Source organism: Marinobacter sp. THAF197a (assembly GCF_009363275.1).
In the GTDB taxonomy this organism is placed as follows: domain Bacteria; phylum Pseudomonadota; class Gammaproteobacteria; order Pseudomonadales; family Oleiphilaceae; genus Marinobacter.
In genome coordinates, this window is sequence record NZ_CP045324.1 from 1,663,817 (window position 1) to 1,721,487 (window position 57,671).

The window sequence follows — 57,671 nt, forward strand, 5'->3', positions numbered from 1 at the left end:
GCTCGTAGCCGTGCCAGCGAGCGTTTTGCTGAAGTGCGTGCCCAGTTGGCGGACGCAGCCTACGCGGCGGACGATCTGGCGGGCCCTGCAGCAGAGCTTGGTCTGGACGTGCGGGAAGTGGACGGGGTAACCCGGGAGGGTGGAGCCGCGCCTTTCGATCACGCCGGGCTGGTGCGTCAGCTGTTTTCCGATGACGTACTGCAGGGCGGTTTCAATACCGAACTGATCGATGTTGGTGACAATGCGTCTGTGGTGGCTCGCGTCCGCGAATATTTCGAGCCTCGTCAGCGTGAGCTGGCCGATGTTCGTGACGACATTGCCGCCATGTTGGAAGCGCGCAAGACCCGGCAGGTGCTTGAGGCGAGAGTGGATGAGCTGATGGCTGCCCTGGAGGCGGGAGAAGATCCCGAATCGCTGAATGCCGGTGACTGGCAGCGTTTCGAGAACCAGGGGCGAGACGGTGCTAACCTGAGCCGACTTGTGGTTCAGCGTGCCTTTGCCATGCCACGCCCGGACGAAGGTAATCCTTCCATGGCCAAAGCCGTTGGCCAGCGTGAAGCAGCGATCATTCTGGTTGATGCCGTAAACGAAGGTGCGGTGGATACAGATGGCGCTGAATACCAGCAGTTGCGTCAATTCCTGACCCAGCTCGAGGGCCAGCGTGAGTACATGGCTTATCAGCAATACCTGAGAAACACCGCGGAGGTCGACAGGGATTGATTCCCGGGTGTGATCAAGAGTGATTAAAAAAGGGTGCCGATCAGGCACCCTTTTTTTACGTGTTAGGGAATCAGTTGGCTTTTTCGATGTACACCGTGGGAGTCTCACCGGTGACGTCGAAATAAAAGCCGTATACCGCCGATTCCGGTGGCGTGAAACGGAAGTTCTCAAACACGGCTGAACAGTTCGCTCGAACCGGCGTGTTGAGCGTTACTTCCTTGTCGTCTTTCTCGGACAGGTAACCGCAGTTGGTCCCATTGCTCCAGTTGGCATCGCCAAACTTGAATTCATAGGGTTGGCCGTCAGCCTTTAATTCGATTTCCGTTCGGTAGACGCCGGTGTCGACCTTCTTGACCTTGTATTCGGGCAGGGCATCCCACCAGGCAAACTGCCCGCGCAGATACAGTGACTGGCTATAGTCACGTTCACCACCGGTGGTGGCACAACCGGTCATAGCAAGCACAGAGACCAGCGCCAGATTGCCAAGTACTTTTTTCATGTTGTTCTCCTTGTTATCAATGGTCACAGCCGGCATGGCCGGCTGTGTTGAGGCCCGCCGGTCAGCGGGCAAATACCGCAACCGAGAGCCCGGGCACCAGGAACTCGCCAGCGTCGGCAGCCGCAGACTGGGCAGGGGAGGTATCGGCCCTGACGGAGAAATCCCCGTCCAGGGTGTGGTTCAGCGTCTGGGTGGTGTTGCTGGCGTTGATCACCACCACAATCTCGTTATTGGCAGGGTCCAGCTCCGGCAAACCGGCGGTACCGTCATCCAGCAGGCTGAACGCGATCAGCCCCGGAGTTTGCTGCGAGCCGGTGTTGAGGAAGCTGAGGCGGCTCTTGATGTCCTCCGCGGTCTGCAGCCGGAACAGTGGGCTTTCCTTGCGCACCCTTAGCAGCTCCAGCACCTGATCCCTGGTGTAGCTGATCGTCGCCGGAGTGGGGTTGGCGTGACTGCCAGCGGAGGTGATGACCTCGGTGATCAGGTCCCAGTTAGAGCCATCCTTGTCCTGGCGGGGCAGGCCGCGATTCCAGGCGGAGGCCTGGAAGCTGAAATCCACCTCGTTGTACCAGTCCCCGGAATCATAGCTGTCCCGTTCCATGGATTTGGAACGCAGTAGCTCGGAGCCCATATGCAGGAACGGGATGCCCTGACTGAGAATCGGAACGGCCAAGGCAACAACCTGCATCTGTGCCCGCTCCAGGGTGCTGGCGGCGTAGTCGGTTTTGTACTGGTTGTTGTCCCAGAGAGTCTGGTTGTCGTGCTTGGAAACGTAATTGATGATTTCCTGGGGATCTGCCGTGTAACCGGCGGCCTGCCCGTTGTAGTCAATTTCGGCCGCGGTTTTCAGCTCGTCTGTGGCGGTCTCAAACGGGTAGTCTGCCAGGCTGCCGGCGATGCCCACACGAATCCAGTCACTCACCTGCAGTAACCGGTTTCTTTCATCCTCGCTGCCTGTGTTCCGATCGTTGGGGTAGGTGAACAGGCCATTGGCAAACCCCTGATTGGCCCGAATGGCATCACCCCCATCGAAGGGCCCACCGCCACGTACGGCATCTCGCAGGCGATCGTTGAAGGAGCCAATACCGGTTCCGGCCATGTTGGTCTGGATGGCGTTAATGCCTCTGGCGTTGTTGGCCACCTCGCCGAAGTTCCAGGCTTCACCGTAGAAATAGGTGTCCGGATCGACCGCCTGCACCGCCGCCAGGGCCTTTTCCATATTGCTCAGCATGTGGTGGCCCATCAGATCAAACCGGAACCCGGATATTTTGTAGTGCCGGGCCCAGGTAACGAGGGAATCCACCATCAGCTTTTCCATCATCGCGTGCTCAGAGGCGGTATTCTCACAGCAGGTGGACTGCTCGACGGCTCCGGTTTCCGGGTTCAGGCGGTGGTAATAGCCGGGTACCAGCTTGTCCAGAACCGAGTTGTCGGCAAGGCCGGACGAATTGGTATGGTTGTAGACCACATCCAGAACCACGTTCAGGCCCAAGTCGGAGGCTGCCATCACCAGTTCCCGGAACTCGGTAATGCGTTGAGGGCCCTGGGCTTCTGTGGCATAGCTGCCTTCCGGCACGGTGAAGTGAACCGGGTCATAGCCCCAGTTGAAGCTGTCCAGGTCGCGGAACGTGTTGTACAGGGCCTGGGCGTGACCGGTGAGTGGGTCAAACCCTTCCAGAACCTGGCGAATCGTTTGCCCGCTTGCACAGTATTCAGAGAACTCGCTGGCGGCCGCTTCGGAAAGCTCACACAGCCGGTTGAAATCGTCTTGAATATCGACCACCTGATTCGGGTTCTCATTCACGGTGGCGATATCAAAGGCAGGCAACAGGTGCAGGTGAGTTACACCAGCCTCGGCCAGGGTCTTCAGGTGTGCGACGCTGTCGACACTGCCATCAGAAGGGGCTGTAAAGGCTTTGTATTTGCCACGATGGGACGGCTCAACGGTTTCGTCTGTGGCGCTGAAATCGCGAACGTGCACCTCATACACCACGACATCCTCCGGCGCTGACCTCGCTGGAATCGTAAGACTGTCCCATCCGGATGGCTTGTAGTCTGCGCCAAGGTCCACCACCTGGGCGTACTGGCCATTCGCCGAGAGACTGAGGGCGTAAGGGTCGGATACCAGGGCGGTTTCGATGGCGCCGGTTCTCGGGTGGTAAACGGAGACTTCGTATTGATAATACATCTCCAGCAGGTCGCTGCGGCTTCCTGAATGGCTCCACACCCCGTCGGATTCGATCATCTCGGCCGGATATCCGGGCAGGAGATTTCCGGCTTCATCGAACACATGAAGCTTCAGGTTCTGGGCGGTTGGTGCCCAGACCGAAAAGGTAACGGAGCTTGCGTCGACGATGGCGCCCAGCTCTCCGCTAAAGGCAAACAGATCATCCAGCACCCCGGGGATCTGCACGCCAGTGGCGGTTACCAGCTCGTCGTTACTGTTATAGGCTGCGGCGACCAGTTGGCTTTTTAACGCGGCTTTGATCGTTTCGCTGTCAGCGTTGATCTCGTAGGCCGGCCAATCCACCAGGTGGGGGAACTTGTCTGCACTGGCTTCAGGTAACGTGGTGGGTGTCAGTTCCACTATGTTGCCACCACTCAGGGTGTCGGAGTCGCTGACGTTAATACCGGCATTGTGGTCATAGCGAAGTTCAACCCGTGGCAGATTTCCGGTGTCCCGGAATACCAGGGTGTTGCGATCCACCCAATGGGCACTGGCGCCAGCAATGGTAATACCGTCGGTCTCGATCGGTGTACTGGATAACAGCTGGCTGCCGCTGACGGTGAAAATGCGGTTGCCGAGCGCACCGAAGTGCCAGCGGTGGTCCTGGCCGCCAATATCTTTCTCATCACCCTTGTGGACAATGAAGTTGAGGCAGTCCCCGGCTTCGCGCATGGGTATCCGGTAATAGGCGCCGTAGGTGTCGCTGATGCCGTCGGCCAGTCTTGGGTTGTCCCAGTCGGTCGGCACACCATCGGCCAGGCCGTCACAGCCAGCGCCGGCGTCGTTCCACAGGTGCAGGCCCCAGCCGTCATAGCTGGCATCTGGTCGCTTGTAATAGAGCAGGGCCTGGTTGGCCCCGGGTTCGAGCAGGCCGTCAGCGCCGGTATTTCCGCCGTTGGCCGGAGAGTCGCTGCTACTGCCGGAGTTGCAGCCGGTAAGAGCCAGCGCAAGGGTCAGCACTATGCCACCCGTGAGCCGTTTATGGTCAGGCATTGTCAACATCCTCTTTCCAATTGTTTTTGTTGGTGGAAGATCCGTTCCGGATCTTCCTCATGGTTGCGTGAAGCGTGCACGAGAACATCCCTCCGGGATCGGATTTTCGGGGCGTAGCCCTGGGTGGCAGCGGGGCGTAGATGTCATTGGGCGAGGGGCAAAAAAAGGGCCGGCAAATGCCGGCCCTGAAGGAGGTCCAAGTAGAGCGTGTGGAGTTTAGAGCCTTACCACCAGGCTTCGATCTGGGCGCCGATCTGGATGTCGCCATCAATGCCTTCGCCACCGCGTGCGGCCTCGGCTTCATCTCCGAAGAAGGTAGCAGCGTAAGCGCGGATAACGGGGCGCGCCCAGTAGCCAGGGCCGGCCTGCCATTGCTGGGCGATGGCCACTTTCCCGAGATCCTGGGATTCGGTGAACCAGGGGCGGTCGGTATCGCTGTAGCCGATCTCAATCGCGGTACTCATAACGGTTGACCAGTTGTAGATCGGTCGGGCGATGATGCTCAGGCGCTCACCATCACGGGCGCCGGCATCATGGGGTTTGGCCTTCTCATAGACAACGGAATGGCCCAGATCCCAGTTACTGCCCAGTTTGATCACGCCGTGGTTGAGCACGCGCCAGCTGGACTCGAAGTAGCCTGCAACGTTGCCGTTATCCACTCGCCCGCCACTGCTGCCTTCGGCATTGGCGAAGCCCATGGAGTCGGCGCCATACTGCACGGCGAACTTGTTGAAGCCACCCATAACACCTGAAGACAGCTCGGCGGTGAGAAAATAGCCGTTCTCGTCTTCAATACCGGCGTCTTTCTGCTGGTCGGTCAGGTCCGCCATGGCGTAGATGCCGATCAGCTCAAGGGTGTGGCCGCCGGCTACCGGGAAGGCGTATCGAACGTCAAGTTTGTTGTTCTGAACCAGGCCATCACCGTCGCTGGTGTCGGCATTGGTATAGGCAACGGACAGGTGGCCGGCACCTGCCTTGATGTTCTCGATACCCGCGCCGTAGCCGGAGTTGTTGACGTAGAAGAGATCCATCTGGTGGATGTCTTTACGCTGATAGAAGCGTTTGCCGGCCCAGAGGGTGGCGCCGGGCAACGACTCGACGACGTTTTTGGCAGACACATAAAGCTGTCTCAGGGCAATCTCACCGCCGCCGAAGGGGTCTGCGTTGTTGCGGGTGACTTCTTCGTTGGCGAAGTCGATACCGCTGATGTTGTTGCCGCCATTCAGTGCCTGGTAATCGTTGCCCTGGGGCTCAGCGCTGTAGGCAAGCATGGAGTCAATGCGGAAGGTCTTGCCGTCCTGGCTGAACAGCTCGTCGCCCAGTGACAGCTCGGCATAGGTGTCGCATTCGTCAGCCAGGCGGCCTACATAGTGACCGCTGGCGCCATTGCCGAAACAGGTTTGTTCGCCGCCGCTGCCGATATTGGTGGAGGCTCCTGCCCGGGCATAGCCGTGGAAGTCCACCGCGATGGCCGGTGTTGCCATGACCGCTGCGGTGATGGCAGCTGCCAGTGGGAGCTTGCTAGCGAAGAGAGGCTTTTTATTGTGCATCGTTTGAGTCCTGTGTTTTTGTCATTCTTGCATGTCAGGGAAGCGGAATTTCCGGTTCCTAGGTCCCGGTCAGGCTTCCGGTTCCCTTGATTGCAGCTTCTGCCAATCAGACATTGGGAAACCGGATTTCATGGTTCCTCAAGGCGGGTCTTTGTACATCCTCCGAGTCAGGGAATTTGGGGGGTGAGTTTCAGGGGGGAGGAGGGGCGTAGATGGCTGCGCCCCTGCCGGAGGATGTCTGAGTGGTTCAGGCGAGTACTATGTGTGACTACTCCAGCGGATAGCGGGTTGCCTTGAGGCTTTCCTTTATCTTCTTGAGATGGCTCAGGAAATCCTTTCCGCGCTTGAGTGTCACACCGGTTGCCAGGATGTCGATCACGGTCAGGTGGATAATGCGTGACGACATGGGCATATAGACTTCGGTGTCCTCCGGAGCGGTTACGCCAAGCACCGCTGTGCAGCATTCGGCCAGCGGAGATTCCGGATTTGTGATGCCAATCACGGTGGCACCATTGGCGCGTGCCACCTTGGCAATCTCAACGGCCTCTTTGGTTCTGCCGGTGTAGGAGATTAATACGATGACATCACCTACCTGGGCGCCGGCGGCTACCATGCGTTGCATCAGGGCGTCGTCGTAAGAGGTGACCGGAATGTTGAAGCGAAAAAATTTGTGTTGTGCATCCAGGGCAACGGACGCCGAACCACCCATACCGAAGAAGTTGATCTGTTTGGCTTGAATCAGGTAGTCAATGACGGTGCCCAGTGCTTTGGGGTCCAGGGACTGGCGGGCTTTGTCCAGGCTGGCGATGGTGCTGAGCATGATCTTGTCTGCGAACTCCGCCACGGTGTCGTCTGGCTCGACATTCTGGCCCACGTAGGGGGTGCCGGTGGCGATGCTCTGAGCGAGGCGGATTTTGAAGTCGGGGAACCCGGTGGCCGAGAATCCCCGGCAAAAACGATTCACCGTGGGTTCACTGACATCGGCAGCGCGGGCGAGGGCAGCTATGCTGTAACGAGTAGCTGCGCTGGGGTCACGAAGGATGGCTTCCGCAACCTTGCGTTCAGATTTGTTCAGGCTGTCGAGCCGGGACTGAATGTCTTCCAGCAGATTGTCGTCACGGTGCGCATGGTTTGCGGCCATGTTTGGGTACTCCCTCGGGGTGTGCCATCGTTGTTGGAAATTGTAGTGATTATACCGTGTTTAGGAACTTTTTGGTGTAGTAAAAATATCAATTAATGAAAAATACCCTTGGAAAATGCCGGTCAAGCTGTCATTATTTTTATAAAATTACTACATCATGCCTTTCAGGCGGCTGGTGTCGCTTTAAACTGAGAGAAGGAACCGATGGTCAACCGTACCGCTACCCGTTGTGACCTAATGCTATTCGGGGCGCTGGGGGATCTTGCCCAGCGCAAACTCTTCCCGGCCCTGTATCAACTTGAACGGGCGGGCCTGCTGGCGCCTGGCAGTCGCATACTTGCCGTTGCGCGAACCGAGGCCGGCACGGACAAGGTGAAAGAACAGCTGTTGGAGAAACTGAAAAAACACGTGAAGTCCGAAGAGTTTGACCCGGATATCGCGCAGTCTTTTCTCCAGCGAGTGGAATATCAGCGTCTCGACTTCAATGACCCGGAGGGCTACCAGGCGCTTCGGGACTGGCGGGACGAGCCGGATAACCAGCTGATTGTCTACATGGCAACTCCGCCATCAATGTACGGTGTGATTGCCCGCAATCTCGAGGCAACCCGTTGCTGCAATGAGCGGACGAGGGTTGTGGTTGAAAAACCCATTGGGCACGACCTGGAAACCTCCAGGGTGATCAATGATGAGTTGGGTCAGGTATACAACGAGAATCAGATCTTCCGGATTGATCACTATCTGGGCAAGGAAACCGTGCAGAACCTGATTGCCCTGCGCTTTGCCAACAACCTCTTTGCTTCCCAGTGGGATCAAAATCACATCTCCCACGTGGAAATTACGGTTGCGGAAAGCGTGGGTATCGAAGGGCGCTGGGGGTATTTTGACAAGGCCGGCCAGATACGGGACATGATCCAGAATCACCTGCTGCAGTTGCTTTGCCTGATTGCGATGGATCCGCCGGCGGATCTGTCCGCGGACAGCATTCGCGACGAGAAAGTGAAGGTGCTCAAGGCGCTCAAGCAGATTACCCCGGAATTGATGGGCAGCCATGTGGTTCGTGGCCAGTACACCGCAGGCACCAGTGGCGGCCAGCCGGTACCGGGGTACCTGGAAGAAGAAGGGGCGAACAAGGGCAGCGAGACGGAAACCTTTGTGGCCTTGAAGGCGGAGATCGACAACTGGCGCTGGTCTGGCGTGCCGTTCTATATCCGCACCGGCAAGCGGCTGCCGGAAAAGTTGTCCCAGATTATTATTCATTTCAAGCCCGCGCCCCACTACATCTTTGATCCAGACCAGAAGCACCTGGCCAACAACAAACTGATTATCCGCCTGCAGCCCGATGAGGGCATGTCCCTGAAGATTCTCACCAAGGACCAGGGACTGGATAAAGGTATGCGCCTTCGCCAGGGGCCGCTGGAGCTGACGTTCTCGGAGACATTCGAAACCGACCGAATTCCTGATGCCTATGAACGTTTACTGTGGGAAGTGATGAAGGGGAATCAGTACCTGTTTGTGCGTCGTGATGAGGTTGAGTACGCCTGGCGCTGGGTGGATCAGGTTATTGCAAACTGGCATGACAGCGGCGAACCACCCAAACGCTATGCCGCAGGAACTTGGGGGCCGGTGGCATCCATCGCCATGATTACCCGGGATGGGAGAAGCTGGTATGAAGATGCCTGATATTCGCCTGCCGGATGGCGTGGTTTTGGAGGCGGGGGAAGATCCTCAACAGGTGGCTGAAGCCCTTGCCACTGATGTTGCCCGTTTTCTGGTGCAGCGTCTGGAGAGAGCTGACAGGGCGAGCCTGGTGGTTTCCGGTGGGTCCACGCCTTTGCCGTTTTTTAAGGCACTTTCACAGGTGGATCTGGATTGGTCACGGGTGGATGTGCTCCTGGCCGATGAGCGTTGGGTGCCCGAGGGAGATCCGGCCAGCAATACCACCCTGGTGCGTGAGAATCTGCTGCAGAACAGGGCTGCTAATGCCAGCTTTCTTTCTCTGAAGCAGGTTGGTGCAACGCCTGAGGAGGGCCTGCCACGGGTTCGCTCTGCACTTGCCGGGCTGAAACTGCCGCTGGATGTGTTGATCCTGGGTATGGGGAATGATGGTCATACCGCGTCTCTGTTCCCGGATGCGCCGGAGTTGCCAGAGGCCATGGACCCGGAATCCAGGGATCTGGTCCTGGCAATGAACCCGCCGTCCCAGGCCCAGCAGCGCATTACCTTGACGCGTCCGGTGCTGGCCGGTGCCAGGTATACCGCCCTACACCTGAAGGGGAGTGACAAGCTGGATACCCTGACCGCAGCGATGGCCAGGCCGGAGGCCGTTATGGCTATGCCGGTCAGGGCCTTTCTCAAGCCTGGACTGAAGGTGTTCTGGAGTCCGTGATGATGAGGCAGTACGAAACAAAGCGGTCAGTAACTGCATTCAGGAGAACTATATGACTCAACTTTCCGATTATCACAGAGACCGTGTTCAGGCAGTGCTCAGTGCCTCGCCACTGGTGCCGGTTATTGCCATCAATGAACCGGAAGATGCCATTCCCTTGTGTCGTGCGTTGGTGGATGGCGGTATCAAGGTGCTGGAAATTACCCTGAGAACCGAACATGGGGTGCGGGCCATTGAACAGGTTCGAAAAGCCATTCCCGAGGCATGGGTTGGTGCGGGTACAGTAACCAGTATCGCCCAGTACCGGCAGGTGGAGGCTGCGGGTGCCCAGTTCGTGATTACGCCGGGTGTTACCGAGGCGATTCTGGAGTTTGCGCTAACCTCTGAGGCACCATTATTGCCAGGTGTAGCCACGGTCTCCGAGCTGATGTTGGGGTACTCGTTGGGTTACCGTGAATTCAAGTTCTTTCCGGCTGAAGTGTCAGGCGGTATGCCGGCGCTGAAGGCATTTCGGGGCCCTTTCCCGGACGTGACCTTCTGCCCGACTGGCGGGATTAACCAGGATACCGCGCGGGACTACCTGGCGCTGCCCAATGTGGCGGCCGTGGGTGGTTCCTGGTTGACGCCAGCGGAGGCGATCCAGCGCCGGGAGTGGGAGGTGATCACCGAGGTGGCGCGGGCCAGTCTTGATCGGCTCAGGTGACGTTGTTTGCCCACAGGCATGAAAAAGCCCACTTCCAGGAGTGGGCTTTTTGCTATCAGGCTGATTTGCTCAGGCCAAACGTTAGCGAATGTCGGCTCCAACACGGACAATCTTCATGGTGTTGGTGCCGCCCTGGGCGTTGACGTAATCACCCTTGGTAATCACCACCAGGTCGTCTTCCTTCACCACGCCCCTGCGTTTGAGTTCGGCAACGGCATTGGCGTTGGTTTGCTCATTGGCAATCTTGGCGGAATCAAAAGGCACGGTTTGCACCCCGCGGAAAAGGGCAACACGGTGTTGCGTGGAGTGGTGCCGTGAGAAAGCAAATATCGGCAGGCTGGACTTGATGCGGGACATCAGTCTGGGAGTGGCGCCGGTTTCGGTCATGCAGATGATGGCGCGAACGCCCTCCAGATGGTTGGCGGCATACATGGCCGAAAGGGCGATGGCCTCATCAACCCGCTCCATGCTCTCGTGGATACGGTGCTTGGACTGATGCATGGAAGGGTGGCGTTCTGCCCCAAGGCAGATGCGCACCATCGCTTCAACGGCCTCCGTGGGGTAGTCGCCCACGGCCGTTTCCGCCGACAGCATCACTGCGTCGGTGTAGTCCATCACGGCGTTTGCCACATCCGACACTTCTGCCCGGGTTGGCATGGGGTTGGTGATCATCGATTCCATCATCTGGGTGGCGGTGATCACCGCTCGGTTCAATACCCGCGCCCGGGAGATGATGTGTTTCTGAACACCAACCAGTTCGGCATCGCCGATTTCCACCGCCAGATCACCTCGGGCAACCATGACAGCGTCGGACGCCAGAATAACGGCATCCAGTGCCGCTTCGTCATGGGCCAGTTCGGCCCGCTCGATCTTGGCGACCAGCCCGGCATCCGAACCGGCGTCTTGTAGCAGTTTCCGGGCGATGTGCATATCATCGGCCGTTCGAACGAAAGACACCGCTACATAGTCCGCGCCCAGGCGGGCTGCAGTGACGATGTCCTGTTTGTCCTTGTCGGTGAGGGCTTCGGCAGACAGGCCGCCTCCCCGTTTGTTCAGGCCCTTGTTGTTAGAAAGCGGGCCGCCAATCAGAACCCGGGATGTGATGCTGTGGCCATCCACGCTCTGGACTTCCATTTCGATGCGACCATCATCCAGGACCAGAATGTCCCCCGGTTCTACATCCTCGATCAGTTGCTCGTAATCGATGCCGACCCGCTCATTGGTGCCGGCCTCTTTGTCCATGGCGGCGTCTAGAACGAAGGTCTGGCCGGCCACCAGAATAACTTTGTTCTCAGCAAATCTTGCTATTCGCAGTTTCGGGCCCTGCAAGTCGGCCAGCAAGGCAACGAAGCGCCCCTGGGCTGCAGCTGTTTCTCTTACCCGTCGGGCCCGGGCGATATGCTCATCAGCACTGCCATGAGAAAAGTTAAGCCGGGTGGCGTCTACCCCGGCTGCAATAATGGCGGCCAAGGCTTCCGGGGTATCGGTAGCGGGGCCGAGTGTGGCGACAATTTTGGTGCGCCTGAGCATGATGTGGATCCTTTATTGGGTGTTACTGAGCGGCTTTCATAAGCTCGATGGCGTTGTCGAGCATGCGGTTTGAAAAGCCCCATTCATTGTCATACCAGGCCATGACTTTTACATGACGGCCGATGACCCGGGTATGATTTGCGTCAAACACGCTGGACAGGGCGTTGTGATTGAAGTCGATACTGACCAGCTTTTCGGTATTGTAGCCGAGTATCGGGCTGTTCTGCGCGGCGGCGCGGACGGCTTCGTTGATCTCGGCTACGCTGGTGTTGCGGTTGGCAATAAATCCGAAATCCACCAGCGACACATTGATGGTAGGAACCCGAACGGCCAGGCCGTCGAGTTTTCCGTCCAGGTCCGGGATAACCTTGCCGATGGCAGCGGCAGCACCGGTCTTGGTGGGGATCATTGATTGGGTGGCAGACCGGGCCCGGTACAGGTCAGAGTGGTAAACATCACTCAGTTTCTGGTCGTTGGTGTAGGAGTGGATGGTGGTCATCAGGCCACTCTCGATACCCACGGTGTTGTGCAAGGCAGCCACCACCGGTGCCAGGCAGTTGGTGGTGCAGGAGGCGTTGGAAATGATCTGGTGCCTGGCAGTCAGTTCCTGGTGATTGACGCCATAGACAACGGTGGCATCTGCGTCTGCGGATGGGGCGGAGATAATCACCTTCCGGGCGCCGGCGTTGAGGTGTGCGGCGGCTTTGTCCCGGTTGGTAAACAGCCCGGTACACTCGAACACCACATCCACGTGGTAGTCTTTCCAGGGCAGGTCTTCCGGGTTGCGGATGGCGGTAATGGCGATACGGTCGCCGTTGACGGTCAGCGATTCTGCGTCGTGACTGACCACACCGGCAAATCGGCCATGTACACTGTCGTATTTGAATAGGTGAGCGTTGGTTTCGGCGTCGCCAAGATCGTTGATGGCGACTACCTGTAGTTGATTTCGGTAGTTATTTTCGTAAACGGCCCTCAGGATGTTGCGGCCAATACGCCCAAATCCGTTGATGGCGATGCGGATAGTCATGACCAGACTCCTTGTTGTCGGTTTTTTGTTCAGTCTTCAGGATTGATGTAGTAAATATAACAACAAAAATTTCATAAATGAATGTCGATTGGCTGTAATGATGAAAAAAAGTAAGTAAACTTACGTCATATAGCAAAACATAAGTGAAATCACGGAGTCTGCCATGCACCCCATCATTACCAAGGTCACGAACAGGATCATCGAACGCAGCCGGCCTACCCGGCAGGACTATCTGGCTCGAATGACCACGTTGAAGGAGCAATCTCCGCATCGCAGCACCTTGTCCTGCGGCAATCTGGCTCACGGCTTTGCGGCTTGTGGTCAGCAGGACAAAGACACCTTGAAGTTTATGAACAAGGCGAATGTGGCGATCGTTTCGGCCTATAACGATATGCTTTCTGCCCACCAGCCCTATCAGACATTCCCGGACGTTATCCGTGAGGCGGCTCGCGGTATGGGCTCGGTGGCCCAGTTCGCCGGCGGCACGCCCGCCATGTGCGACGGCGTTACCCAGGGCCAGCCGGGCATGGAGCTGAGCCTGTTTTCCCGCGACACCATTGCCATGAGCACGGCGGTGGCGCTGAGCCACAATATGTTCGATGCCACGCTGTTACTGGGGATCTGTGACAAGATCGTGCCGGGGCTGTTGATTGGCTCCCTGAGCTTCGGTCACCTGCCCACCATTCTGGTTCCCGCCGGCCCAATGCCGTCCGGGCTTCCGAATAAAGAGAAGCAGCGCATCCGCCAGCTGTATGCAGAGGGTAAAATTGGCCGGGATGAGCTTCTCGAAGCGGAAAGTAAGTCCTACCACAGCCCGGGTACCTGCACCTTCTATGGCACGGCCAACAGTAATCAGTTACTGGTGGAGGTGATGGGGCTGCATCTGCCGGGTTCGGCATTCGTCAACCCGGGCACGCCGCTGAGGGACTCGCTGACCCGTGCCGCCGCCGAACAGGTGATCAAGCTGTCCAGGCCCCACGGCGGAGATCTGGGGCTGGCCGACATGGTGGATGAGAAAGCCATCGTCAACGCGCTGGTGGCCTTGCTGGTGACCGGTGGCTCCACCAATCACACCATTCACTGGATTGCGATCGCCCGCGCCGCCGGCATTATCATTGACTGGAACGACTACTCGGAGCTGTCGTCGGTGGTGCCGTCCATGACCCGTATTTATCCGAACGGGCAGGAAGATATCAACGCTTTCCATGAAGCCGGCGGCACGCCGTTCCTGATTCGGGAACTTCTCGAGGGCGGCTATCTGCATAACGATGTGCAGACCGTCGTGGGGCAGGGACTGGAGCGCTACACTCAGATGCCTGAGATGGAAGGTGAGCGCCTGGTGTGGAAGCCCGCCGTTGAGAAAAGCCTGGCTCCGGATGTGCTGAGCAGCGCGGCTGAGCCTTTCGCCCCTGACGGTGGCCTGAAAGTGTTGGACGGCAACCTTGGCCGGGGGGTGATCAAAGTATCTGCGGTTGCCCCGGAGCATCATGTGATTGAGGCACCCGCCGTCGTGTTTAATGAGCAGAACGAACTGAAGGCTGCGTTTGAGGCCGGTGATCTGGATAAAGACTGTGTGGTTGTGGTTCGCTTCCAGGGTCCGAAAGCCAATGGCATGCCGGAATTGCACAAGCTGACGCCTTACCTCGGGGTGCTCCAGGATCGTGGCTTCAAAGTGGCCCTGGTGACCGACGGGCGGATGTCCGGGGCTTCCGGTAAAGTGCCGGCGGCGATTCATGTGTACCCTGAGGCTCTGGACGACGGCCCGCTGGCGCGGGTGCACAACGGTGATCTCATCCGCCTGGATGCCGTCAAAGGCACCTTGAGTATTGAACTCACTGATCAGGAGCTTGCCGCCCGTGAGCCTGAAAAAGCGGACATTAGCAGCTATCATCACGGGTTTGGCCGGGAGCTGTTCGGTTGGCTGCGTCGGTCGGCCAGCAATCCGGAACAGGGGGCGAGCTTTTTCTGGAATCACGAGTCATGACAGACAAGCTGTATTCACTGGTCGGTGATATTGGGGGTACCAACGCGCGCTTTGCTCTGGTGGCGCAGGGCGACGTGCGGCCCCGGGAAATCGAGGTGCTTGCCTGCCGTGACTACGAAAACCTGGACTGTGCCGTGGTGGATTACCTTCAGCGCGTCGGGGTCGAGGAAGTTGGTCAGGCGTGCCTGGCGGTTGCATCCCCGGTCCGTGGTACTCAGGTTCGAATGACCAACAACCACTGGCGCTTCGATACCGAAGAGATTCGCCGGCAGTTTTCCTGGTCGGCGTTCAAGGTCATCAACGACTTTACCGCCATGGCCCTGGGCGTGCCCCATGTGCCGGAAGCCAATCTCGTACACGTTTGTGGTGGCCCGGGAGACCCCAGCCGGCCCCGATTGGTGATGGGGCCGGGCACGGGTTTGGGCGTGTCGGGGCTGGTGCCCATCAACAATGGCTGGGTGCCCTTGATGACCGAAGGCGGACACGTGGACTACGCACCGACGGATGACCTGGAAATGGACGTGTTGCGGATTCTCCGGGCACGGTTCGGCCGGGTGTCGGTGGAGCGTATTCTGTGCGGTCAGGGTTTGCTGAATCTGTATCAGGCCCATGCGGAAATCCGGGGTGTACCCGCAGCTCTGGATTCCCCGGAGAGAATCACCGCGGCAGCCGTGGCCAACGAAGATGCTCTGGCCAGGGAAAGCCTTCGTCATTTCTGTGAAATTCTTGGCCGGGTGGCTGGCAATGGTGTGCTGACGCTGGGTAGTCTGGGCGGTGTTTACCTATGCGGGGGCATTCTCCCACGTATCCTCGAGTTCTTTCTGGAAAGCCCATTCCGGAACGGGTTCGAGGACAAGGGCAGAATGCGACCCCTTCTGGAATCCACGCCCGTTTACGTGGTTACGGAGCCTTATACCGGACTGCTTGGCGCCGCCGAGGCCCTGTCGAATCCGGAGGTTTAAAGGCCAGAAATGGCGTCGGGCAGGCAAACGGAGAGCCACAGTATGCCAGGCAATCTGGACCATCTTTCCTTTCCCGAACTGGTTGCCCGTGTGCGTGCCTGCACGCTATGTGCCGAGGTACTGCCGGAGGGGCCGCGCCCTGTGGTGCAATTAAGTGAATCGGCTCGCATCCTGGTGGTCGGCCAGGCCCCCGGGCGCAAGGTTCACCAAACGGGCCTGCCTTTCAATGATCCCAGTGGTGATCGGCTCCGGGGCTGGATGGGCATCGACCGGGACACCTTCTATAACGAGAAGGAGCTGGCCATTCTTCCGATGGGGTTCTGCTACCCGGGCACCGGCAAATCCGGTGACCTGCCTCCGCGCCCGGAGTGCGCGGATACCTGGCGGGAGGCCCTTCTGGCTCGTCTTCCCAACATCGAATTGACCCTGTTGATCGGTCAGTACGCCCAGGCCTGGCATCTGCCCGACGGCAGCAAAAAGGTGACCGCTAATGTGGAACAGTGGCGTCATTACTGGCCTCAGCAGCTACCCATGCCGCACCCCAGTCCCCGCAACAATCTTTGGCTGCGCCGTAACCCCTGGTTTGAAAAGGACGTGATTCCGGCGCTTCAGGGACGTGTCAGAAGGTTGCTTGCGACTGCCTGAGCTCAGGGGACCGGGTTTCCCTGCACCGCTTCGAGCAAGGCATACCAGAGCCCCCGGGGCAGATCAGCCTGGGCGCCCCGCGAAGCGGCTTGAAGCCGATCTGAACGGAGCGAGCCAATCACCGGAATCGGTGCGCCGGGCAGTTGCCGAATCCATGCGATGGCCAGCCCCGTCTCACAGAGACCGGTTTCCCATTGAGCGTTGGTAAGCAGTTGCTCTGGAATGCGTTCCGGCAACTTGCCGCCGGCCAGCGGTGACCAGGCAAGCCAGCGTAGCCTGTCAGACAGCATGGCTTCCAGGCCACCATCGAAGAGTGGTTGCGGGTGGCCAAGAGACAGTTCGGACTGGTTGCAGACCAGCGGGAGATGGGTGTTCTGTTGTAACCATCGCCATTGCTCCGGCAAAAAGTTGGACACACCGATATGCCCGACCTTGCCGGACTCGACGGCTTGCTCAAGCACCCTGGCCAGGGCCGGCGCTTCCAGCAACGGGTCGGGCCGATGGATCAGGAAGGTGTGTAGCTGGTCTACCTGCAATCGTTGAAGCGACGCGTCAATGGCGGCGCTGATATAACCTGCCTCCGCCCGGTAGTGCTTGCTCCGCCAGGGGCTTGTGTCCTGATGTTTCAGCACGATACCGGCCTTGCTGATGAGTTTTACCTTGTGCTTCAGGTGGGGAGTTGCCCGCAGGGCCCGGCCAAACAGGCGTTCGCATTCACCGTCACCGTAGATATCGGCATGGTCAAACACCTCAAGGCCATCGTCCAGGCACTGTGTAATCCAGTCGGCCAGAGCCCCAGGGGAGTGCAGCTCCCGATGTTCCAGAAGGCGCATCAATCCGACAACCAGAGGCGTTTGTTTGAGATATTCGGGCCCGGCTGTTTGCATCAATTCCCGCTCCCGAACGCGATGACCACCGTGTCATCCCCATGCTGTCGTGAGAACACATAAGGTTGCTGGCTGATCAGCTTATGCTCCCCGGCACCGATGGCGGGGTGGCGTTGGCGGAACTGACCCAGGGTGCGCCAGTGGTTCAGGATGTCGGAAACCTCACCAGCCTCTATGGCCTGCCAGTTCATGGCAGAGCGGGTGCCCTGATGAGGGTCAGAGCCGGTGGGGCCAAAGGCACGGCCGGACTCGTCACCGTAGAACAGCTGGACTGCCCCTGGCGTGAACAACAGGGCAGCGGCCGCGCGTTTTTTCAGCGTATTGTCATCACCGGCAATCTGGGCGAACAGTTTGGTGTCGTGGGACGAAATGTAACTCAGCACGTTGAACGGGTCATCGCCGTGCAGCTTATCGGCGTATTCGCGGTAGACTGGCTCCATGGCCTGCAGGCATCGGGCGCCTGCTTTGGCCTCTGCCTGCAGATCGAAGTTGATGACAGCATCAAAGCCTGCGTCAAAGTAGCCGGTCTTGCGAACCGAGTGCGGAAACACTTCGGCGACCATCCAGAATTCTTCGGAGGGCAGGGCAGTGTCCGGGTGTCTCTCGCGGTAATCGTCCAGGGCCTCCTGCGCCCGCGCTTTCAGTTCACGCCAGGCGTCGGGTTCTACATGCTTGGCCGTGTCTACGCGAAAACCGTCAACACCGAACTCCCTTACCCAATCCGTGAGCCAGGTAATCAGATACTCGCGAACAGTAGCGTTGTCCAGGTGTTCCGCCCGGCTGCTCTCTTTATTGCGCAGGAAGACGGGCAGCTCCACGGGGTTGGTCGATTCGGTCTTGAAGTCCGGCAGAAAGGCGAGGGACCCACGTACCGGGTCGACGGATGCGCTGGGTGGCGTGTCGTAATCGGCGATACCGGCCCGCACCCAGTCTTTGCCCCACCAGTTACGCCAGTCCGCGTGATCGTAATCGATGAAGGCGTGATAGGCATGATGGTTTTCCCAGGACTCCGGGCGCCAGTCACCCCAGTGCTCCGGCAGGTGCTTTTCAAAACCCGAGTGCAGGGCGCCAAAGTTAAAGGTCTGCATATCCTGAAGCGAGCTGTAGCCGGGGTGGTTCATCACCACATCCATGACCACCCGGATACCCCGTTGATGGGCCTGTTGCACCAGCGTCCGGAATTCCTCCCGGGTGCCAAAATTCGCATCTGGTACCGTGAAGTCCAGGGCGTAGTAGCCATGGTAGCCGTAGTGCCGAAAGTCGCCCCGATCACCGCCGCCAACCCATCCGTGCATCTGCTCGAAGGGTGGGGTAATCCACAAGGCGTTGACGCCCAGATCAGCCAGGTAATCCAGTTTCTGGGTCAGGCCGGCGAAATCGCCACCATGGAAGGTGCCAATCTCGTCTTTTCCGTCTTTCTGCCGGCCATAGTTGATGTCGTTATCGGCGCGGCCGTTGGCAAACCTGTCGGTCACCGCGAAGTAGACGGTGGCGCCAGCCCAGGTAAAGGCGTGTACCGTCTCGTCTACCGGCTCCAGCAATAGAAGACCCTCGGCGTTATCGTCTGGAGTCATCCTGACCTGGCCATCGCGAACGCGGGCGGTGTTGCCGGTGTAAAAATCCTTCACCAGAGAGCCCTCGGCAAAGGCCCCGCCGACCGGAATTACCAACTCAGTCCGGGAAGCCTCGCAGAAAACGTTGCTATCATTGAGCGCCGGAGGGCCGGGAATGGCCTGAGCCGGCCCGTCGACAGTGGTGGCACAACCAGCAAGCCCAAGAAAGGCAGACAGCAGAAGCGGGCGTTTGAGCGGCGAAGTAATGTGAACCATGGCAATGACTCCAGGTCGGATTGTCGTTGTTGTTGGGCACATCAAACCAGAGTCCTGGGGTAACGGGTAGAAGGAATTTTCTACTCCCTACTACTCCCCCGTTCTACGCCTCGGGGAATGATATAAGGGGTGATGCTTATTCCCCGGATTTGCAACACAGTTTGAACACTCGCAAAAGAAGGTTTTGCGGCAAGCCCGGCCAGGCGACCTCTTGGCAGGCCGGACAAGAACAAAAAGGCAGGAACACACAGAGGAAAGACCTGATGAATCGTCGAACTTTTATTCGCAGCACGCTCGCCGCTTCGGTAATGGCCGCCACCCTGGGCGCCGGATCACCCGCATTCGCGGGTATTGAAGAAGGCAAACTGCTGATCTGGATTAACGGTGACAAAGGCTACAACGGCCTGCAGGAGGTGGGCGACTGGTTCACCGAAGAGACCGGCATTCCGGTGGAGGTGGCTCATCCGGACAGCGCCACCGACAAGTTCCAGCAATCGGCCGCGACCGGAAACGGCCCGGACATTTTCATCTGGGCCCACGACCGTTTCGGCGAATGGGCGCAGAGCGGCATTATTTCTGAAATCCAGCCCTCCCAGAATGTCATTGATGCCAACTACGACTTTACCTGGGAAGCCGTCACCGTCGACGGCAAGATGTACGGCTACCCGATGGCCGTTGAGTCCATCGGCCTGATCTACAACCGGGATTTGCTGCCGGAGCCGCCCGCCTCGTTTGAAGACATCCCCGCGATTCACAAGAAACTGGCAGAGGATGGCAAGCGAGCCATCCTGTGGGATTACAACAACACCTACTTCACCTGGCCGATGCTGGCCGCCGCTGGCGGTTATATCTTTGGCGAGAATGGCGACGGTAGCGTTAATGTGAAGGATACCGGCGTGAACAACGACGGTGCCATGAAAGGTGCCAAGGCCCTGGCGATGCTGATCGAGGAGGGCGTCATGCCCCGTGGGGCAGATTACAGTGCCATGGAATCCTCGTTTAACAAAGGCGAGACGGCGATGATGATCAATGGCCCCTGGGCCTGGGCCAACCTCCGCAAGAGCGGTATCAATTTTGGGGTGGCTACCATTCCGGCGATTGACGGCAAACCTGGCAAGCCCATGGTTGGTGTAATGGCCGCCACTCTGAATTCTGCAAGCCCCAATAAGGACCTGGCCGTTGAGTTCCTTGAGAACTACGCGCTGTCGGTGAAAGGCCTGAAGATGGTGAACGACGATGTTCCCCTGGGTGCTGTGGCCAACAGGGAATTCATGGAGGAACTGTCCTCCGATGACAACATCAAGGCTACCTTCGAGAACGCCCGCTTGGGTGAGCCCATGCCTAACGTACCGGCCATGGGTGCGTTCTGGTCTTCCATGGGGCCGGCACTTCAGAACATTACCTCTGGACGCCAGTCCGTGGAAGACGCCCTCAACTCCGCGGCCCAGCGCATTACCCGCTGATCGCCTGTGATTGTGCCGTGGCAGGGTAACGCCTGCCCGGCCTGTCATGCCGGACCCTGAGTGATGAAGCCGTTGCCCCGAGGCGACGGCAACCTACAGGCTGACTACAATGATAACGGAAACCCTGTCTCCCTCCGCGACTGATAGCAGACACTCCATGACACGAGTATTCCTGAAGTGGGGCACGCTGGCGGCATTGCTGATAGCGGCGCTCTACCTGATCCTGGCGTTGTACGCCCAGCGCGAATTTGTGTTCGCCATGTTGTTTCTGGTGCTGACCGCCTCTGCCGTGGCAGTGTTTGTCAGCCGGAAACTCTATGCGCATCGTTACATATTTCCGGCGGTCGCCGGTATGGGCGTCTTTGTGATCTTCCCGCTGATGTACACAGTGGGCATCGGTTTCACCAATTACAGCGCCAGCAATCTTCTGAGCTTTGACCAGGTGAAAGAAAACCTGCTTGGCCGGACCTATCAATCCGAGTCGGTTCGCTATGACTACCAGCTGTTTCAGACGGATCAAGGCTATGTCCTGTACCTGGACGGCGTCCATCAGGACCTGGTGTCGCCCCCCATTGAACTGGGAACGGAAGAGTCCCGTTTTCCGGTATTGCCATCGGCGGACCTCCCGGAGGGCGAGCCTCTGGCCATCCGCGACATCATCCAGCTGCGGAGCGACCTGTCGAAGCTGAAGCTGGTCACCGAAGATGGCCGGGAGCTGAGCCTGGCGAGTCTGCGCTCCTTCGCGGCGATACACAGCCGGTTTACGCTGCACGATAACGAAACCCTGACCAATAACGAAACCGGCGTGACCTACTTTCCGGACCACGAGACGGGGTTCTACCGTGACGCCGATGGCAATGCCATTTCTCCGGGCTGGACAGTCAATATTGGCTGGGACAATTATCTGAAAGTGGTGAGCGACCCCAGTATTCGCGGGCCCTTTTTGCAGATTTTTGTCTGGACGCTGTCGTTCGCCCTGGCGACGGTGGTGTTTACCCTGGCGCTTGGGCTGGTACTAGCCAATCTGCTGCAGTGGGACCAGATTCGAGGCAAGGGTTTTTACCGCACGATGCTGATATTGCCTTATGCGGTGCCCGCCTTCATCTCGATTCTGGTATTCAAAGGTCTGTTCAACCAGAACTTCGGGGAGATCAACCTGGTTCTGGAAGGTTTATTCGGTGTTCGCCCGGACTGGTTCAGTGATCCGGCCCTGGCCCGTTCGATGATTCTTATCGTCAACACCTGGCTGGGTTATCCCTACATGATGCTGTTGTGCATGGGGCTGTTGCAGGCCATCCCCCGGGATCTCTACGAGGCCTCGGCAATGGATGGAGCCGGGCCCATCAGCAATCTGTTCAACATCACTCTGCCACTGATTATCAAACCGCTAACGCCGTTGCTGATTGCCAGTTTTGCGTTCAACTTCAACAACTTTGTTCTGATTGCCCTGTTGACCGGTGGCGCACCGGATATTATCGGAGCCAGCACGCCCGCTGGCACAACCGATTTGCTGGTGAGTTACACCTATCGCATTGCATTCCAGGATTCCGGGCAGAATTTCGGGCTGGCGGCTGCCATCGCCACAGCGATCTTCCTGGTGGTTGGCGCGCTGTCGCTGATCAACCTGAAACTGTCCAAGGTCAAGGTATAAGGAGCTTCCCATGGCGATGGTTCAACCGCGCTCCACTAAATACCGTGTGCTGGCATCCCATCTGGGCATGCTGGCATTTATCGCGGTGATTCTGTTCCCGCTGCTGATGGTGATCTCCATCTCCTTCCGCAGCGGTAACTTTGCCTCCGGTAGCCTGTTGCCGGAGAATCCCTCGCTGGAACACTGGTATCTGGCGCTGGGTATTCCCTACACAGACGACGCCGGCATTACTACCCAACCGCCGTTTCCTGTGCTGCTCTGGCTCTGGAATTCAATCAAGGTGGCGGTGGTTTCGTCCATTCTGATTCTGGCATTGTCTACCACCAGTGCCTATGCCTTCGCCCGCATGCGGTTTGCGGGCAAAGGCGCAGTACTCAAATCCATGCTGATCTTTCAGATGTTCCCGCCGGTGCTGTCCCTGGTGGCGCTGTATGCGTTGTTCGACCAGATCGGCAATCATGTCAGCTGGCTGGGTTTGAATACCCATGGTGCCGTCATCGTGGCCTCTCTGGGCGGCATGGCGCTGCACATCTGGACGATTAAAGGCTACTTCGATTCCATCGACCGGTCGCTGGAGGAAGCCGCCATCGTTGACGGTGCCACCACCTGGCAGGCATTCCGCTACATCCTGTTGCCGTTGTCGGTGCCGATTCTGGTGGTGGTGTTCATCCTGGCGTTCATCATGACCATCATGGAATACCCGATGGCCTCGGTGCTGCTGGTGGATACCAACAAGCTGACCCTGGCGGTGGGTGCTCAGCAGTACCTGTACGAGCAGAACTACCTGTGGGGCGACTTTGCCGCGGCGGCGGTGTTGTCTGGTCTGCCGATCACCGTGATTTTTCTGTATTGCCAGAAGTGGATTGTCGGCGGGCTGACCGCCGGTGGTGTCAAAGGCTAGCTTTGTTGTTGCTCTCAGGGCCCGCGAGGGCCCGCTCTCCCAGGCCGTAGCGGAAGATCCCGCACGGCTTCCTTACGCGACCTGCGTCTTCCCGCGTTATCTTTCGCGACCCGGTCAGAGTTATCCCCCCTGCTGACCGGGCTTTTTTTTGTGGACTTAACAGGATGGTGCGCAGCCCCTTGATTCCGGTTGCCTATCGCCTGATGTAGCGCGCCCATGTGGGAGGCCCTTTCCAAAACCGTGCGGAGCCAGGGATGGCGGAGCCGAGCGTACAGGGATGTATTCACAGCGTGTTTTGGAAAGGGCCTCCCACATGGGCGTGCGGCCGGCTGTCACCAGTGAGGTCAAGGTAGGGGGCACAAAAAAGCCGGTAACGAATACCGGCCAAGGAGAGTGTACTGCAGATCAAATCAGAAGCGGGCAGGGCCCTAGAAGTCGATGCACGGTTCCCGATAGAGGCGGGGGCAGGCGGCGCCGTCTTCCCGGAACAGATGGCACTTGTTGGCATTCAGCCCCAGTGTCATGGGTGCGCCTTCCTGAACGGGGTTACCGCCATCGGTGCGCATGGTCAGCACGCCCTCCACGTTGTTAACGTCGAGGTGCACCAGGGTCTGATAACCCAGACGCTCGACAACGTGAACCTCACCTTGCAGGTACATGTCGGCCTCCTGGTCTTCGGTCAGGTGTTCCGGACGTATACCCAGAGTGACGTTTTCGCCCTCAAGCAGGTTATGACCATTCACCGGCAATTCCAGCTGATGGTCACCCGGCAGGGTCACGGTGACCGACTGGTTACTGGCAGAAGCCACCTGGCAGTCGATGAAGTTCATCTTCGGTGAGCCGATAAAGCCCGCCACAAAGCGGGTGGCCGGATAGTGGTAGAGTTCCATGGGCTTGCCCACCTGGGCAATGCAGCCGTTATCCAAAGCCACGATTTTGTCGGCCATGGTCATGGCTTCCACCTGATCGTGGGTGACATAAATCATGGTGGCGCCCAGGCGTTTGTGCAGACGTGATATTTCGATCCGCATCTGAACGCGCAGCGAGGCATCCAGGTTGGACAGCGGCTCGTCAAACAGGAACACCGCCGGCTCCCGAACGATGGTACGGCCGATGGCGACCCGCTGGCGTTGGCCGCCAGACAGGTCTTTGGGCTTGCGCTCCAGGAGCTTGTCCAGTTGCAGCAGGGTGGCGGCGTCCTGAACCCTCCGGTTGATTTCGTCCTTGTGGGTTTTCGCGAGCTTCAGGCCGAAGGCCATGTTCTCCGCCACATCCATGTGGGGGTAGAGGGCGTAAGACTGGAAGACCATGCCCACTTCCCGTTCTTTGGGGGGCAGGTCATTCACCCGGCCATTTCCGATGTACAAGTCGCCGGTGGTTATGTCCTCCAGCCCGGCAATCATTCGCAGCAGTGTCGACTTGCCGCAGCCGGAGGGGCCGACGAACACCACAAACTCGCCGTCATCGATGTCCAGGTTCACGTTCTTGGTTACCTGGGCGTCGTCATAGCTTTTACAGATATTTCTCAGGGTTACACTGGCCATAGCGTTTATCTTCTTGTTCGATGGTCACCCGTCAGAGCCTGGCGATTTCAATACCCCAGGGCCCCAGTTTCAGTTGTTTGCCGTGCCATTGACCGCCGATGAAATCGGGGGTTCCGGTCATGGGAGAGCCTTGCGCCGGCAGCGTCACGGTATTTCCGGTCTCGCTCAGGTTCAGAACAATGACCAGGCGTTCCTCGCCGAGACTCCTGACGAACACCAGTGTGTCCTTCGGGCTCTTGAGGAATTCGATGTCTCCTTCCAGCAGGACAGCCTGCTCCCGACGCCAGCCCAGAAAACTCCGGTAGGCGGTGAGCACGGAATTATCTTCGGCATGCTGCAGGGCAACGGCGGCGTTGTAATGATCATCATACACGGGCAGCCAGGGGCTGGTGCTGGAAAAGCCGCCGTGGGTTTCTTCGTGGTGCCAGACCATGGGAGTCCTGCAGCCGTCCCGGCCCTTGTACTCTGGCCAGAAGTTGATGCCGTAAGGGTCCACGAGGTCTTCGTACTGGAGCTCCGCTTCGGTCAGGCCAAGCTCTTCACCCTGGTAGATGCACACGCTGCCCCGCAGTGTCAGCAACATGGCCATGTAGGCTTTAAGTTGTTGTTCCGAGCGGGCCTGCCAGCGCGTGGCCACCCGTGCCACATCGTGGTTGCCAATAGCCCAGCACGGCCAGCCGTCGGTCAGTTTCTGTTCAATGGTGTCCACGGTCTTGCGGAAAAAGTCGGCACCATGTTGCTCGGTCAGCAGGTCAAACGAGTAGGCCATGTGCAGCTTGTCACCGCCACTGGTGTAGTCCGCCATGGTCTGCAACGAATCATCATCGCCGATCTCGCCCACGGTCGTGGTGCCCGGGTACTGATCCAGCAGCACGCGTAGCCGTTTCAGGAACGTCAGGTTCTCCGGCTGGGTTTTGTCATGCTTGTGATGCTGGTAGGCGTAGGGGTTTTCCTTGCGAACACCGATGGAGCCTTCCTGCAATGCCTTGCTTGGCGGGTTGTCTCGCAGCTTGCGGTCATGGAAGCAGAAGTTGATGGCGTCCAGGCGGAACCCGTCAACTCCCCGGTCCAGCCAGAATTTCACATCGGACAGCACCTGTTCCTGAACCTCCGGGTTGTGGAAGTTCAGGTCTGGCTGACTGGCCAGGAAGTTGTGCAGGTAGTACTGCTTGCGGCGACTGTCCCAGGCCCAGGAGGAACCGCCGAACACGGACAGCCAGTTGTTGGGCGGAGAGCCGTCTGGCTTGGGATCGGCCCACACATACCAGTCGGCTTTTGGATTGTCCCGGGACTGGCGACTTTCCACAAACCAGGGGTGTTGGTCGGAAGAGTGGCTCAGCACCTGGTCGATCATGATCTTCAGGCCCCGCTTGTGGGCTTCGGCGATCAGTTCATCGAAATCTTTCAGGGTTCCGAATATCGGGTCGACATTGCGGTAGTCAGAGACGTCGTATCCAAAGTCTTTCATCGGAGAGGTGAAAAACGGGGACAGCCAGATGGCATCCACATTCAGGCTGGCGATGTAGTCCAGCTTGGCGGTTACCCCGGGCAGGTCGCCCACTCCGTCGCCGTTGGAGTCATAGAAACTGCGTGGATACACTTGATAGATAACGGCGCCACGCCACCAGTCCGGATTTCTGCTCATCTTGCCTCACTTACACCCTGGTGGTGAAAAGTTCTTGTTGTGCGATGGAGGCGAATCCCCACCGATCAATACACCTGCCATGGTGCGATGTTGCCTTGGGTGGTTCATCCTCCTGCCCGTGTTTTTGTCGGCGTAGCCGGGGGGAGGAGGGGGGCGTAGCGGGGCGTATGGGGTAGTAGTGGGCGTGAAGGGCGGAGGAGCCGAGACCGGCTCACTCCCCCTGGATTTTGCTCAGCAGGTCCTTGGCCAGTTCAATCGCTTCCGAGCGGTGGCTGATGTTCTGCTTCTGGTACAGGCTGCGGATGTGGGTTTTCACCGTGGTGGAAGCCACTTTAAGATGCTCGGCGATCTGGTCGTTGGACAGACCGGCATGAATCAGGCTCAGTATCTGCCACTCTCGTCGGGTTAGGGGCGAGGTGCGAATCAGTTCCGGCACATCCGGCCGGTCGATGATGTCCTGGATGATGGCTTCGTCCAGGGAAATCCGGATCGCTCGGCTGAAATCCCGCTGCTGTTGAGCAAGCTGAATCAGGCGCTCGGCCCGCTGTTGTTCCATGCCCTCAATCAGGCCGTCGTTGATCAGCGCTTTGAGAATGACGATCAGCACCTTGCCCAGGCGCAGAAAACTTCCCACTGCGCCGGTGGTGCTGGCAAGTTCCAGGGCCAGGCGCATGTGTTCCAGAGCCTTTTCGCGATTTTCGATCTGCCAGAACAGATAGGCCAGCGCGATATGGTTGCGGTTAAGGTCGGTTTTCAGGCCGATCTGGCCGGCAACGCTGGTCAGTGCCTCCAGGATTGGCCGGGCGTCCTGATATTGGCCCAGACTCATCAGGGCACGGGCCCGGTTTCGACCGTTGCACTGATAGAAATGGTTGGTTGCCGCCTCCGGTTTACACGGTGGTGCAATGGTCAGCCAACGCTGAATGGCATCCTGGTCTCGCACGGCGTCCCAGTACGTCAGCATGGTGGCATGGGCGTTGGCAACCCAATCCAGATGGTAGTCGCCAGCGGCGAGCATTTTCTGGACCTTGGCGATGTAATCTGCACACAGGCTCTGGCGGCCGCGGGCCTGTGCAACCTTGGCCAGAGTGGTGTAGCTCTGGACATACCAACGTTCGCCCTGGGCTTCCAGAATCTCTATGCCCTGGAGTGCGCAACGTTCCGCGCTCTCCAGGTGATGCCATTCCCACATCACCTGACTGCGGATCCGGAACAGGAACTCGAGAATGGGCAGGTGGTTCAGCTGGTTCTCTTCGGCATATTGAAATGCCCGCTCCTGAATGTTGTAGGCCTTTTGTAAAAGCCCCATTGCCACGCTGATCTCGCTTTGCTGGCACAGGGCCCAGATCACATTCTGGTGCGCCTGATGGGCCCGGGCCATATGTTCGGTTTCCTGCATCCGGGTCAAGGCCTCCTGCAGCTCGCCCCGGACAAACAGGGCTTCACCCAGAACCGAAGCAGCTGCAACCCGTGAGGTGGGCAGGTAGGCGGCTTCTTGCGCTACCGCTTCCCGTGCCAATGCCAGGGCGCGGTCGCTGTCGCCATAGTTCATAGCCACCTGGGCTCTGATGGCACTGAATTCGCCATGGACTGTCCGCTGGGACTCCTCGCTCATGACCGCTTTCAGTTGGGTCTCAGCGGCGGATAGCCAGTTTTCTACCTCGTCGAACTTGTATTGTCCCTGGGCTACCCAGGCCCGAAGCAACGTCAGTGTTGGATCTTCTGCAATGATTTTCTGGGGCAGGGCGTCCAGGCATCGTTGCAGTAGCGTGAACTGGCCTTCGGTAAAGAACTTTCGGCCATGCTGATTCAGAACCCGGGTAATGCGCTCCGGGTCTTCTGCGGCGACTGCATGCCGGGCGGCCTCCTCTGCGTGGTCCAGCTCCAGCCACGCATCGGTGGCGCGCTGGTGCAAGGCTCTCTGATTTTCCTGTGTGGTACTGGCAAGCAGGTGCCGCAGGTAGACGGAGAACAGCTGGTGATAACGAAACCAGAGCGCGCTGTTATCAACGGGCGTGATGAACAACCCCATGGCCAGGAGGCTGCCGAGCAGTGCCTGGCCATCGGAATCGTTCATCACCCGCATGACCATGCCCGCGTTGAAACGGTCAAGGATGCTGGTGCGCAGGAGGAAGGAGCGTTGTTGTTCACTCAGGTCCTGCCCGACCAGTTCGTCAAAGTAGTCAAAAATGTGCTGGTTACCCTGGTCAAGCTGGTCGACAAAATGACTGAACTCGATGCTGGTGCGGGCGGAGGCAGACAACAGTTGCAGCGCCGAAACCCAGCCTTCTACCCGTCGAACCGCCCGCTCGATGTTTTCCCGGGAAACCTCAAATGGCAGCCGTTGCTCGAAGTAGCTTTGCGCCTCATCGGCATCAAAGGCGAGATCCCTGCTGGTAATTTCAATCATTTGCCCCTTCATCCTGAGCTGGGCAACACCCAGGGGCGGAAGTGTTCTGGATATGACAACAAGAGTGAGGTAGGGCGGCAGATGTCGCAGCAGGAACCGGAGCCCTTGATGAATCTCCGGGTTGGTGATGACCTGGTAGTCATCAAGCACCAGGTAACTGGGATCTTCAGAAGGTGGCAGTCCGGCAAGGAGTTCTGTGAGAAATGATTCGAGACCGTGACCCTGCTGGCCCCCTGTTGGATCAAACGCAGGCATATCCGGCGTATCGACAATCTGATCAAGGGCATGGGCCAGGTACCCGGCAAACCGGACGGGGTCGTTGTCGGTATTTTCCAGGCGGTACCATGCGGCCTTTGCCTCCAGTTCGTCCAGGCGTTCGGCCAGGGTGGTGGTTTTGCCATAGCCTGCCGGGGCATGAACCAGCAACAGGGAGACCGGCTCCTGGGTTTGCAGCAGGTCGTTAAATTTTTCCCGGGCTAACAAGCCGGCCGGCGGCAAAGGGGCGCTGGTTTTAGCGGCAATAAAGGTCAGGTTTGATGGCGCCGGTGTGGTTGGCATGAACGGTTTCTCAGACATCTTATTATTGTCCTCTGGCCGAGCCAGGGTTAAACGTATTAGTCAATCACTGTGATCAGGAAGAACACTCTAGCATTTCCAGGCTGAATTGGGACTGCAGGTAGTCTTTTAGCTTCTGGAGTTCCGCCTGGTTGATGTAGAGCCCCTGTTTCGTTCTTCGCCAAAGGACGTCTTCCGGAGTAACAGCCCATTCCCGCGTCACCAGGTAATCGACCTCCCGTTGGCTGAGAGTGTCGGTAAACCAGTGCCCGAGGTCATCCCTGGATTTGCAGCCGGCCAGGATCTGATGGCTGTCGGTACCGTAACAGCGCACGAATCTGCGGATACTGTCGGTGTTCAGCCACGGGTAGTTAATCTCAAGCTCCGCCGCCAGTTGTTGCTGGTTACCAAAGTCTCCGCCCGGCAGAATGGCTTGCCTGGTCCAGGATTTTCCGGCGCCTGGGAAGTACTCGCATACTTTGTCGGTCACCGCCTCGGCCAGCTTCCGGAAGGTGGTGATCTTGCCGCCGAAAACGGAGATCAGCGGTGGCTGGCCGTCCACTTCGTCCACCTCAAAGGAGTAGTCCCTGGAGGCTGTCTGGGCGGTTCCCTGTTCATCATCCATCAGTGGCCGGACACCGGAGTAGCTCCACACCACATCTTCCGGCCCAAGCTGTCGACGGAAGTACTGGTTGACGATGGTCAGCAGGTAATCGGTTTCTTCCGGTGATATCCGGGCCTCGGACGGGTTGCCTTCGTAATCCACATCGGTGGTGCCAATGAGGGAGAAGTGTTCTTCATAAGGGATGACGAAGACGATTCGCTCGTCCTGATTCTGCAGGATGTAGGCCTCGGTGTCGGCGTTCAGGCGGGGCACCACAATGTGGCTGCCTTTGACCATTCGTATCTGTTTCGGGGCCTGCATGCCGAAGCTATCGCCGAACAGCTGGCTGACCCAGGGGCCGGTGGCGTTGACGATCACCTTGGCGTGAACGGTGTGTTGGCGATCTCTTCGGGTATCTTCCAGAACCGCTTTCCAGCGCGGGCCCTGGCGGCTCGCTTGAATGCAGCGAGTTTGTGTCAGTATGGTGGCGCCTTTCTGCTGCGCCTTGCGGGCGGAAAGCACCACCAGTCGGGCATCGTCCACCCAGCCGTCTGAGTACTCGAAACCTTTGGTAATGTCGGGTTTCAGGGGAGAGTTCTGGTCAAAGCTGATGGCCCTTGAACCAGGCAGCATTTCCCGCTTTGCCAGGTGGTCGTAAAGAAACAGCCCGGTACGAATCATCCAGGCCGGGCGCAGGTGGGGCTGGTGAGGCAGGCGAAAGCGCATGGGCCACATGATGTGTGGCGCATTGCGTAACAGCGCCTCTCGCTCGGCCAGGGCCTCCCGGACCAACCGGAATTCATAATGCTCCAGGTACCGAAGCCCGCCGTGGATCAGCTTGCTGCTGCTTGATGAGGTGGCGGATGCCAGATCGTTCATCTCGCACAGTATGACGTTCAGGCCACGCCCGGCAGCGTCCATGGCAATACCGGTACCGTTAACACCGCCGCCGATAACCAGCAGATCGCACTGGTCAGGAACGCCTGACGGTTCGTTTGCTTCCATTCGTTGACTGCTTTGCCCTGTTAACACGCCTGCTTGCCCCTGATCATCCTTTGAGTGAATGCTGATTATCAGAGAATGAACGCAGGGGGTAAAGCGACGGCGTCACTGAATGGCCGCCCCGTGGGCAGGATGCCCCGGGGCCGGCCGGGTCAGAGTGAAACCGGCTTGCCGGCTTCACGGCGGCGAGCTTCCCACTCTTCCCTGGTCTGGGCGGCCTCGTCGCCGGGCATGGAATCGATGATGTCGAAGTAGTCCGAGCTGAACTGGTCCGCCATGATCTTCTCACGGGGCTTTACCTTCACCACATAGACGGTCTGCACGTTCTGGTGGTCAAATGCCCGCCAGTACTGCTCATCTTTCAGGAAGCTATAGCGATGCCCCTCAAGTTCCCGGATGACCGCTCGGGTATTGGTGCTGCCGGCGCGTTCGACGGCGGCTTTGTACTGGTAAACAATGCTGTAGGCCGACGCGGCAGACGAGGAGGGGCGCATTTCGTAGCGGCTGGAGAAGGCTTCAACAAAATCCTTGCCGCGCTGATAGTTGTTTTCATAGGGCAGGTTCCATACCCATGGGGCGGCGCCCACCACCCCTTCCATGATGGTTGGTCCGACCTGGCGTGCCATTCCCAGGGTGAGGTTTGGCACCACAACCTGCATTCGTTTGGTCAGGCCCATCTCATAGGCGGCGTTAAGGGCTCTGACCATGTCGTCGCCAAACAGCACCAGCATCAGTACTTCCGCGTTACTCTCGGCGGCTTGCTCCAGGGCCACCCGGAAGTCAGTAATCAGCGCCCGGGGGAAGGGCGTTTTCACGCCTTTATGCTGTTCTGTGTCTTCGGTGTTGGAAAACTTGCGCACAGACTCTTCCACTGACCAGCCCCAGGTGTAGTCAGCAGTGATGTAGAAGTAGTTCTGGTCTGCGTGGTGGCGATTGAGGTATTGGCTCAAGGCCTTGGCGGTCATCCAGGCGTTGTAGGGTTCCCGGAACATATGGCTGTGGCCTTCACTGCCGGTGGTGGCATTGGAATAGGTGAGGGTGCCGAAATAGAGTCGATTGCGATCCCTGGCTGCCTTGCCTGATGAAATGGCAACGGCACTGGATACTCCGCCAAAGACCATCTGTGCACCCTCACGGTCGATAAGCTCGGCAGTGTTCTGTGCGCCCTGGTCGGGTTCACCGCGGGAATTGCGGATAACCAGTTCCAGGGGCTGCCCCATCACGCCGCCGGCTCGATTGATCTCATCAACCGCGAGGAAAGCCCCCAGTCGTTGCTGAAGCCCCTGGTCTTTGTACCGGCCAGTCTGAGGGTAGTTGAGTCCTATTTTGAGTGTTTCTGCATACACTACCGAGCTGCCCAGCAGCAGTAGACATGCCGTGAGCAGGAAGTTTCTGAAACTCATTGTGGTTGGCCTCCAACGGTTTGGACCCCGAATGCGGGTTATTTTTGTTGTTCGGATCAAGCAGGATTAGTGTCTGCCCTCGTTGGTAGCTCAACAATGGGACTTAAGTGGAATTTGGCGTAACAATTTGTAGGGTCTTGATATGCATCAGGTTGTGCGAAAATGGTGCGTGATTTTGCGTCATGTCCTGTGTGTGCACCAACCTGGTGCGCAGGAATCTGTGTGTTCCAGGGTGAGTAGTGTGAATTGGCTCACGTTTGGGTTGTTGGGTGCTGGCAGGCCCGATCTTTGCTGAGGTCTCAGGGTTCCGAGGGGGCGAATAACTCTGTTCTGCTCCGATGTCCGGTCTGGAGAATCCTGAAATGACTCTGAAAAGCTACAACATGAACCTGTCTGCCGGTGAGCGTTCCTGGTTGCCTGTCTTTGGGCGTAACGGAAAGTTGGCCATGCGCTGGTCCAGTTTCCTGAACCGAAACATGTACGAGACCAATGAACAGATATTCGAGAACCTGGCCAGAACCAGACGTGATGCCCTGATTGGGTGGGCTGAACACAAGTGGTCGTTTCTGGAATCCGTTGCTGGCCGCCTGTATGGCAAGAACCCCGAAGCCCTGGGGGAGACCATTGCCCAGACCTCCACCCGGCTAAGGGAGATATCCGAGCTGTTTGTGGTGGCAGAGGATGGCCAGGTTGTTGCGTCCAGCGTGCCTGTCCGCAACGGCAAGCGTGACCTGGCTCCGGAGGCTGTCCGGAGGGGAACGGGTGAGCGTTTCCTGCATGGTCCCTACCGGGACCCGGTAACGGCGTCGTTGGGCAAGACTACCAGTCGGTTTCACGATGCGGTGACTCTGATGTTCTATCAGCCTATCGAGTTGGCCGGGGGCCAGCGGGCAGCTGTGTGTGCGCGAATTCCCAATGATGTGATGAGCGATCTGATTCAGCGTGAGGCCGGACACGTTTTTGAGGAGTCCGGCGACAACTACCTGTTCATGATCGACAGTCGTTTTGACAAGTCCATCTCGCCGGGAACGGCGCTGTCCCGATCCCGCTTCGAAGATGCCACCTTCAGCCACGGCGATAACCTTAAAGACGGCATAGAAACCGGCTTCGGTGTGGTGCGTATTTGGGAGCACACTGAATTCGAGATACGGTTTACCGATCCGGCAACCGGCCGCTTGCACCCCGGTGTCAGGGAGACCATTGCCAATGGTGAGAACCTGTACGTGCTGTACCCGGGCTATTCCGACTATCGACACATCCCGGTGATTGGCAAGGGCATCACCTTTCAGATGCCTGGTTCGCTTGATACCTGGGGCATGATGTGTGAAGGCGATCTGGAAGAGGTGTACCGACGGCGCTCCATCAGCTGGCGGTTATCCAGTCGTTTGGGCTTGCTGGCCGCGGCGCTGTGGCTGGTGAATCTTGCATCGTCCATGTTGGAGGTGTCGGTATGGCTCGAAAGCGGGATCAATGCCCTGGCCATTTTCGCCATGGTGATGATCTTCAGATCCACTTCTGTCAAACCGGTGTCGGAGCAGTTGTCCGCCATGGGGGATATCATCCGTGACATTGCCGAGGGCGGAGGTAACTTGCGGCAAAGGATTGACCTGAGCCGGACGCGCCGGGATGAGAGCGGAGACCTGGCCCGCTGGACCAACAGCTTTATTGACAGCCTGGATGGCATGGTGGGTCAGGTGTTGACGCTGGCCGCAGACTCCCGGCAAGCCAGTGACCAGATGGTGACCCACAATCGCAGCGCCTATGAGCGGGTTCAGTCTGTGCTGGCTCACATCGACGATATGGTGCGCGGTGCCGGTGTTCAGGAAAAAGAAATCAATAACGCGTCAACGACCGCCGAGGAAATGCGGGAAGGCATGGATGCGGTGGTCAGCCGTGCCCAGGCGCAATTTGCCCGGGTCAGTGAGGAAGCAAGGAGCATCCGGACGGTGATCACTCGTTCAGCCGATGGAATTCGGGCTGCCAATGATCGGACTGAGGAAATCAGCAAAACTGCCCTGGTCATCAATGACATTGCAGCCCAGACCAACCTGCTTGCCCTGAACGCGGCGATTGAAGCCGCCCGGGCCGGGGAGTCAGGCCGCGGATTTGCCGTAGTCGCGGATGAAGTGCGCCAGCTCGCCAGCCGCACAGCAAAGGCAACGGAAGAGATTGGCCAGCGTCTGCAAGGCGTGCAAGACGAGACACAAAGGGCCGTGGCCGTTATGGAGGAGGGGATTTCGGAAATGGAGAACCGGCTGGCCAAAGCGGAAGCTGCCGCCGACGACAGCTCGGACTTGCATCATATGGTTGGCAAGCTGTTTCGGGCCATTGCCAGCATTGAGCAAACGAACCGCGAGCAAAGTCAGCAGACCCACGGCGTCTCGGAAAGTGCGGCGGCCATGCGTGGCGTAGTAGAACAGCTATCTGCGAGCTCAGAGCGAACGCAGGCCGCAGCGGCAAAGCTGCAGAGGCTGACGGGACAGTTTCAGGTCTCAGGCGAGGTTGCCTGACTGATAGTCAACACACGGCCCTGGTTTAAGGCTGTTTGAACGGCGTCCACAAAGGCGTTTTCACGCCTTTGTGCTGTTCTGCGCGCCCTGGTCCTTTTGGCGGCCGGTAGGTCAGTGATCTGTTTCTAACCTGGCTTTGTCCTTGCGATGCATCGTTTCAGCTGCAGGTAAAAAAACCGATATACTTCCCGGATTCGCCCAACCTGGGCATCGCTGAATGTAATGGAGCCATTGAGATCTTGGTAACTATCAAGCGTTGGACCTTCGAACTTGGATCGACTCTTCCGTTTCTCGTGGTGGCAACGGGGCTTGCCATCTTTTCAATGCCGGCCAGCGCTGACTGGTATCGGTTTTCAGACACCGCCATGACGACACCTATCGAGCTGGAGTTCTGGACAGAGGACAAAAAGCTGGCGGACCGGGTTGGGGAGGAGGTACTGGCGGTTTTTCATCAGGTTGATGCGCAGATGAGCCGCTATCGGGAGGACTCGGAAGTTTCCCGACTCAACCGCAACGCCGCCAATGGTCCGGTTGCCGTCAGTGACGGTCTGTTCGAGGTGCTTGAAAAGGCGCGGGAGGTATCGATTCTCAGTGATGGCGCCTTCGACATCACCTTTGGTTCAGTCGGGTACCTTTACGATTTCAGAGCCGGTAAAAGGCCGACAGAGGAGGAACTTCGATCTGGCCTGCCCCAGGTGAATTTCCGGGATGTGATTCTTGATCAGGATGCTCAAACCGTTGAATTCCGCCAGGCTGGGATCCGGGTCGATCTGGGCGGTATTGCCAAGGGCTATGCCGTTGACCTGGGAATCAAGCGCCTTGTCAGCCTTGGCATACGCCATGCCCGGCTCAGCGCAGGTGGCGACATGCGGTTACTGGGTGACAAGCGGGGACGGCCCTGGTACGTGGGTATCCGGGATCCACGTGTGGAAGGACGTAACGCAGTGGTCCTGCCCCTCAAGGATACGGCGGTATCCACCTCCGGGGATTACGAGCGGTTTTTCGTGGATGAAGCGGGCGACCGGGTCCACCATATTTTGTCTCCCGAGACCGGAAAGTCGGTTCAGGGTGTGCAGAGCGTGACCATTATTGGCGAGGACGCGTTGACAACCGACGGCCTCTCCACGGCGGTGTTTGTGCTCGGACCCGCAAGGGGGTTGGAGATGGTTGAGCGACTGGCGGGTATCGATGTGGTGGTTATCGATGATCAGCGCATGATGCACGTGTCAGAAGGCCTCGTTCCGCCCCAATCAGGCCAGGGCGGAACGAGCGGTCCGGATTAACTGCCAATCGTACCGTTCACCACGTTGGAGAAGGCAATCAGGCCGTCCTGAGAGGTGCCATTGCCCAGCCCGTGACCGTTGAAGCGGGTTCCGAACTGGTTTTGTTCACCATGCAATGCCATGTAGTTGAGTAACACGGTCTGGACCAGTTGGTTGACGTTGTTGGCCGCCGGGCTGGAGGCGGTTTCCACCGATGCATCCGAACGCATAAAGCCGATCTGCCTGCGAATCGGAGTGGGGCGGCCACCAGGGTTGTAAACCAGGAAGAAGGAGGCGGCCGTCTGTTGGTTGTCGCCGGTCCATTCGCCCTTGCCGCGACCGTCCGCGGAATCGTCAATCCGGCCGTTGCTCGACACCGAACCGTCACTGAACACATAGAGCATTAACGGCATACCCACCCGGGCCGCGTATTCCAGGCATGCACCCATACATCGGCCTGCCAGTTCGTCACGGCGCTCGCCAGTTCCACGCTCGCCGGTGTGGTAGTCGTAGCCGCCAATAGTGATCGTGCCGGCACCGGCGTAGCCGTTTAGAACCAGCTTCATCACAGAGGCGGTTTTACGGAATTCCCGGTTGTTGTTGAACTCATCGCGGCTGAAAATGCCGGTGGGGCCAACGATTTCGAGATCCAGCTCTGGATCAAGGTCAGCGGGATTGCCGAATCGGTCGGCCAGATCGGCACTCTTTACATAGCCGCAGCGGACCAGGTCCTTGACGACTTCATCAGTAGAGATGCCCGTATTGACCCGGTTCATCTTGGCGTCGCTGATGCGCTGGATGGATTCCATGACGGCGACAGCATCTTGCTGGTCCAGAATGCCGATGAGATCGCCTACGTCCACCAGACCGGTAACGTCTGAGGGCCGGTCAATCTTGGTGGGTCGAACCTCCGGATTGATCAGGTTCATCGGTGCCAACGAGTTACCGCCGGATTCCGAACTCTGGGACCCTATGAGAGAGAGCAGGGAGCCGTCGGCACCCGCGTGATGGATGCCGTACATCGGGTTGTGGGGGTTGTTGCCGGTGTCGTTCTCTGAACGGGCAGCAATAATGGCGCCGTCAATTGCCGCGCGGGTGCCGGCACTGGTGCTCTGCAGGATACCGCGCAGGAAGCCGCTGTCGGAATGGAACGCCAGGCCCAGTTCGGTGTTAACAAACGCCGGGTCATTGGGCAGCATGTCACCGGGTAGCCCTAGTTTGTTGTAACCTGCGGTGCTCAGGAAGTCCATTTGCCCGCCGGACTTGCCCATCAGTACATTGGAGCCAGCAATGTTGGCGCCGCCTGCCAGGTCAAAACAGATAAACGGAATCTTGCCGGCACCCTGAACCGCTATGCCACAGCTTTCTTTCAGCGTGTTCAGATCATCTGAAAGCGCTGCTGCTGCCATTCGCGGGTTGCCGAACAGGCTGAACAGGGAAGCACCGAACACTGTCGCCGACCCCGCCATCAGACCCTGGGAGATAAACTCTCGACGCGTCCTCGGCCTGCCGTGGTCGTCATGGAGTAGTGGGCTGCCATTGGCCAGAGGTTTCTTACGTGATTTGCGTATGAACATGATGGGCTTCCTCTACTGAACCAGTGTGGTGGCGCTGCCAAGCACAGCCGCGCAGCTTGCCTTAACGACCGTTTCTGTGCGGTCAGGCGCACAACCTTCTCCACAGCTCGTCAGTCTGTCCATGAGCGCGCTTAGCTCTGTTTCGATGGCACTATCATCGGGCTGTGAGGCCAGGTTGCTGCCCACGAAGCGGGCCAGTAAAGGCCCGGTAACCAGGCTCTTGCGGCCGTGATCAAATGCGGTGCTGGCCGGGGCGGAGAAATCGAACCCGGGGAACATCTCAGCCCTTAATTGCCCGCTGGAAACCAGGGCGTCGCAGTATTGAATAGCCATTTGGGTGACTGCCATTTGATGGGAAGACAGGAAGCCCTGGATCGTCTCTACCGTCGGCAACTGCTGCTTTACGGTAGTGTATGTGCTGAAGACCGCCGGGTGGGTGGTGGCAACGCCGGTCATCCGCGACATGGACTCGTTGATCTCGTCAAATGTCTTCAGACCGATCTCCGACGATGGTGGCAGGTCAGCGGGTTCTGGCTGAGGCGGCAGAACAGGCTCGGTACGGGCAAAGCTGTTTCCGCCCAGCTGGTCGAAGGTCAGGAAGAACTCGTCGTTCCCGGGGCCGTTCTCCAGAGCAATGATAGTGCCCAGGGAGGAGAGCGGTTGCCCGGTGCCGGGTTCATAGCTGCCGCTGTCCAGAACAACGTCCAGATTGGCCCAGGCCTGTCCGACAGTCGCCTCCTTGCCATTGATGCCCAGTCGCATGCCTCGCAGTGGAATGTTTGATGGCTCGGCGGAGTCATCCAGGCTGATGAAGAAAGGACTGGTGAATCGGTACGCGTAGCTGTCGAACTGGCTGACTTCGAACACGATGAAACTCTCCGGCACGTCGATCAGGTGAGAAACGCCAAATAGCAGGTAGAACTTCTGACCAACGCCGACTTCGAAGTTGGCCTGGACCTGCTCCGGTGTCAGCATACGATTGTGGATGGCGACCATGCGGATCGCGCCCTGCCAGGGTGAGTTGCCATCGGTCTCGTTGCCCAGTACCAGGGCAAAGCTGTCGTCCCATTCCGTTAACAGCCCGCCGTCGTCCGGGTCGACATCACCGGTTGGAACGCCATTCACAAAGATCTGACGCCCGGTCGCCGGGGTGTAGTTCACCACAACGTGCTGCAAAGTTGCCTGCAGAAGCATGTCGGCGTCCTGGGTGGCGAACGCCGTATTCTCATCACTGTTGGTGCTGCGATGCAGAACTTCGTAACGCTGGAGTGACTGGCTGAGTGTGACGTTGCGAGTGGTGGAGGAACCCGAATAGGTCACGATCCGGGCGTCTTCCTGGGTGATGTTGCCCGGGGCGACCCAGGCCTCAATGCTGTATTCGCCGGAGGCAGTCAGCAGGGTATGCAGCTTCCGGCTGGCGGTGGTGCTACCCTGAGCTTTGCCCGCCGGGATCATGAAGCCCTGCTCGTTTTCGCCCGCGGGGCCAAGGTCGATGCCCCAGCCCCCAACCCAGTCAACGTTGCCGCTCAGGGTCAGATCCAGTGCAGGCGATACGCCGCTGGTGTCAAAGGCGGTCTGGCCTTCACCAAACTTGAATTCGTAGAGGGCAATCACGTTGTCTTCAAAGCGGCCGCCGGAATTGGCAAGCAGGCCGTCTGCCTGGAGGTTGAGAGCTTTGCTCGTAACCAGTGAGGGGTCTACAGGTTGGGCGCTCAGGTCCTGGACCATTTCAAGAATTTTTAACTCCATCAAATCAGCTGAGGCTTCGCAGTTGTCACCCCAGCAGTTGTGAAAGTCGTAGCGCAGGCGCTCTACCAGTCGGGATGCGCCCGGGTTCATCGGATCTATACGGCTTTTCGCCTGATTGTAGGCGGTGGTCACGTCGGCGCTGGCAATGTAGGGGGTCTGGCCACCATCAGCATGGCAGTCGCTGCAATACTGTCTGAGTTCGGGGTATACCGTGCTGGAAAACAGTCCAGGATCGCTGGGCAGGGCAACCGTAGCGCCCGGTTCTTTGAGCGCTGGAGCGCGGAGTTCAACGGTTTTGGCTGAGCCTCCAGAGCCGCCTGCCCAGTTTGAGATATAGGTGGTGAGAATGTCCACACAGGCCGAGGTGCTCTGGAGCCAGCAATTGTGGCCGCCGGCCACCTTGGTCACCATCGTAGACTGGGATGGATCGGACAGGTTAACAATGGAGTTCGCCTGAGCGTAAGCCAGGTTAACGTCCAGCTCGTTGACGAACGTCGGAGCCTGGCCATTGGAGCCGTGGCACGCACCGCATTTGTCCTGGGTGACCAGATTATCCCATACGGTCCGTTTGAAATTGGCGACGTCATCCGTTGCGGGAGCCGGCCCGTTGTAGGTAATCGTGCCGGGATTCTGGGAGGTATTCGGCAGTTGTTCCGTGGACTCGCCGCCGCAGGCCGAAAGCAGGAACGCAAGGGCGATGACTGAAAGCACCGATCTAAGGGAGCTCATGAAAATTCCGTTACGTGTTGTCATAGCGTCCTCACTCCCCCATGCAGTACACAGCGGATTCTGCGAATACCTGCTTCAGGTCGTAACCCTGGCTTGCGAAGCTGGTGACCATACTGCGTACCTGGGAACGGTCTGCGCCGTTGGAGGGAGGTCGCAGGCAGACATTCTCGAACACTTTCTTGACCTGGCACTCGGCAAAGGCGTTGGAGTGGGCGAACTCCCTGCCCAGGCTCTTGGCACCATTGCCGTAACCCGGCAATGACGGATCCCAACCAAGGCGGCGGTTGGCGCCCTGGCGCCAGTAGTTATCCCATCTGTCGTCCGGCGTCACGTATCCTTGTTCGAAGGTTGCCGCATTGATGTGATATTTGGCCTGAACCCTGGAGCCTGTCTCCGGATCCGTTTCGCCAATTGCGTTGTAAACGAGCCTACCCAGCTCTCCGTCAGGGTCGGCGTTGGCGTTATATTCATAGTCATAGTAGGCAAACGCCTGAGCCATGGGGTCCATACCCGTGTGGCAGCCAACGCAGTTGTTCAGGAATACCCGGCTGTCACCGCCGGGGCTGCGGGAAACATCCTGGCGAATGCGGTCGGGCGGCAGAGTGACATCTGCAACCTGTTCCAGGTCGTTGCACATGTGATTGATCAGCGTGAAACGGAACATGGCCCTATTGGTACCGGCGCTGAAAAACGCCCGGGCTGACGCTCGAGATGTGATCACCCCAGCGGTCGCAGAAGGGGGGAGGCCGGTGTAGGTGGACTGGTTCACCCGCTCAAGATGGTCCCTGAGGCTGGCTCCGCTGTTCTCCAGGGATTCGTAGTGATTGTTGTTGCTGGTGGAGTAGTTCGGCAGATTCAGGGAAGGATTTCCGATATACAACACATCGTCATACAGGACTTTTCTGAAGTCCTGCCCGTCCCGCACCAGGCCGATCACCGTGGCGATGTAGTCATTGAGGGGCACGAACTTCGACATTGCCTCGTTGGTCCAGGGAGCCGCAAAATTCTTCAGGGTGACGTCGTAGAAGGCACTGTCCTGCATGGCAGTGAAGGCTGCCTCAATCGCTCTGCCTGAAACGATATCGTTTTCCATGTCGTCGAGAACATCGGCAGAAGGGGGCACGCCGGCAATCCGGTCATGGATTCGTTTGGCCTGTTCCCTGGGGCCAGCTTGGGCAAAGCCTGCCTGGCCAGACACCAATGCAACGAGAACGGCGGTACTGCAAGCCTTGGTGAGCAGGCTTCTGATCCTGTTCCGGGCGGTCATGTCCTTTCCCTCGGTGATCGTTAGCATTCGCACATTAATGCTTTTTGACAATTGTTAAAAGTTTACGGCTTGCTATATCCTCCGTTTTGAGTCGTAGGCCACGTTATTACATTAGGTTACTTAAAAGCCTTGGAGCCTGCCCGCGGAACCGACTTAATTTATGTCATGGAATGTCATCCGAAACAGGGTTTGTAACGTTGGACATTAAGTTTCCTGGCTCCCCCTCCTTTTTTTGCGCTGCTCGCGTTGCGGTTTCGCTGGGCGTTGCAATGTTGCTTTCCGGCTGTCTCTCTGGCAGCGACAGCCAGCAGTCAGATCCGGTCGTTGTCGAAACCCCGGTAGCTTATGTCGAACGGGCCCTGCTGTTTGACGAGAACACCGGCACCTTGGTGGAGGACAACTTGGCGGACCCCGCCGCTTTTCGTCCCGGTGCAAGGTTATTGTTGAAGGCGAGGGCTTCCGCCGATGCCGAAACGCGGGATATCGCTTCCAGGGCGTTCACCGGGCCACAATTCCTCGATGACAGTGGCCGGTTGCGGTACGACGTGAAAGATCTCCACGTATCCCATGATGGCTCCCGATTGTTGTTCGCCATGCGCGCCCCGGAAATCGAAGGCGCCGATGACGAGGATCAGCCAACCTGGAATATCTGGGAATATGACGTTGGTACCGACGGCCTGCGCCGTGTCATTGATTCAGATGTTACTGCCCGGGCCGGGCAGGACGTTGCGCCAGCCTATCTTCCTGATGGCAGAATCGTTTTCTCATCAACCCGTCAGCGGATTTCCAAGGCGGTGCTGCTTGATGAAGGTAAGCCCCAGTACTCAGGTCTGGAGGAGGCGGGTAATAACCCGGCGTTTGTTCTGCATGTGATGGATGATGATGGCCAGAATATTCAACAGATCACGTTCAACCAGAGTCACGACCTCGACCCCATGGTGGCGGATGATGGCACCATTATTTTCAGCCGCTGGGACAATGCGGGCCAGACCCGAAACAATGGTGTAAATCTCTACCGCGTGAACCCCGACGGCACCGGGCTGAGCTATCTTTACGGTCGTCATTCCCACGGTTCTGTGCCAGAAGCGAACAATGTTCAGTATCTGCAGCCCCGCAAGTCCGACAACGGTAAGTTGTTGGTGCAGCTGAGGCCGTTTGAGAGCGAGGACTACGCGTCCGTTCCGGCGGAAGTTGATGTTGCCCAATTTGTTGAGGCCAACCTGCGTATCGATGGCACCGAAGGGGAGGGCCAACAATCATTGGTTCCCGGCGTGGGCCTGGATGGACAGCTGTCGTTGAAAGGTAGTTACGCATCCGTTTCACCGTTACTGGATGGGACCAACCGTTACCTGGTCAGTTGGACACCCTGCCGGTTGCGGGATGGAGCAACTGATCGAATCGTCAATTGCACGGAAGATCGCCTGCAATCGGAAGATTATCAACCGGCAGAGCCGGTTTACGGTCTGTGGCTACTTGATCTCAATGGCGAAACCCAGCGGCCGGTGGTTCCCCCTATTGAAGGCATCCAGTTTGATGAAGCGGTCCTGATGAAGGAGCGTCCTCTGGAAGACTTTATTCCGGAATCCCAGTTTACGGGTAAAGAGGGGGCTCTGGGGGATGCCGGTTACGGGGTGCTGCACATTCGCAGTGTCTACGATATAGACGGGGTGGACACCACACCGGCTGGTATTGCTGCAATGGCCGATCCGCTGCAGACACCACCGGAGGATCGCCCGGCCAGATTCCTGCGCCTGGAAAAACCCGTGGCTATCCCAGATAGAAACGTCCGGGATTTCGACAACAGTGCTTTTGGCCGCAGCCGGGCCCAGCTAATGCGGGAAATCCTGGGTTATGTGCCGATAGAACCGGACGGTTCCGTGAAGGTGGCCGTGCCGGCCAATGTCGCATTCGCCATCAGCGTACTGAATGAACAGGGACAACGGATTGGTGCCAGGCATCAGAACTGGCTGATGGTACGTCCTGGCGAGACCCTCGAGTGCGCAGGCTGCCATAATCCGAACAGTCCGACTCCCCACGGCAGACCGGGTGCCGGCCCCGGATCCGTCTGGGGTGGGGCAGCGACCACCGGCCTTCCGTTTCCGAATACCGACTCGGGTCTGTTTGCCGATATGGGTGAAACCATGGCCGAGTTGTTTGCCCGCATCAATGATATTCGCCGGCCGACGCCGGATGTGATCTATGCCGATGAGTGGTCCGGTGATGCCGTGGATCCCAAGCCTGAGAGCTTTGTCTATGCCTACGCCGATCTACAGATTCCTCCACCTATTTCGGGCGTTTGCGCGGCCGACTGGGCGTCGAATTGCCGGATCGTTGTCAATTATGAGCAGCACATTCATCCGCTCTGGAGTGTCAATCGGGAGGTATTGGATCCGGACACAATGGCGGTGGTGGATGACTACACCTGTACCGGTTGTCACACCAATACGGATGCCGCAGGCGCCCAGCAGGTGCCAGCTGGGCAGCTGGACCTCGGCGACGGCCCGTCACCGGCGCAACCGCTTCACTTCAACGCCTACCGGGAACTGCTGTTCCCGGACAACGAGCAGGAACTGGTGAACGGTGCGCTGGTGGATGTACTGGTGGACTCCGGAGAAGTGCTGGAGGACGAAGAAGGCAACCCGATCCTGGATGCCGAAGGAAATGTGCAGCCGATCATGGTGACGGTTCCGGTTCAGGCCTCAATGTCTGTCAACGGCGCCCGTGCCAGTAATTTCTTCGACGTATTTGCAGAGGGCGGTTCACACAGGGATTTCCTCACGCCCGCCGAGCTTCGACTAATCGCAGAATGGCTGGATATTGGCGGCCAGTATTTCAACAACCCCTTTGATGCCCCGGAAGACTGATCCAAGGACTGATACTCGCGCCATGCCCATTGCCATTCTCATTTTAGTATTGTTTTTGCCGACCCAGAGCTGGGCTGGCTGGCTGTGGGGTCAGGGCGACGATGGCGTTGCCCGGGTGCAGGTGACCGAGCCCTACGTTGCCTGGCGGACCGGCCCGGCCACTGGCTACCCGGTTTTCCACAACAGCGAGAAAGGGGAATGGCTGACCATTCTTCAACGCAAGACCAACTGGATCAAAGTAACGGACGCCCGTGGCCGGGAAGGCTGGGTCGCCGTTGCTGATATCGCCCGGACCGTGGATGCCACAGGAAACCCTGTGGACCTTCAGGTACCGGATTTCGATTCATTCAATAACCGGCGAGTCGAAGCCGGACTGATGATGGGTGAATTTGATGGTGCCGCTGTCACGGCAGGCTATGGCGGTTTCTGGATGACAAGGAACCTTTCCGCCGAGCTCTGGGCCTCGCAGATTCTGGGCAGCGCCTCCGAGATCCGCATGGTCAATGCGAACCTGGTGCATCAGCCTTTTCCACACTGGCGGGTATCCCCTTTTTTCACGCTCGGGGTCGGCCATCTCTGGGTTGATCCCAAGGCCACCCTGGCTGAGCCAGAAGAGCGGGATAACAGTGTCGGCCATGCTGGCTTTGGCATCCGGGCTTACATCACCGATCGATATTTCATCCGTGCCGAGGTGAAGGATTACAAAGTGTTCACTACCCGGTCCACCAACGAAGAAGCGACAGAATGGAAAATCGGACTAAGCATCTTTTTCTGAAACCGCTGTGCCTCGGGGCAGGGCTATGCATAGCCATGGGGGCCCAGGCCCAGGATGACCGTCCCTTGATCGAGCCGGATGTTACCCCGGTGCCAGTCACTGAGGCGTTGATTGACACCGAGAATTTTGAAATCGGCGTTTTTGTGGGCGTGCTTAATATCGAAGACTTTGAGTCGTCACTGCTTTATGGCGGCAAACTCACCTACCACTTCAGTGAGTCCTTCTTTTTCGAGGCAGGGATAGGCTTCGCGGAGGGCGGCGAGACCAGTTTCGAAAAGCTGGCCGGTAACGTGGAGGTGCTCACCGATCGTGAGCGGGATTACAGGTATTACAACATCAACCTTGGTTACAACGTGCTTCCGGGTGAGGCCTTCCTCACCGAGAACTACGCATTCAACACCAATTTCTACCTGATCGCAGGCGCCGGCGCCACCGATTTTGCCGGTGATACCCGGTTTACTCTGAACGTGGGGGCAGGCTATCAGGTGCTGTTGACGGACAGCGTTGCCGTTCATATTGGCTTGCGGCAGCACTACTACCGAATAGATGTTCTTGGAGCCGAGAAAACCTCCATGAACACCGAGGTCAGCACTGGCCTGTCGGTCTTTTTCTGAGTACAGGAGCAATGGTTATGAAAGCATCCATAAGATCACTGGCAGCAGCGGGCATCCTGGCTTGCCTGAGCCCGCTGGCAGGCGCAGAAGCTATCAATGTCCCGGCTCCGGATTTTACCCTGGAAAGCCGTTCCGGGGAGAACCTGAGGCTGGAGGATCATCGTGGGGAAGTGGTGATGCTGAACTTCTGGGCCTCCTGGTGCGGACCCTGCCGTCAGGAAATGCCTCTGATGGATGAGTTGTACAGCCAATACAAGGATCTCGGTTTCACGATTCTCGCGGTCAATGTGGACGGGAATCGGGAGGCGGCGCATCGCTTCCTGGACAAGGTGCCCGTGAATTATCCGATCCTCTACGATCCGGAGAGCTCGGTGAGTGAACTGTATGAAGTGCAGGCCATGCCGACCACCGTGATGATCGATCGCGATGGTAATGCCCGTTATATCCACTACGGATACCAGCCGGGCTACGAAGACGAGTACGAACAGCAGATTCGCGAACTGGTGCGCGAGTAATTTTCGGACGGGACGTATATGCGTAGTGTGTCGATCTTCACTGTCTCCGCCCTCCTGGTCGCTACGGTTGCGGTTTCTGGGTGCAGTTCAGTCAAGCCGTGGGTGAAACCCTATGAGCGCGATAATCTGGCGGATCCGGTCATGAGCCTCAGTCGTCACGGCACAGCGGATTCCTACATGCACCATGTCTATCAGGCCCGGGAGTCTGCACGGGGAGCGGAAGGCGGCTCGGGAGGTGGTTGTGGCTGCAACTGACAGACAACGGTTAGTGCGGTCCGGGCTCTTTTTGCTGGCGCTGTTTGGGCATCAAGCCATTGCGGCAACCCTCCCGGTCGATAACGTGGATGTCCTGTACCACCGCTACGAGGGCGGTGGCATGGTTATCGACGGGCCATCCGTTTTGGTGCGCAAAAGTATCGGTCCTCAGGTTTCCGTATCTGGACAGTACTATGTCGATTCTGTTTCGGCTGCCTCCGTAGACGTTCTCGCTACAGCCAGCCCTTACAAGGAAGAGCGCAAGGAGTACACCTTTGGTATCGATTACCTGCATGATAAATCCATTCTCAGTCTCGGCTTTACCAACAGCAGCGAAAACGATTACGAAGCCAATACTCTGTATTTTTCTGTCAGCCAGGAATTTTTCGGGGGCATGTCCACGTTGACCATGGGCTATGCCAGCGGCTGGGACGAAGTGCGCCGGGTTGGCAACGATTCGTTCAGCGAGGAAGCCGATCGTCGAAACTATCAACTGGGTCTGAGCCAGATTATTACCCGCAACAGCCTGATAGGTCTCGACCTTGAGGTCGTCACGGATGAGGGCTTCCTGCAGAATCCGTATCGTCAGAACCGCTATATCGATCCCAATGATTCCACGGCGTTTCTCTATCAGCCGGAGCGGTATCCGGAAACCCGCACAAGTACCTCCGTCGCGGTCCGTGCCCTCTATTACCTGCCTTACCGAGCGTCGCTCCGAGGTGAATACCGCTATTTTTCGGATACCTGGGGCATCACTGCCCATACCGCTGAACTTGGATACGTACACGGGTTGAACCAGCACTGGACCCTTGAGGCTTCCGTTCGTTACTACCGCCAGAGCGAGGCGGATTTTTACAGCGACCTTTTCCCCTTCGAGAACTCCCAGACCCACCTTGCACGGGATAAGGAGCTTAGCTCGCTTTCCGGAACAACCCTGGCATTAGGCGCGGTGTATGAATGGAAACAGACGTCTCTTCCGGGCATAGATCGCCTGCAGTTCAGTCTTCTGGTGGACTGGTTGAATTTCGAATATGACAACTTCCGGGATGTCACCGCAGCGGGGGACTTTCTCCCTGGTGAAGAACCCCTTTATTCATTCGATGCCTACGTAACGCGGGCGTCGTTGATTCTTGAATACTGAGCATGCAGGAAGAACGACCATGGCCACTTGCTTGAACCATCGATTTCCGGCGCTTCTGGCGGCACTCATTCTCGCCCTGGCGGCCCCGGCATTCGCCCAGAACAATCCCGGGTCGGAGGCGGATAACAGAGCGGTCGCCGAACAGGTGGAGGCCCTCAAGAAGAAAGTAATCCGCCTTAATCGGGACCTTTTTATCCTCGAGGAGGATCTGCTGTTCCCGGCCAACACCCAAGTTGCTGTGTTTCTCAGCGTTGACGCCGGCAAGTTCCTCAAACTGGACGCGGTGAAGCTCAAGGTCAACGACAAAGTCGTTGCCTCTCACCTCTACACGGAGCGACAGGTGAAAGCACTTGAACGCGGCGGCATGCAGCGTCTGTACGTGGGCAACCTGAAAACCGGCGTCCACCGGATGACGGCGTTCGTTGAGGGAATCGGTCCGGATGAGCGGCCTTATAAGCAGGCCGCGTCCCTGGAATTTGAAAAGGGCACTGGCACCTCCGCTCTGGAAATCCGTGTTGAGGACCGCTCCTCCAACTATCAGCCCTCTGTAACCATTGTGGAGTGGGAGTAAGGCGCGCCGTGGGATTGAAAGTAAGCCAGCCGTCAGGTCGACGCCCGATAGTTTTTACGGGCGCTTTGCTGTGGCTGACCATCATTGCGCCAACCCAGATTCAGGCCGGGCAGCCCCAACCCGAGCGTGCCCACGACCTTCGGTACGGCTGGGCACTTTATGAATACCATCAAGGCAACGCCCTTGAGGCTCTGACCCAGCTGGCGGTTGCCCGGGAACAAGGCGGCATTGAGGGGCATGGTGATCACCCTGCTTTGGTTGAAGGCGGACTCATGCTGTCCTGGGGCATGACCCGTGAGGCCAGCCGATTGTTCACGGAATTACTCGGTGCTGATGGCGCCGGCAGCACGCTTTCGGCCGATGTCCGCAATCAGGTCTGGTTCTATCTGGGCAAGGTGTTCTACCTGGAAGGTGACCATGAGCTGGCCAGCGAGAATCTGGAGCGCGTGGATGGCGACATACTGGCTAAGGCCAACCACAACCTGTTCCGTGAGTGGATTTATCTGCAAGCCCGACTGGCCATGATGTCGGCCAGGCTCGGAGACGAAACGGAACTGGCGTCGCTCCACGCGCAGCTGGAAGACACTGATATTTGGTCCCTTTACCTGCGGTACAATTCGGCCGTTTCCTCCCTGGCTGCAGGGGACGCTGTTGCGGCCGAAGCGGAACTGCAGGCACTCATCTCCCTCATTGATCAGTCTACCGACTCTGACGAACCAGAGGCCGAACGCCAGGGACTCTTGAGCCGGGCCCGCCTGTCACTTGCCCGACTGTATCTCAGGGGTAACCAGTTCGACGCAGCCCTGAGGGTTCTTGGGGAAATGCCCCTGAATGGGGTGTTCGCCGATCAGGCCCTGTTTGACTATGCCGTAGCCGCGGCCGGGCAGGGCCGGCCGGAGCGGGCACTTGATGCTCTCGATACCCTCGCGAAGCGCGATCTGTTTTTGCCTTGGCGCCAACAGGTACCGTTTGCCCGGGCCTATGTGCTTGAGCAAATGAACCGGCCCGAGAGTGCACTGCCCGCTTTTCAAAAGGCAGCCGACCATTACCAGTCCCGTATCGAGGAGCTCGACAAGATCCGGGATAGACTCAGTGAAGAGAGCCTGATGGCCCAGCTCGATTTCAGCCGTGATAGCGACGGGATTCTCACCGATTCCTATGGACGGCTGCGGGTACAGCCAGTCGATTTCGGCATGGCCGAAGTGCTGGCTTCGGAAACCTTCCAGCAGGCTCTTGCCGAATTGAACGAGCTCTACCGGATGCAGTCCTTCATCGCCGAACGCCAGTCACGGTTCGAATCCTTCCGGATCATGCTGGAAACCCGTGAACAACAGCGCCAGGTTCGAATTGCCCAAACCCGTCGGGCGCTGGAAAACCAGCAGGCGGACCAATGGCAGCAGTTGCACCAGGAATTCAATGAGAAGATTTCCAGGGCATTGACGGAAGAAGACGCCGGGTTCTTCATGACCTCGAAGCAGAAGGCACTGAGAGACAAGCTCGATGACGTTGAAGAAACTCTGGCGGGCTTGCCCGACAACGCGACCACGGCCGGCCAGCGTGCGACCTATCAGAGGATGCGCGCCTACTTCGACTGGTGGGTTGCGGATGACTATGGCGTGAACCGCTGGGCGGCGCAAAAACAGTTGCGGGAGCTGGATCGCGAAATGGATCGCTTTCAGGCCCAGCGGCAGCGGGTTGAAAAACTGATGGCCGACGACGCCCGCCATGCTGAACTGGCCCAACGCATCGCTTCCAGTGAACGGGAACTCGCGACCCTCGGGGCAGAGGTTGCCGATGCGTTGGGGAAGGCCCGGCAAGCCCTCTTGAGCCAGGTAGACACAATGCTTGTCGCCCAGCAGGAGGAGCTTAACGGTTATCTGTTGGCTTCCCGTCATGCCCAGGCGAGGCTGGCGGACCAGCTATTCCGTGCATCGCAAAGCGCAGGAGCCGGTGATGAGTAACCGGATGCCTGGAAAGATCGTGAAAGGACTTGTCATTGCCGGGACCCTTATCATGGCCAGTGGCTGCCAGATGCTGCAGTCAATGATGCCAGCCGGCAACGAGGAAATGCCCCGGGTCCGTGAGGGCACTCTGGCAGCGCTTCCGGCGACCGAAACCCGGCAAGCCAGTGACAGTAGTGAATCTGGTAGCGACCCGGCGGGCGATGTCTCCATCGAGACGGTGGTGGAGAGTTACAAGGCACTTTTGCCCCTTGTGGACGATCCCCGGAAGCAGGTCACCATCCGGCATCGGTTGGCCGATCTGGAGTTCCAGCGGGCGGAGCGTAAAATGGCCGATACCGCCGTGGATGAGCTTTCTGATGCTATTGAAGCCTACCAGCGTCTTCTGTCGGAATATCCACAGCGCGAAGGCAATGATCAGATCTACTATCAGCTTGCCAGGGCCTGGGAGCTTCGGGGTGCGACGCCTCAACAGCTTGATGCCCTGGATACCCTGGTTCAACGTTACCCCGATTCGGACTACTGGATTGAAGCCCAGTTCCGGCGCGGCGATCTGCTGTTTATCGACGGCCGGTACCGGGATGCTGAGCGGGCGTTCGACGAGGTGACCCTGGCCAGCCAGGAACGCATGGCCGACGCCTCGTTTCTGGTGAACGCCCATTACATGAAAGGCTGGAGCCTGTTCAAGCAGGCGCAATACCAGGAAGCCCTGTTCAGTTATGTGGAGGTGCTTGATCTGGTGATGCCGGAGGGGCAACCGGTTGCGGATGTGGATCAGCGGAACCAGACCCTTATCGAAGATCTGTTCAGGGTGGTGGGGCTGTCACTGTCTTACCTCGACGGTGCGGAAACACTCCAGGCGCTGTTCCGTCAGACGGGTGGGCGTCCGTATGAAATACTGGTCTACGACCGCTACAGCGAGCTCTTGCTCGAGCGGGAACAATACAGTGACGCGATTGATGTCTTTGAAGCCTTTATAGAAGACCATCCGGCAAGCCCCTGGGCATCGCGCTACCACATCCGGATTATCGATACCCTGGAGCTGGCCGGCTTCACCGGCACCATCCCTGAACGAAAGGCCGGCTTTGTCAGCCTTTACGGACTCTACAGCGATTACTGGCAGTCAGCGGGCCCCGATGCGATCGTTTTTATCGAACAGCAACTGGAACAGCTGTTGCCAGAACTGGCAGACCGTCAGTACCTGCTGGCAGGGGAAGCCACGGGTGATCAGCAGGCCGACGATCACTACCGCAAAGCTGCCAGTTATTACGCCGAGTTTGCGGCTACCTTCCCGAATCATCCCCGTACACCTGAGCGTCTCTTTCTCCTGGGTGAAGCCCATCTGGAGCTGGAAGACTGGCCGGCCGCCATCGCAGCGTTTGAGCGGGTTGCCTATGACTACCCCGATGACAGGGTGCCCGAGCGGGCAGCTGAGGCAGGTTACGCTTCGGTACTGGCCTTCCGGGAATATGCAAAGACATGGGACAACCAATCCGTATCGGAGCAGGTGGCCTATCGGGAGCTACAGCAGTTGAATCGACTGAGGTTTGCAAACGCGTTTCCGGGCGATCCTCGGGCTCCGGCGGTGTACTACATCGCGTTGCAGCGGGAGTTTGACCAGAACAATTGGGAAGAGACCGTCAACATGGCGGCCCGCCTTGTTACCTGGCAGCCCGCGCCTCCGGCCAGATTAACGACCGAAGCCTTGTTGTTATATGGCCACAGTGTGTCCGAGCTGGCTCGATACGCAGAGGCGGAACAGGCTTACCGAGATGCCTTGGCGACAATGAGTGAAGACGATGAACGCAGGGGCGGGGTGCGCGAAAATCTCGCCGCAGCTGTCTATCGGCAGGCAGAGCAGTTGGCTGATGCCGGCAATGTGGAGGCTGCGGTCAGCGAATTCCTGCGAGTCGGCACCACTGTTCCCGAATCCGTCCTGCGGGCAAATGCGGAATATGACGCTGCCTCCCTACTTATCACCGCCAACCTTTGGGATCAGGCCATCGGTGTGCTGACCAGTTTCCGGCAGTCTTTCCCGGACCATGAACTGATTGATACGGTCCCGGCAAAACTGGCGCTGGCCTACCGTGAAACCGAGCAATGGGAGCGGGCAGCCGACGAACTTCAGCAAATGGTGACCCTGGCGACAACGCCGGAAGAGCGAAGGGAAAATCTGTTAATTGCAGCAGAATTATACGACCAGGCCGGCAACCGGGAAAAGGCGATCGACACCTGGCGAAAATACGCCAACCGCCATCCCGAACCCGCTGATGTCTACATGGAAGCAGCCAATCGACTGGCTGAGCTCTATCAGGAAGAAGGTGATGCAGAAAAACGGGATTACTGGTTGCGCAAGCAAATGGAAACAGTGGACCAAAGCCCGGACGCATCTGACGATCGCATGCGTTACCTTGCGGCATCAGCCTCTGCAATGCTCGCCCGCGATGCCCTTGCCCGATATGACAGCATTCGCCTGACGCTGCCTCTGAACGAGAGCATGACGGCAAAGACCGATGCACTCGAAAGGGCCGTCAATGCCTACAAGAAAACAGCCAGCTACGGCCTCTCGTCGTTTGCCACCGAAGCGGGTTACCAGATCGCCCATATCTATGGACGCCTTGGTGCCGATCTGATGGACTCGGAGCGCCCCACCGGTTTGAGCGAGCTTGAACTGGCTCAGTACGAGCTACTCCTGGAAGAACAGGCCTACCCGTTTGAGGACAACGCCATCGATATTCACGAGCAGAACATCCGGCGGGCCCGGGAGGGCATATTCGATGAGTGGGTTCAGCGCAGCTACGAGGCCCTGAAAGTCCTGTTGCCGGGGCGTTACCGGAAGGAAGAAGTGACCTCGGGGGTTGTCTATGAGCTCGATTAAGGCCGAAGGGCTCTGTCTTTTGGTGATCGTCACATTGGCTGGATGCGTGACAGCCCCAACGCCGCCAGAGTCTGGTGGGCAAGCTGAGCAGGCTGTCCTTGACGCCTCATTCAGCGAAGCGGTTCAGGCCATGGAGCAGGGCGACTTTACCGACGCCAGGGCCCGGTTCGAGCAACTGGCGAGGGACTATCCCGATAAGTCCGGACCCATGGCAAACCTTGGCATCATGGCGTTCCAGGAAGAAGAGACCGATACCGCGAAACAATGGTTTGAGCGTGTGCTGGCGGTGAATCCCGAACATGTCCAGGTGTTGAATCATCTGGGCGTGATTGCCCGACACGCCGGAGAATTCGATGAGGCAGAACGGTATTACCGCGCCGCGCTGGCCGCGGATCCGGATTATGCGCCCGCGATTCTTAATCTGGCTTTCCTGTTTGATATCTACCTGGGGAAACCTGCGGATGCGGTTGAACTCTATGAGCGTTATCAATCCGCTGCCAGCGAGCCGGACCCGAGACTGGAAGACTGGATCTTCGATGCGAAGAACAGAATCTGATGTGGAAAAGGTGATATGAAACGTACCGCGCTAATCGCTCTCGCAGTCACCGCCCTGATACCCACGGCGCCCATGCTATACGCTCAGGACACCTTGGGCGTTGTGACCATTGAGGGCACACGCATCCGTGGTGATCAGGAAGTGCCTACGGTGATGTATCTGGTGCCCTGGCAGCCGCCTGAAGTGGATGAGCTGCGTGGGCCGGAGGAACGCCTGATGGTCGATCAGGGCCTTCGGCCCCTGGAGCGCTACGAGTTTCAGCGTTTTATCAGGTACCACGAAGCGTTCATCAGCCAGACCCAGGCAGCAGATGGGGAATAGACTGTGATGGTTGTCGCATCCCGAGTGTGTTCCTGCGCAATATTAAACAAACCCTCACACAGACTTTCGCGAACTTACCCTTGCAGGGGAGTTACGCGCTTAGACTGATCTGAAAACCGGACCATGGAGTGCCCAGAAAATGATCGATACCGCCGTTCGCTTCTTCCAGGAAGGTGGCTTTTTTATGTTTCCGATCGCCGTTGTGCTGATTGTCGGACTCATTGTTGCCATTGAACGTTATGTCTACCTTTCCGCCCAGAAACTGACCAACCGTCGGGACTTCAACCGACTACACCAGATGATTGCCAAGCGCGATCTGAAGGGGGCCCTGAATTATACCCAGGAGTCCGGTAGTGCCATGTCGACCATGATCGGTTTTGGTCTTCAGCGCCTGGCCCGCCGCCAGGGTCGAGAAGAAATCGAATACGCCATGGAAGAAGGGCTGCTGGATGTCATGCCCCGTCTGGAGAAGCGCACTCAGTACCTCGCAACACTGGCCAACATCGCCACGCTGCTGGGCCTGCTTGGTACCATTATCGGTTTGATTGCCGCCTTTACCGCAGTGGCCGCAGCGGACCCGGCCCAGAAGGCGAGCCTGTTGTCCCAGAGTATCTCGGTTGCCATGAACACCACCGCCTTCGGCCTGATGTCGGCCATTCCGATGCTGCTGATCCACTCGCTACTGCAGACCAAGACCAATGAAATCGTCGACAGCTTCGAGATGGCCGGCATCAAGGTTCTGAACCTTCTCAGCGACGGCTCTGGTTATAAACCCGGCGCCCAACCACAGCCCCAGAATGTCGGCGCGCCGGCACAGGTAGCGACTCCGGCCGGTAGCCCGGCCTGATAACCAGCCAGAAGGATATCAGGCCATGAGACGGAAGCATCGTCGCCTACAAAGTGAGGCCGATCTCGACATCACGCCATTCATGAACCTCATGATTGTGCTGGTGCCGGTACTGCTGCTGAACATGGTGTTTGCCCACACCAGTGTTCTGGAACTGAACTTCCCGACCGGCGAGAGCTTGTCGGCAGAGCAGGCTGAAGAACTGCAGATCCAGGTGGTGATCTATGAGGACCGGTTGGTCGTTGCAGATAACCAGGGCGGCGTCATCAAGGACATTCACCGGCGTGAGGGCGAGCATGATTTCGTTCTGCTCAAGGATGTCATGAAGGAAATCAAGAGCCGTGTGCCGGACAAAAAGGATGTGGTCATCATGCCGTCCCGGCAGACCTCCTATCAGTCACTGGTTTCCGTGATGGACACCGTGCGTTCTTATGAAGCCGTGGTGGCTGGCAGTGTTGTTGAGGCAGAACTGTTCCCCGAAATCTCGCTCGGTGATGCGCCTGCCCAGGCCTCGGGATCCGCGGAGGTGAGTTCATGAAAGAATCCGCCAAGGCCCGCCGTCTGAAGCGCCACTATCGGCGCAACAAGAGCCAGGGAAAGATGAACCTTGTGTCGCTGATGGATATTTTCACCATCCTCGTGTTCTTTCTGATGGTGAACTCGTCGTCTGATGTACAGGTTCTCAACCAGAACAGCACCATCAAATTGCCTGATTCCACTGCCCAACAACCCCCGGGTGATGTACTGGCACTGACCGTGACCGACCGGGATATTCTGGTAAACGGTCGACTGGTGGTGAAACGCGACGCCTTCCAGACCTTCGACGGGCAGGTTGAGCCATCCCTGAAGCAGGAGCTCGACTACCAGGCCAGCCGTTCGTCGGCGCCAGCGCCGGATGCAGGTCGCCCGATTACCATACTTGCGGACCGGGAACTTCCTTACGAGCTGCTCAAGAAAATCATGTCCACCTGTGTGGATGCGGGTTTTGCCAGCATTTCCCTGGCTGTTAATCAGCGCACGGAACAGGGGGCCTGAGGCTAATGGATTATCGCTACGGATTGCCCTGGAATCAGGAGAGGGGAGAGCGCAAGCGACTGTTGGCGGCGGCGGTTGTCGTCGTGCCCCTGTTTCTGGCTTTCGCGGTTTATGTCAGTTGGGTTGAGTTGCCGGAAAAGGATCGGCAGGAACAGGAAGCCTTGCCGCCCCAGCTAGCGAAACTGATTATTGAGAAAAAAGAGCCACCCAAGCAGGTGTTGCCAGAACCGGAGCCGCCAAAGCCTGAGGAAAAGCCGGTGGAGCAGGCGAAGCCTGAGCCAAAACCCGAGCCTGCTCCCACGCCGGTTGTTCCAGAACCGGAAGTGGCTCAGAAGCCAGAACCAGAACCCAAGCCGGAAGAGGTGGCCAAGGCTCGGGAAAAGGCGAAAAACACCGGTATTCTGGCCATGGGTAATGAGCTCTCGAAGATCAGTTCGCTAGCGGAATCGGTCAAACTGGATAGTCCGGTTACCAATACTGCCGAGCCGATCGCCAGGAAGGCCGGTGATACCCTGGCGTCCCGAGCTACCGAAAACACCCGCAGTAGTGGCGTGAACGAAACCGCCTTGACCCGGGAAACCCGTGAACTCGCCCTGGCAGAGCGGAAGCGCGCGGAGGTGGCCGAGGCGGAACGTGTGGCTGCGGTAAAAGAGACAGTGCGCAGGGAGCAGCAGGAAACGGCCTCGAAATCCCGAAGCAGGGAGGAACTGCGCCGCACCATGGATGCCAACAAGTCCGCCATCTACAGCATCTACAATCGCGAGCTGCGCCGAAAACCTTCGCTGCAGGGCAGTATCACGCCCGAGCTGGTCATTGAGCCCAATGGAGCGGTTTCCAGTTGCTCGGTGGTGGAGTCAACGCTCAATGAACCGGCACTCGAGAACAAGATCTGCAACCGGTTGCGGCTGGTGGATTTTGGTGCACGGCCAGGGGTAGACAAGACCACCATTCGCTATCCGATCGAGCTGTTGTCGAGTTGATGGTGTTAGCGGCATCCGGGTTGGTACCTGGATCGCCGCTGATCACGCGCTTTCGACAGCGCTGGGCGCAAACAGCGTGTAACAGTTCCGGCCGTCGCGTTTGGAACGATACATGGCGATATCGGCACCGTTCAGAAGCTCCTGAACGGTAGTGCCGTCCTCCGGATACAGGCTGATGCCGATGCTGGAGCCGATCTGGATATTTTCGTTATTGATAACGTAAGGTTTCCGGTTCAGCTCGATTAACCGCTCCGCCACCTGGGTGACGTCCGAAAGCTTGTCGAGCTCCGGCAGCAGCACAATGAACTCGTCGCCGCCGAGCCGCGCGAGGGTATCGTCTTCACGCAGGTAATCGCGTACCCGGGCGGTAAACTGAAGCAGCAGCTCGTCGCCGACCGCATGTCCAAGAGTGTCGTTGACCTCCTTGAACCGGTCCAGGTCGATAAACATCACTGCCAGCAACATGTCTTTTCGGTGTGCGTGGCGTATGGCATGTTCCAGACGATCTTCCAGCAGTCGCCGGTTGGGAACGCCGGTGAGTGCGTCGTAGTAGGCGAGCTGGCGGATCTGCTCTTCGTTCTTACGATTCTGGGTAATGTCGGTGAACAGGCCGGCGTAGTGCGTGGTCTGCCCTTGATCATCAGTGATGGCGGTGATGGTCAGGAGTTCCAGATAAAGCTCGCCGGTTTTGCGCCGGTTCCAGATCTCACCGCGCCAGTAGCCATGGGTTGTCAGGGACTGCCACATGCGCTTGTAGAACTCCGCATCGTGCCGGCCGGAGGACAGCACCTCTGGTGTGCGTCCGATTACCTCGTCCGGACTGTATCCGGTCAGTTGGGTAAAGGCGGGGTTCACAAACTCGATCCTGACATCCTTGTCGGTCACCATAATGCCTTCGAACGAGGATTCGATAACCCTCTCGGCCAGCTGCAGAGTACGGCGGGATTTTGCCAGCGCCTGGTCCCGCTGTTCGAGCGCTTCACGCAGGTCATCCAGGTACATC

The 57,671-nt window shown here is 58.1% G+C and carries 44 protein-coding genes (2 of these 44 running past the window's edge); 27 read left to right on the forward strand and 17 right to left on the reverse strand.

Annotated elements, in window-relative coordinates; all coding sequences use genetic code 11:
- On the forward strand, positions 1-720 hold the 3' end of the coding sequence (locus FIV08_RS07745; protein ID WP_152437913.1) for a SurA N-terminal domain-containing protein. Its footprint begins 1,134 nt before the window's first position; only the last 720 of its 1,854 coding nucleotides appear in the window; the start codon falls outside the window, past its left edge; it ends in the stop codon at positions 718-720.
- Between the two features lie 70 nt (positions 721-790).
- Here FIV08_RS07745 and FIV08_RS07750 read toward each other — a convergent pair whose 3' ends face one another.
- The 4 genes from FIV08_RS07750 to FIV08_RS07765 form a co-directional block, all read right to left on the reverse strand.
- Positions 791-1,219, reverse strand: coding sequence for a hypothetical protein (locus FIV08_RS07750; protein ID WP_152437914.1), 429 nt, complete (start codon positions 1,217-1,219; stop codon positions 791-793).
- A gap of 61 nt (positions 1,220-1,280) precedes the next feature.
- Complete coding sequence (gene pulA, locus FIV08_RS07755) at positions 1,281-4,439, reverse strand: pullulanase-type alpha-1,6-glucosidase (protein ID WP_152437915.1); 3,159 nt, start codon at positions 4,437-4,439, stop codon at positions 1,281-1,283.
- Between the two features lie 224 nt (positions 4,440-4,663).
- Positions 4,664-5,989 carry a maltoporin LamB gene (gene lamB, locus FIV08_RS07760; RefSeq protein ID WP_058089492.1) on the reverse strand — a complete coding sequence of 442 codons (1,326 nt, stop codon included), beginning with the start codon at positions 5,987-5,989 and terminating at the stop codon, positions 4,664-4,666.
- 268 nt (positions 5,990-6,257) lie between these two features.
- Positions 6,258-7,130 (reverse strand): MurR/RpiR family transcriptional regulator, encoded by an 873-nt coding sequence (locus FIV08_RS07765; RefSeq protein WP_058089493.1) that lies wholly within the window; start codon positions 7,128-7,130, stop codon positions 6,258-6,260.
- 204 nt (positions 7,131-7,334) lie between these two features.
- On the opposite strand from FIV08_RS07765, the gene zwf reads away from it, so the two are divergent.
- The 3 genes from zwf to FIV08_RS07780 are packed head-to-tail and all read left to right on the forward strand — an operon-like array spanning position 7,335 to position 10,219.
- Positions 7,335-8,810 carry a glucose-6-phosphate dehydrogenase gene (gene zwf, locus FIV08_RS07770; RefSeq protein ID WP_058089494.1) on the forward strand — a complete coding sequence of 492 codons (1,476 nt, stop codon included), beginning with the start codon at positions 7,335-7,337 and terminating at the stop codon, positions 8,808-8,810.
- On the forward strand, positions 8,803-9,516 hold the full coding sequence (gene pgl, locus FIV08_RS07775; RefSeq protein ID WP_152439613.1) for a 6-phosphogluconolactonase: 714 nt from the start codon (positions 8,803-8,805) through the stop codon (positions 9,514-9,516). The genes zwf and pgl overlap by 8 nt, the downstream gene beginning before the upstream one ends.
- Before the next feature lie 52 nt (positions 9,517-9,568).
- A complete protein-coding gene (locus FIV08_RS07780) occupies positions 9,569-10,219 on the forward strand; it encodes a bifunctional 4-hydroxy-2-oxoglutarate aldolase/2-dehydro-3-deoxy-phosphogluconate aldolase (RefSeq protein ID WP_058089496.1) in 651 nt (216 codons plus the stop codon).
- Positions 10,220-10,300: 81 nt separating this feature from the next.
- Here FIV08_RS07780 and pyk read toward each other — a convergent pair whose 3' ends face one another.
- Both pyk and gap read right to left on the reverse strand, forming a co-directional pair.
- On the reverse strand, positions 10,301-11,749 hold the full coding sequence (gene pyk, locus FIV08_RS07785) for a pyruvate kinase (RefSeq protein ID WP_058089497.1): 1,449 nt from the start codon (positions 11,747-11,749) through the stop codon (positions 10,301-10,303).
- A 22-nt stretch (positions 11,750-11,771) separates the two neighbouring features.
- Positions 11,772-12,776 (reverse strand): type I glyceraldehyde-3-phosphate dehydrogenase, encoded by a 1,005-nt coding sequence (gap, locus tag FIV08_RS07790; protein WP_152437916.1) that lies wholly within the window; start codon positions 12,774-12,776, stop codon positions 11,772-11,774.
- Positions 12,777-12,939: 163 nt separating this feature from the next.
- Here gap and edd point away from each other — a divergent pair, with 163 nt between their 5' ends.
- Genes edd through FIV08_RS07805 form a run of 3 tightly spaced genes read left to right on the forward strand, consistent with a single transcriptional unit; the run spans position 12,940 to position 16,367 of the window.
- Complete coding sequence (gene edd, locus FIV08_RS07795; protein WP_152437917.1) at positions 12,940-14,760, forward strand: phosphogluconate dehydratase; 1,821 nt, start codon at positions 12,940-12,942, stop codon at positions 14,758-14,760.
- Positions 14,757-15,722, forward strand: coding sequence for a glucokinase (locus tag FIV08_RS07800; RefSeq protein WP_152437918.1), 966 nt, complete (start codon positions 14,757-14,759; stop codon positions 15,720-15,722). Before edd ends, FIV08_RS07800 begins: the two co-directional genes overlap by 4 nt.
- Before the next feature lie 42 nt (positions 15,723-15,764).
- Positions 15,765-16,367 (forward strand): uracil-DNA glycosylase family protein, encoded by a 603-nt coding sequence (locus tag FIV08_RS07805; RefSeq protein WP_058089501.1) that lies wholly within the window; start codon positions 15,765-15,767, stop codon positions 16,365-16,367.
- A 2-nt stretch (positions 16,368-16,369) separates the two neighbouring features.
- Here FIV08_RS07805 and FIV08_RS07810 read toward each other — a convergent pair whose 3' ends face one another.
- Positions 16,370-17,254, reverse strand: a complete 885-nt coding sequence (locus tag FIV08_RS07810) for an aldo/keto reductase (protein WP_172972258.1) — start codon at positions 17,252-17,254, stop codon at positions 16,370-16,372.
- The gene (locus tag FIV08_RS07815; RefSeq protein ID WP_152437919.1) at positions 17,254-19,083 is read right to left on the reverse strand and encodes an alpha-amylase; all 1,830 of its coding nucleotides are present in this window, start codon (positions 19,081-19,083) and stop codon (positions 17,254-17,256) included. The genes FIV08_RS07810 and FIV08_RS07815 overlap by 1 nt, the downstream gene beginning before the upstream one ends.
- A 263-nt stretch (positions 19,084-19,346) precedes the next feature.
- Between FIV08_RS07815 and malE the strand changes: the two genes are divergently transcribed.
- From malE to malG, 3 genes are all read left to right on the forward strand, one after another.
- On the forward strand, positions 19,347-20,546 hold the full coding sequence (gene malE, locus FIV08_RS07820) for a maltose/maltodextrin ABC transporter substrate-binding protein MalE (RefSeq protein ID WP_061330977.1): 1,200 nt from the start codon (positions 19,347-19,349) through the stop codon (positions 20,544-20,546).
- A 109-nt stretch (positions 20,547-20,655) separates the two neighbouring features.
- Positions 20,656-22,197, forward strand: a complete 1,542-nt coding sequence (gene malF, locus FIV08_RS07825) for a maltose ABC transporter permease MalF (RefSeq protein ID WP_058089504.1) — start codon at positions 20,656-20,658, stop codon at positions 22,195-22,197.
- A 10-nt stretch (positions 22,198-22,207) separates the two neighbouring features.
- Complete coding sequence (gene malG, locus FIV08_RS07830; protein ID WP_058089505.1) at positions 22,208-23,098, forward strand: maltose ABC transporter permease MalG; 891 nt, start codon at positions 22,208-22,210, stop codon at positions 23,096-23,098.
- Positions 23,099-23,526: 428 nt separating this feature from the next.
- Here the strand turns inward: malG and malK are convergent, their stop codons facing one another.
- The 5 genes from malK to FIV08_RS07855 form a co-directional block, all read right to left on the reverse strand.
- Complete coding sequence (malK, locus tag FIV08_RS07835) at positions 23,527-24,642, reverse strand: maltose/maltodextrin ABC transporter ATP-binding protein MalK (RefSeq protein ID WP_138436452.1); 1,116 nt, start codon at positions 24,640-24,642, stop codon at positions 23,527-23,529.
- A gap of 31 nt (positions 24,643-24,673) precedes the next feature.
- Positions 24,674-26,287 carry an alpha-glucosidase family protein gene (locus tag FIV08_RS07840; protein WP_152437920.1) on the reverse strand — a complete coding sequence of 538 codons (1,614 nt, stop codon included), beginning with the start codon at positions 26,285-26,287 and terminating at the stop codon, positions 24,674-24,676.
- Between the two features lie 211 nt (positions 26,288-26,498).
- Entirely contained in the window at positions 26,499-29,273 is a 2,775-nt protein-coding gene (malT, locus tag FIV08_RS07845; protein WP_416376908.1) for an HTH-type transcriptional regulator MalT, read from the reverse strand.
- A gap of 55 nt (positions 29,274-29,328) precedes the next feature.
- Positions 29,329-30,861 (reverse strand): glycerol-3-phosphate dehydrogenase, encoded by a 1,533-nt coding sequence (glpD, locus tag FIV08_RS07850; RefSeq protein ID WP_152437921.1) that lies wholly within the window; start codon positions 30,859-30,861, stop codon positions 29,329-29,331.
- A 149-nt stretch (positions 30,862-31,010) separates the two neighbouring features.
- A complete protein-coding gene (locus FIV08_RS07855; RefSeq protein ID WP_152437922.1) occupies positions 31,011-32,261 on the reverse strand; it encodes an ABC transporter substrate-binding protein in 1,251 nt (416 codons plus the stop codon).
- 362 nt (positions 32,262-32,623) lie between these two features.
- Here FIV08_RS07855 and FIV08_RS07860 point away from each other — a divergent pair, with 362 nt between their 5' ends.
- Both FIV08_RS07860 and FIV08_RS07865 read left to right on the forward strand, forming a co-directional pair.
- A complete protein-coding gene (locus FIV08_RS07860) occupies positions 32,624-34,771 on the forward strand; it encodes a methyl-accepting chemotaxis protein (RefSeq protein WP_152437923.1) in 2,148 nt (715 codons plus the stop codon).
- A 365-nt stretch (positions 34,772-35,136) separates the two neighbouring features.
- On the forward strand, positions 35,137-36,054 hold the full coding sequence (locus tag FIV08_RS07865; protein ID WP_152439616.1) for an FAD:protein FMN transferase: 918 nt from the start codon (positions 35,137-35,139) through the stop codon (positions 36,052-36,054).
- On the opposite strand, the gene FIV08_RS07870 is transcribed toward FIV08_RS07865, so the two are convergent.
- From FIV08_RS07870 to FIV08_RS07880, 3 genes are read right to left on the reverse strand one after another with little or no spacing between them, the layout of a single operon-like run.
- On the reverse strand, positions 36,051-37,610 hold the full coding sequence (locus tag FIV08_RS07870; RefSeq protein ID WP_152437924.1) for a general secretion pathway protein GspF: 1,560 nt from the start codon (positions 37,608-37,610) through the stop codon (positions 36,051-36,053). The genes FIV08_RS07865 and FIV08_RS07870 overlap by 4 nt on opposite strands.
- Before the next feature lie 12 nt (positions 37,611-37,622).
- Positions 37,623-40,088, reverse strand: a complete 2,466-nt coding sequence (locus FIV08_RS07875) for a LamG domain-containing protein (protein WP_172972259.1) — start codon at positions 40,086-40,088, stop codon at positions 37,623-37,625.
- A 31-nt stretch (positions 40,089-40,119) separates the two neighbouring features.
- Positions 40,120-41,355, reverse strand: a complete 1,236-nt coding sequence (locus FIV08_RS07880; protein ID WP_152437926.1) for a hypothetical protein — start codon at positions 41,353-41,355, stop codon at positions 40,120-40,122.
- Positions 41,356-41,525: 170 nt separating this feature from the next.
- Between FIV08_RS07880 and FIV08_RS07885 the strand changes: the two genes are divergently transcribed.
- The 15 genes from FIV08_RS07885 (at position 41,526) to FIV08_RS07955 (ending at position 56,668) form a co-directional block, all read left to right on the forward strand.
- Complete coding sequence (locus tag FIV08_RS07885; RefSeq protein ID WP_152437927.1) at positions 41,526-44,219, forward strand: PD40 domain-containing protein; 2,694 nt, start codon at positions 41,526-41,528, stop codon at positions 44,217-44,219.
- Positions 44,220-44,241: 22 nt separating this feature from the next.
- Positions 44,242-44,994 (forward strand): SH3 domain-containing protein, encoded by a 753-nt coding sequence (locus FIV08_RS07890; protein ID WP_152437928.1) that lies wholly within the window; start codon positions 44,242-44,244, stop codon positions 44,992-44,994.
- Positions 44,964-45,608, forward strand: coding sequence for an outer membrane beta-barrel domain-containing protein (locus FIV08_RS07895; protein ID WP_106695531.1), 645 nt, complete (start codon positions 44,964-44,966; stop codon positions 45,606-45,608). Before FIV08_RS07890 ends, FIV08_RS07895 begins: the two co-directional genes overlap by 31 nt.
- 11 nt (positions 45,609-45,619) lie before the next feature.
- Positions 45,620-46,123 carry a TlpA family protein disulfide reductase gene (locus FIV08_RS07900; protein ID WP_152437929.1) on the forward strand — a complete coding sequence of 168 codons (504 nt, stop codon included), beginning with the start codon at positions 45,620-45,622 and terminating at the stop codon, positions 46,121-46,123.
- A 141-nt stretch (positions 46,124-46,264) separates the two neighbouring features.
- A complete protein-coding gene (locus FIV08_RS19900) occupies positions 46,265-46,378 on the forward strand; it encodes a DUF4266 domain-containing protein (RefSeq protein ID WP_244178298.1) in 114 nt (37 codons plus the stop codon).
- Positions 46,365-47,519: a DUF3570 domain-containing protein gene (locus tag FIV08_RS07910; protein ID WP_416376909.1), complete on the forward strand. Its 1,155-nt coding sequence runs from the start codon at positions 46,365-46,367 to the stop codon at positions 47,517-47,519. Before FIV08_RS19900 ends, FIV08_RS07910 begins: the two co-directional genes overlap by 14 nt.
- A 19-nt stretch (positions 47,520-47,538) precedes the next feature.
- Entirely contained in the window at positions 47,539-48,090 is a 552-nt protein-coding gene (locus FIV08_RS07915; RefSeq protein WP_152437930.1) for an AraC family transcriptional regulator, read from the forward strand.
- Positions 48,091-48,098: 8 nt separating this feature from the next.
- Complete coding sequence (locus FIV08_RS07920; protein ID WP_152437931.1) at positions 48,099-50,051, forward strand: hypothetical protein; 1,953 nt, start codon at positions 48,099-48,101, stop codon at positions 50,049-50,051.
- The gene (locus FIV08_RS07925; protein WP_228715511.1) at positions 50,044-52,929 is read left to right on the forward strand and encodes a tetratricopeptide repeat protein; all 2,886 of its coding nucleotides are present in this window, start codon (positions 50,044-50,046) and stop codon (positions 52,927-52,929) included. The genes FIV08_RS07920 and FIV08_RS07925 overlap by 8 nt, the downstream gene beginning before the upstream one ends.
- Positions 52,916-53,485 carry a tetratricopeptide repeat protein gene (locus tag FIV08_RS07930; protein WP_152437932.1) on the forward strand — a complete coding sequence of 190 codons (570 nt, stop codon included), beginning with the start codon at positions 52,916-52,918 and terminating at the stop codon, positions 53,483-53,485. Before FIV08_RS07925 ends, FIV08_RS07930 begins: the two co-directional genes overlap by 14 nt.
- A 15-nt stretch (positions 53,486-53,500) precedes the next feature.
- The gene (locus tag FIV08_RS07935) at positions 53,501-53,806 is read left to right on the forward strand and encodes a hypothetical protein (RefSeq protein ID WP_152437933.1); all 306 of its coding nucleotides are present in this window, start codon (positions 53,501-53,503) and stop codon (positions 53,804-53,806) included.
- Positions 53,807-53,945: 139 nt separating this feature from the next.
- Positions 53,946-54,653: a MotA/TolQ/ExbB proton channel family protein gene (locus tag FIV08_RS07940; protein WP_106695538.1), complete on the forward strand. Its 708-nt coding sequence runs from the start codon at positions 53,946-53,948 to the stop codon at positions 54,651-54,653.
- Between the two features lie 25 nt (positions 54,654-54,678).
- Entirely contained in the window at positions 54,679-55,191 is a 513-nt protein-coding gene (locus tag FIV08_RS07945; RefSeq protein ID WP_152437934.1) for an ExbD/TolR family protein, read from the forward strand.
- The gene (locus FIV08_RS07950; RefSeq protein ID WP_106695540.1) at positions 55,188-55,688 is read left to right on the forward strand and encodes an ExbD/TolR family protein; all 501 of its coding nucleotides are present in this window, start codon (positions 55,188-55,190) and stop codon (positions 55,686-55,688) included. The genes FIV08_RS07945 and FIV08_RS07950 overlap by 4 nt, the downstream gene beginning before the upstream one ends.
- Positions 55,689-55,693: 5 nt before the next feature.
- Positions 55,694-56,668, forward strand: a complete 975-nt coding sequence (locus FIV08_RS07955; protein WP_152437935.1) for an AgmX/PglI C-terminal domain-containing protein — start codon at positions 55,694-55,696, stop codon at positions 56,666-56,668.
- A gap of 42 nt (positions 56,669-56,710) precedes the next feature.
- Here the strand turns inward: FIV08_RS07955 and FIV08_RS07960 are convergent, their stop codons facing one another.
- A protein-coding gene (locus tag FIV08_RS07960; protein WP_152437936.1) for a diguanylate cyclase domain-containing protein crosses the window boundary here: on the reverse strand, positions 56,711-57,671 show its 3' portion. It continues 764 nt past the right edge of the window; the window shows 961 of its 1,725 coding nt (coding positions 765-1,725); the start codon falls outside the window, past its right edge; the stop codon is at positions 56,711-56,713.

Coding starts and splice junctions, on each gene's coding strand:
- FIV08_RS07750 (WP_152437914.1), bottom strand. CDS start 1,219: ATGAAAAAAGTACTTGGCAATCTGGCGCTGGTCTCTGTGCTTGCTATG.
- pulA (WP_152437915.1), bottom strand. CDS start 4,439: ATGCCTGACCATAAACGGCTCACGGGTGGCATAGTGCTGACCCTTGCG.
- lamB (WP_058089492.1), bottom strand. CDS start 5,989: ATGCACAATAAAAAGCCTCTCTTCGCTAGCAAGCTCCCACTGGCAGCT.
- FIV08_RS07765 (WP_058089493.1), bottom strand. CDS start 7,130: ATGGCCGCAAACCATGCGCACCGTGACGACAATCTGCTGGAAGACATT.
- zwf (WP_058089494.1), top strand. CDS start 7,335: ATGGTCAACCGTACCGCTACCCGTTGTGACCTAATGCTATTCGGGGCG.
- pgl (WP_152439613.1), top strand. CDS start 8,803: ATGCCTGATATTCGCCTGCCGGATGGCGTGGTTTTGGAGGCGGGGGAA.
- FIV08_RS07780 (WP_058089496.1), top strand. CDS start 9,569: ATGACTCAACTTTCCGATTATCACAGAGACCGTGTTCAGGCAGTGCTC.
- pyk (WP_058089497.1), bottom strand. CDS start 11,749: ATGCTCAGGCGCACCAAAATTGTCGCCACACTCGGCCCCGCTACCGAT.
- gap (WP_152437916.1), bottom strand. CDS start 12,776: ATGACTATCCGCATCGCCATCAACGGATTTGGGCGTATTGGCCGCAAC.
- edd (WP_152437917.1), top strand. CDS start 12,940: ATGCACCCCATCATTACCAAGGTCACGAACAGGATCATCGAACGCAGC.
- FIV08_RS07800 (WP_152437918.1), top strand. CDS start 14,757: ATGACAGACAAGCTGTATTCACTGGTCGGTGATATTGGGGGTACCAAC.
- FIV08_RS07805 (WP_058089501.1), top strand. CDS start 15,765: ATGCCAGGCAATCTGGACCATCTTTCCTTTCCCGAACTGGTTGCCCGT.
- FIV08_RS07810 (WP_172972258.1), bottom strand. CDS start 17,254: ATGCAAACAGCCGGGCCCGAATATCTCAAACAAACGCCTCTGGTTGTC.
- FIV08_RS07815 (WP_152437919.1), bottom strand. CDS start 19,083: ATGGTTCACATTACTTCGCCGCTCAAACGCCCGCTTCTGCTGTCTGCC.
- malE (WP_061330977.1), top strand. CDS start 19,347: ATGAATCGTCGAACTTTTATTCGCAGCACGCTCGCCGCTTCGGTAATG.
- malF (WP_058089504.1), top strand. CDS start 20,656: ATGATAACGGAAACCCTGTCTCCCTCCGCGACTGATAGCAGACACTCC.
- malG (WP_058089505.1), top strand. CDS start 22,208: ATGGCGATGGTTCAACCGCGCTCCACTAAATACCGTGTGCTGGCATCC.
- malK (WP_138436452.1), bottom strand. CDS start 24,642: ATGGCCAGTGTAACCCTGAGAAATATCTGTAAAAGCTATGACGACGCC.
- FIV08_RS07840 (WP_152437920.1), bottom strand. CDS start 26,287: ATGAGCAGAAATCCGGACTGGTGGCGTGGCGCCGTTATCTATCAAGTG.
- malT (WP_416376908.1), bottom strand. CDS start 29,273: ATGTCTGAGAAACCGTTCATGCCAACCACACCGGCGCCATCAAACCTG.
- glpD (WP_152437921.1), bottom strand. CDS start 30,861: ATGGAAGCAAACGAACCGTCAGGCGTTCCTGACCAGTGCGATCTGCTG.
- FIV08_RS07855 (WP_152437922.1), bottom strand. CDS start 32,261: ATGAGTTTCAGAAACTTCCTGCTCACGGCATGTCTACTGCTGCTGGGC.
- FIV08_RS07860 (WP_152437923.1), top strand. CDS start 32,624: ATGACTCTGAAAAGCTACAACATGAACCTGTCTGCCGGTGAGCGTTCC.
- FIV08_RS07865 (WP_152439616.1), top strand. CDS start 35,137: ATGACGACACCTATCGAGCTGGAGTTCTGGACAGAGGACAAAAAGCTG.
- FIV08_RS07870 (WP_152437924.1), bottom strand. CDS start 37,610: ATGTTCATACGCAAATCACGTAAGAAACCTCTGGCCAATGGCAGCCCA.
- FIV08_RS07875 (WP_172972259.1), bottom strand. CDS start 40,088: ATGAGCTCCCTTAGATCGGTGCTTTCAGTCATCGCCCTTGCGTTCCTG.
- FIV08_RS07880 (WP_152437926.1), bottom strand. CDS start 41,355: ATGACCGCCCGGAACAGGATCAGAAGCCTGCTCACCAAGGCTTGCAGT.
- FIV08_RS07885 (WP_152437927.1), top strand. CDS start 41,526: ATGTCATCCGAAACAGGGTTTGTAACGTTGGACATTAAGTTTCCTGGC.
- FIV08_RS07890 (WP_152437928.1), top strand. CDS start 44,242: ATGCCCATTGCCATTCTCATTTTAGTATTGTTTTTGCCGACCCAGAGC.
- FIV08_RS07895 (WP_106695531.1), top strand. CDS start 44,964: ATGGAAAATCGGACTAAGCATCTTTTTCTGAAACCGCTGTGCCTCGGG.
- FIV08_RS07900 (WP_152437929.1), top strand. CDS start 45,620: ATGGTTATGAAAGCATCCATAAGATCACTGGCAGCAGCGGGCATCCTG.
- FIV08_RS19900 (WP_244178298.1), top strand. CDS start 46,265: ATGAGCCTCAGTCGTCACGGCACAGCGGATTCCTACATGCACCATGTC.
- FIV08_RS07915 (WP_152437930.1), top strand. CDS start 47,539: ATGGCCACTTGCTTGAACCATCGATTTCCGGCGCTTCTGGCGGCACTC.
- FIV08_RS07925 (WP_228715511.1), top strand. CDS start 50,044: ATGAGTAACCGGATGCCTGGAAAGATCGTGAAAGGACTTGTCATTGCC.
- FIV08_RS07930 (WP_152437932.1), top strand. CDS start 52,916: ATGAGCTCGATTAAGGCCGAAGGGCTCTGTCTTTTGGTGATCGTCACA.
- FIV08_RS07935 (WP_152437933.1), top strand. CDS start 53,501: ATGAAACGTACCGCGCTAATCGCTCTCGCAGTCACCGCCCTGATACCC.
- FIV08_RS07940 (WP_106695538.1), top strand. CDS start 53,946: ATGATCGATACCGCCGTTCGCTTCTTCCAGGAAGGTGGCTTTTTTATG.
- FIV08_RS07945 (WP_152437934.1), top strand. CDS start 54,679: ATGAGACGGAAGCATCGTCGCCTACAAAGTGAGGCCGATCTCGACATC.
- FIV08_RS07950 (WP_106695540.1), top strand. CDS start 55,188: ATGAAAGAATCCGCCAAGGCCCGCCGTCTGAAGCGCCACTATCGGCGC.
- FIV08_RS07955 (WP_152437935.1), top strand. CDS start 55,694: ATGGATTATCGCTACGGATTGCCCTGGAATCAGGAGAGGGGAGAGCGC.